The 54,451-nt window shown below is 75.0% G+C and carries 53 protein-coding genes (1 of these 53 cut by a window edge); 32 read left to right on the forward strand and 21 right to left on the reverse strand.

Annotated elements, in window-relative coordinates; all coding sequences use genetic code 11:
- The first annotated feature begins 631 nt into the window (after nt 1-631).
- From ACFVHB_RS22095 to ACFVHB_RS22105, 3 genes are all read left to right on the forward strand, one after another.
- A complete protein-coding gene (locus tag ACFVHB_RS22095; protein WP_030289665.1) occupies nt 632-835 on the forward strand; it encodes a cold-shock protein in 204 nt (67 codons plus the stop codon).
- Nucleotides 836-1,158: 323 nt separating this feature from the next.
- Nucleotides 1,159-2,781: a chaperonin GroEL gene (gene groL, locus ACFVHB_RS22100; RefSeq protein ID WP_097236664.1), complete on the forward strand. Its 1,623-nt coding sequence runs from the start codon at nt 1,159-1,161 to the stop codon at nt 2,779-2,781.
- Nucleotides 2,782-2,870: 89 nt separating this feature from the next.
- Nucleotides 2,871-3,230, forward strand: a complete 360-nt coding sequence (locus ACFVHB_RS22105) for a hypothetical protein (protein ID WP_380324766.1) — start codon at nt 2,871-2,873, stop codon at nt 3,228-3,230.
- Here ACFVHB_RS22105 and ACFVHB_RS22110 read toward each other — a convergent pair.
- A complete protein-coding gene (locus ACFVHB_RS22110) occupies nt 3,223-3,909 on the reverse strand; it encodes a hypothetical protein (protein WP_380324769.1) in 687 nt (228 codons plus the stop codon). The two genes, ACFVHB_RS22105 and ACFVHB_RS22110, sit on opposite strands and share 8 nt — an antisense overlap.
- Before the next feature lie 81 nt (nt 3,910-3,990).
- Between ACFVHB_RS22110 and ACFVHB_RS22115 the strand changes: the two genes are divergently transcribed.
- The 3 genes from ACFVHB_RS22115 to ACFVHB_RS22125 are packed head-to-tail and all read left to right on the forward strand — an operon-like array spanning nt 3,991 to nt 6,029.
- A complete protein-coding gene (locus ACFVHB_RS22115; RefSeq protein ID WP_380324772.1) occupies nt 3,991-4,344 on the forward strand; it encodes a PadR family transcriptional regulator in 354 nt (117 codons plus the stop codon).
- A complete protein-coding gene (locus ACFVHB_RS22120; protein ID WP_380324775.1) occupies nt 4,341-5,285 on the forward strand; it encodes a hypothetical protein in 945 nt (314 codons plus the stop codon). Before ACFVHB_RS22115 ends, ACFVHB_RS22120 begins: the two co-directional genes overlap by 4 nt.
- Before the next feature lie 57 nt (nt 5,286-5,342).
- Nucleotides 5,343-6,029, forward strand: a complete 687-nt coding sequence (locus ACFVHB_RS22125; protein ID WP_380324778.1) for a copper homeostasis protein CutC — start codon at nt 5,343-5,345, stop codon at nt 6,027-6,029.
- A 148-nt stretch (nt 6,030-6,177) separates the two neighbouring features.
- Here the strand turns inward: ACFVHB_RS22125 and ACFVHB_RS22130 are convergent, their stop codons facing one another.
- On the reverse strand, nt 6,178-8,229 hold the full coding sequence (locus ACFVHB_RS22130) for a HelD family protein (RefSeq protein WP_380324781.1): 2,052 nt from the start codon (nt 8,227-8,229) through the stop codon (nt 6,178-6,180).
- 287 nt (nt 8,230-8,516) lie between these two features.
- Here ACFVHB_RS22130 and ACFVHB_RS22135 point away from each other — a divergent pair, with 287 nt between their 5' ends.
- A complete protein-coding gene (locus ACFVHB_RS22135; protein WP_380324784.1) occupies nt 8,517-8,675 on the forward strand; it encodes a hypothetical protein in 159 nt (52 codons plus the stop codon).
- 18 nt (nt 8,676-8,693) lie between these two features.
- Here ACFVHB_RS22135 and ACFVHB_RS22140 read toward each other — a convergent pair whose 3' ends face one another.
- A complete protein-coding gene (locus ACFVHB_RS22140; RefSeq protein WP_380324787.1) occupies nt 8,694-10,331 on the reverse strand; it encodes a DNA repair helicase XPB in 1,638 nt (545 codons plus the stop codon).
- Nucleotides 10,332-10,413: 82 nt separating this feature from the next.
- On the reverse strand, nt 10,414-10,818 hold the full coding sequence (locus ACFVHB_RS22145) for a hypothetical protein (protein WP_380324790.1): 405 nt from the start codon (nt 10,816-10,818) through the stop codon (nt 10,414-10,416).
- Between the two features lie 105 nt (nt 10,819-10,923).
- Between ACFVHB_RS22145 and ACFVHB_RS22150 the strand changes: the two genes are divergently transcribed.
- Nucleotides 10,924-11,178 carry a hypothetical protein gene (locus tag ACFVHB_RS22150; RefSeq protein ID WP_380324793.1) on the forward strand — a complete coding sequence of 85 codons (255 nt, stop codon included), beginning with the start codon at nt 10,924-10,926 and terminating at the stop codon, nt 11,176-11,178.
- Nucleotides 11,179-11,299: 121 nt separating this feature from the next.
- Here the strand turns inward: ACFVHB_RS22150 and ACFVHB_RS22155 are convergent, their stop codons facing one another.
- Complete coding sequence (locus tag ACFVHB_RS22155) at nt 11,300-13,819, reverse strand: helicase-associated domain-containing protein (protein WP_380324796.1); 2,520 nt, start codon at nt 13,817-13,819, stop codon at nt 11,300-11,302.
- Nucleotides 13,820-14,243: 424 nt separating this feature from the next.
- On the opposite strand from ACFVHB_RS22155, the gene ACFVHB_RS22160 reads away from it, so the two are divergent.
- Nucleotides 14,244-14,927, forward strand: coding sequence for a hypothetical protein (locus tag ACFVHB_RS22160; protein ID WP_380324799.1), 684 nt, complete (start codon nt 14,244-14,246; stop codon nt 14,925-14,927).
- Between the two features lie 99 nt (nt 14,928-15,026).
- On the opposite strand, the gene ACFVHB_RS22165 is transcribed toward ACFVHB_RS22160, so the two are convergent.
- The gene (locus ACFVHB_RS22165; protein ID WP_380324802.1) at nt 15,027-15,662 is read right to left on the reverse strand and encodes an NAD(P)-dependent oxidoreductase; all 636 of its coding nucleotides are present in this window, start codon (nt 15,660-15,662) and stop codon (nt 15,027-15,029) included.
- Nucleotides 15,663-15,843: 181 nt separating this feature from the next.
- Between ACFVHB_RS22165 and ACFVHB_RS22170 the strand changes: the two genes are divergently transcribed.
- Together ACFVHB_RS22170 and ACFVHB_RS22175 are read left to right on the forward strand one after the other, a co-directional pair.
- Entirely contained in the window at nt 15,844-16,623 is a 780-nt protein-coding gene (locus ACFVHB_RS22170; RefSeq protein ID WP_380324805.1) for an SDR family NAD(P)-dependent oxidoreductase, read from the forward strand.
- 91 nt (nt 16,624-16,714) lie between these two features.
- A complete protein-coding gene (locus ACFVHB_RS22175) occupies nt 16,715-17,314 on the forward strand; it encodes a TetR/AcrR family transcriptional regulator (RefSeq protein WP_380324808.1) in 600 nt (199 codons plus the stop codon).
- An 80-nt stretch (nt 17,315-17,394) separates the two neighbouring features.
- On the opposite strand, the gene ACFVHB_RS22180 is transcribed toward ACFVHB_RS22175, so the two are convergent.
- Nucleotides 17,395-17,988 carry a TIGR03086 family metal-binding protein gene (locus ACFVHB_RS22180; RefSeq protein WP_380324811.1) on the reverse strand — a complete coding sequence of 198 codons (594 nt, stop codon included), beginning with the start codon at nt 17,986-17,988 and terminating at the stop codon, nt 17,395-17,397.
- A 336-nt stretch (nt 17,989-18,324) separates the two neighbouring features.
- On the opposite strand from ACFVHB_RS22180, the gene ACFVHB_RS22185 reads away from it, so the two are divergent.
- Nucleotides 18,325-19,005, forward strand: a complete 681-nt coding sequence (locus ACFVHB_RS22185; RefSeq protein ID WP_380324814.1) for a helix-turn-helix domain-containing protein — start codon at nt 18,325-18,327, stop codon at nt 19,003-19,005.
- A 10-nt stretch (nt 19,006-19,015) separates the two neighbouring features.
- On the opposite strand, the gene ACFVHB_RS22190 is transcribed toward ACFVHB_RS22185, so the two are convergent.
- Nucleotides 19,016-19,357: an ArsR/SmtB family transcription factor gene (locus ACFVHB_RS22190; protein ID WP_380324817.1), complete on the reverse strand. Its 342-nt coding sequence runs from the start codon at nt 19,355-19,357 to the stop codon at nt 19,016-19,018.
- Nucleotides 19,358-19,575: 218 nt separating this feature from the next.
- Between ACFVHB_RS22190 and ACFVHB_RS22195 the strand changes: the two genes are divergently transcribed.
- Entirely contained in the window at nt 19,576-20,571 is a 996-nt protein-coding gene (locus ACFVHB_RS22195; RefSeq protein WP_380324820.1) for a zinc-dependent alcohol dehydrogenase family protein, read from the forward strand.
- 134 nt (nt 20,572-20,705) lie between these two features.
- Here ACFVHB_RS22195 and tatA read toward each other — a convergent pair whose 3' ends face one another.
- Entirely contained in the window at nt 20,706-21,005 is a 300-nt protein-coding gene (gene tatA / locus ACFVHB_RS22200) for a Sec-independent protein translocase subunit TatA (RefSeq protein WP_380324823.1), read from the reverse strand.
- Between the two features lie 181 nt (nt 21,006-21,186).
- Nucleotides 21,187-21,609 carry a YidH family protein gene (locus ACFVHB_RS22205; protein ID WP_380324826.1) on the reverse strand — a complete coding sequence of 141 codons (423 nt, stop codon included), beginning with the start codon at nt 21,607-21,609 and terminating at the stop codon, nt 21,187-21,189.
- Nucleotides 21,610-21,726: 117 nt separating this feature from the next.
- On the opposite strand from ACFVHB_RS22205, the gene ACFVHB_RS22210 reads away from it, so the two are divergent.
- A complete protein-coding gene (locus tag ACFVHB_RS22210; RefSeq protein WP_380324829.1) occupies nt 21,727-22,566 on the forward strand; it encodes a DUF3626 domain-containing protein in 840 nt (279 codons plus the stop codon).
- Nucleotides 22,567-22,614: 48 nt separating this feature from the next.
- On the opposite strand, the gene ACFVHB_RS22215 is transcribed toward ACFVHB_RS22210, so the two are convergent.
- Together ACFVHB_RS22215 and ACFVHB_RS22220 are read right to left on the reverse strand one after the other, a co-directional pair.
- Nucleotides 22,615-23,253, reverse strand: coding sequence for a class I SAM-dependent methyltransferase (locus ACFVHB_RS22215; RefSeq protein WP_380324832.1), 639 nt, complete (start codon nt 23,251-23,253; stop codon nt 22,615-22,617).
- Nucleotides 23,254-23,389: 136 nt separating this feature from the next.
- Nucleotides 23,390-24,937 (reverse strand): MFS transporter, encoded by a 1,548-nt coding sequence (locus ACFVHB_RS22220; protein WP_380324835.1) that lies wholly within the window; start codon nt 24,935-24,937, stop codon nt 23,390-23,392.
- 110 nt (nt 24,938-25,047) lie between these two features.
- Between ACFVHB_RS22220 and ACFVHB_RS22225 the strand changes: the two genes are divergently transcribed.
- On the forward strand, nt 25,048-25,638 hold the full coding sequence (locus tag ACFVHB_RS22225) for a TetR/AcrR family transcriptional regulator (RefSeq protein WP_380324838.1): 591 nt from the start codon (nt 25,048-25,050) through the stop codon (nt 25,636-25,638).
- A gap of 46 nt (nt 25,639-25,684) precedes the next feature.
- Here ACFVHB_RS22225 and ACFVHB_RS22230 read toward each other — a convergent pair whose 3' ends face one another.
- Nucleotides 25,685-26,002 carry a cupin gene (locus ACFVHB_RS22230; protein WP_380324841.1) on the reverse strand — a complete coding sequence of 106 codons (318 nt, stop codon included), beginning with the start codon at nt 26,000-26,002 and terminating at the stop codon, nt 25,685-25,687.
- 274 nt (nt 26,003-26,276) lie between these two features.
- On the opposite strand from ACFVHB_RS22230, the gene ACFVHB_RS22235 reads away from it, so the two are divergent.
- Nucleotides 26,277-26,543, forward strand: a complete 267-nt coding sequence (locus ACFVHB_RS22235; protein ID WP_380324844.1) for a hypothetical protein — start codon at nt 26,277-26,279, stop codon at nt 26,541-26,543.
- Between the two features lie 74 nt (nt 26,544-26,617).
- Here the strand turns inward: ACFVHB_RS22235 and ACFVHB_RS22240 are convergent, their stop codons facing one another.
- A complete protein-coding gene (locus tag ACFVHB_RS22240) occupies nt 26,618-27,775 on the reverse strand; it encodes an acyl-CoA dehydrogenase family protein (RefSeq protein WP_380324847.1) in 1,158 nt (385 codons plus the stop codon).
- Between the two features lie 195 nt (nt 27,776-27,970).
- On the opposite strand from ACFVHB_RS22240, the gene ACFVHB_RS22245 reads away from it, so the two are divergent.
- Nucleotides 27,971-29,137 (forward strand): TetR/AcrR family transcriptional regulator, encoded by a 1,167-nt coding sequence (locus tag ACFVHB_RS22245; protein WP_380324850.1) that lies wholly within the window; start codon nt 27,971-27,973, stop codon nt 29,135-29,137.
- Nucleotides 29,138-29,306: 169 nt separating this feature from the next.
- Here the strand turns inward: ACFVHB_RS22245 and ACFVHB_RS22250 are convergent, their stop codons facing one another.
- On the reverse strand, nt 29,307-29,627 hold the full coding sequence (locus ACFVHB_RS22250; RefSeq protein ID WP_380324853.1) for a hypothetical protein: 321 nt from the start codon (nt 29,625-29,627) through the stop codon (nt 29,307-29,309).
- A gap of 353 nt (nt 29,628-29,980) precedes the next feature.
- Between ACFVHB_RS22250 and ACFVHB_RS22255 the strand changes: the two genes are divergently transcribed.
- From ACFVHB_RS22255 to ACFVHB_RS22285, 7 genes are all read left to right on the forward strand, one after another.
- A complete protein-coding gene (locus tag ACFVHB_RS22255; RefSeq protein ID WP_380324856.1) occupies nt 29,981-31,972 on the forward strand; it encodes an ATP-binding protein in 1,992 nt (663 codons plus the stop codon).
- A gap of 93 nt (nt 31,973-32,065) precedes the next feature.
- Nucleotides 32,066-34,441 carry a hypothetical protein gene (locus ACFVHB_RS22260; protein WP_380324859.1) on the forward strand — a complete coding sequence of 792 codons (2,376 nt, stop codon included), beginning with the start codon at nt 32,066-32,068 and terminating at the stop codon, nt 34,439-34,441.
- 202 nt (nt 34,442-34,643) lie between these two features.
- Nucleotides 34,644-36,581, forward strand: coding sequence for a threonine/serine exporter family protein (locus ACFVHB_RS22265; protein ID WP_380324862.1), 1,938 nt, complete (start codon nt 34,644-34,646; stop codon nt 36,579-36,581).
- Between the two features lie 220 nt (nt 36,582-36,801).
- A complete protein-coding gene (locus tag ACFVHB_RS22270) occupies nt 36,802-37,881 on the forward strand; it encodes a hypothetical protein (RefSeq protein WP_380324865.1) in 1,080 nt (359 codons plus the stop codon).
- A 216-nt stretch (nt 37,882-38,097) separates the two neighbouring features.
- On the forward strand, nt 38,098-39,441 hold the full coding sequence (locus ACFVHB_RS22275) for a C40 family peptidase (protein ID WP_380324867.1): 1,344 nt from the start codon (nt 38,098-38,100) through the stop codon (nt 39,439-39,441).
- Between the two features lie 95 nt (nt 39,442-39,536).
- Entirely contained in the window at nt 39,537-40,109 is a 573-nt protein-coding gene (locus tag ACFVHB_RS22280; protein WP_380324869.1) for a GNAT family N-acetyltransferase, read from the forward strand.
- Nucleotides 40,110-40,164: 55 nt separating this feature from the next.
- Nucleotides 40,165-41,469 (forward strand): GNAT family N-acetyltransferase, encoded by a 1,305-nt coding sequence (locus ACFVHB_RS22285; protein WP_380324871.1) that lies wholly within the window; start codon nt 40,165-40,167, stop codon nt 41,467-41,469.
- 166 nt (nt 41,470-41,635) lie between these two features.
- On the opposite strand, the gene ACFVHB_RS22290 is transcribed toward ACFVHB_RS22285, so the two are convergent.
- Entirely contained in the window at nt 41,636-42,478 is an 843-nt protein-coding gene (locus ACFVHB_RS22290) for a TetR family transcriptional regulator (RefSeq protein WP_380324874.1), read from the reverse strand.
- A gap of 236 nt (nt 42,479-42,714) precedes the next feature.
- On the opposite strand from ACFVHB_RS22290, the gene ACFVHB_RS22295 reads away from it, so the two are divergent.
- Nucleotides 42,715-43,245, forward strand: coding sequence for a GNAT family N-acetyltransferase (locus tag ACFVHB_RS22295; RefSeq protein WP_380324877.1), 531 nt, complete (start codon nt 42,715-42,717; stop codon nt 43,243-43,245).
- Here the strand turns inward: ACFVHB_RS22295 and ACFVHB_RS22300 are convergent.
- Together ACFVHB_RS22300 and ACFVHB_RS22305 are read right to left on the reverse strand one after the other, a co-directional pair.
- Nucleotides 43,236-43,715: a macro domain-containing protein gene (locus ACFVHB_RS22300; protein WP_380324880.1), complete on the reverse strand. Its 480-nt coding sequence runs from the start codon at nt 43,713-43,715 to the stop codon at nt 43,236-43,238. The genes ACFVHB_RS22295 and ACFVHB_RS22300 overlap by 10 nt on opposite strands.
- A gap of 9 nt (nt 43,716-43,724) precedes the next feature.
- Nucleotides 43,725-45,017 carry an MFS transporter gene (locus ACFVHB_RS22305; protein ID WP_380324883.1) on the reverse strand — a complete coding sequence of 431 codons (1,293 nt, stop codon included), beginning with the start codon at nt 45,015-45,017 and terminating at the stop codon, nt 43,725-43,727.
- Between the two features lie 110 nt (nt 45,018-45,127).
- Between ACFVHB_RS22305 and ACFVHB_RS22310 the strand changes: the two genes are divergently transcribed.
- The gene (locus tag ACFVHB_RS22310; protein WP_380324886.1) at nt 45,128-46,102 is read left to right on the forward strand and encodes a LysR family transcriptional regulator; all 975 of its coding nucleotides are present in this window, start codon (nt 45,128-45,130) and stop codon (nt 46,100-46,102) included.
- 286 nt (nt 46,103-46,388) lie between these two features.
- Here ACFVHB_RS22310 and ACFVHB_RS22315 read toward each other — a convergent pair whose 3' ends face one another.
- Nucleotides 46,389-47,000: a YceI family protein gene (locus ACFVHB_RS22315; protein WP_380324889.1), complete on the reverse strand. Its 612-nt coding sequence runs from the start codon at nt 46,998-47,000 to the stop codon at nt 46,389-46,391.
- 213 nt (nt 47,001-47,213) lie between these two features.
- Here ACFVHB_RS22315 and ACFVHB_RS22320 point away from each other — a divergent pair, with 213 nt between their 5' ends.
- The 5 genes from ACFVHB_RS22320 to ACFVHB_RS22340 all read left to right on the forward strand — a co-directional run bounded on the left by ACFVHB_RS22320 (nt 47,214) and on the right by ACFVHB_RS22340 (nt 51,494).
- The gene (locus tag ACFVHB_RS22320; RefSeq protein ID WP_380324892.1) at nt 47,214-48,389 is read left to right on the forward strand and encodes a MerR family transcriptional regulator; all 1,176 of its coding nucleotides are present in this window, start codon (nt 47,214-47,216) and stop codon (nt 48,387-48,389) included.
- Nucleotides 48,390-48,509: 120 nt separating this feature from the next.
- Nucleotides 48,510-49,142 carry a nucleoside deaminase gene (locus tag ACFVHB_RS22325; RefSeq protein WP_380324895.1) on the forward strand — a complete coding sequence of 211 codons (633 nt, stop codon included), beginning with the start codon at nt 48,510-48,512 and terminating at the stop codon, nt 49,140-49,142.
- 883 nt (nt 49,143-50,025) lie between these two features.
- Entirely contained in the window at nt 50,026-50,442 is a 417-nt protein-coding gene (locus ACFVHB_RS22330) for a helix-turn-helix domain-containing protein (RefSeq protein ID WP_380324898.1), read from the forward strand.
- Nucleotides 50,443-50,460: 18 nt separating this feature from the next.
- Nucleotides 50,461-51,012 carry a hypothetical protein gene (locus ACFVHB_RS22335; protein WP_380324901.1) on the forward strand — a complete coding sequence of 184 codons (552 nt, stop codon included), beginning with the start codon at nt 50,461-50,463 and terminating at the stop codon, nt 51,010-51,012.
- A gap of 140 nt (nt 51,013-51,152) precedes the next feature.
- A complete protein-coding gene (locus ACFVHB_RS22340; protein ID WP_380324904.1) occupies nt 51,153-51,494 on the forward strand; it encodes a DUF2516 family protein in 342 nt (113 codons plus the stop codon).
- Between the two features lie 153 nt (nt 51,495-51,647).
- Here ACFVHB_RS22340 and ACFVHB_RS22345 read toward each other — a convergent pair whose 3' ends face one another.
- Nucleotides 51,648-53,102: a PP2C family protein-serine/threonine phosphatase gene (locus ACFVHB_RS22345; protein WP_380324907.1), complete on the reverse strand. Its 1,455-nt coding sequence runs from the start codon at nt 53,100-53,102 to the stop codon at nt 51,648-51,650.
- Nucleotides 53,103-53,341: 239 nt separating this feature from the next.
- Here ACFVHB_RS22345 and ACFVHB_RS22350 point away from each other — a divergent pair, with 239 nt between their 5' ends.
- The gene (locus ACFVHB_RS22350) at nt 53,342-53,920 is read left to right on the forward strand and encodes an O-acetyl-ADP-ribose deacetylase (RefSeq protein ID WP_380324910.1); all 579 of its coding nucleotides are present in this window, start codon (nt 53,342-53,344) and stop codon (nt 53,918-53,920) included.
- Nucleotides 53,921-54,088: 168 nt separating this feature from the next.
- On the opposite strand, the gene ACFVHB_RS22355 is transcribed toward ACFVHB_RS22350, so the two are convergent.
- A protein-coding gene (locus ACFVHB_RS22355) for a class I SAM-dependent methyltransferase (RefSeq protein ID WP_380324913.1) crosses the window boundary here: on the reverse strand, nt 54,089-54,451 show its 3' end. The gene runs 468 nt beyond the window's last position; the window shows 363 of its 831 coding nt (coding positions 469-831); the start codon falls outside the window, past its right edge — the gene reads right to left on this strand; its stop codon occupies nt 54,089-54,091.

Genomic DNA, 54,451 nt, shown 5'->3' on the forward strand with positions numbered 1-54,451 from the left:
GCCGCGGGCGGCGGGCCGCTGGTCACCCCCCACCCACGTCCAAAACCCCCCCCCCGCCGGCCCCGCCCGCCCCCCGCCACGAATTCCGGGCCCCCCGGGCGGCTGCCCGCATTTCGGCGGGAATATTTTCCGGTTCACTCGGAGTAGAGTGTCGCTCGGCCGGGAAGAGGGCCCCCTCCCTCGCACCGGTGGTCGATTCCGTCCCGCCCTTCCCCAGCCTTCCGGCCGGGCCCCGATCCGCCGGGTGCCTGTCCGGCCGATGAGACCGGCGCCGGGCCCGCGGCCCGGAAACATGTCAGGCCGGTGTCAGAATTCCTGCGGGGATTTGGGTAATTCGTCCGCTATGCCCGGCGTGAATTGCGGGAGTTTGCGACCATTTGGCCCGTCCTGTCCCTTGACGTCCGAAGGGATTTCCCGGCGGTTGGCCCTGTTGCAGAGGGCGTCGATCCGGATACATTCAGCCGCGGTCGACGCAATCGCCCCCGCACCGGACGCCGTCCGGTGCTCTCGGCGGGGATTGCGGCATGCGCGGCCGCGCCCAGGGGGGGTTCCCCGGGCCGGCCTCAAACCAGACCCGGGCCCGCGACCTGCGGGCGCGTGAAGGGCCAGCACAGCACTAGGGGAGTTCGGAATGGCTCAGGGCACCGTCAAGTGGTTCAACGCGGAGAAGGGCTACGGCTTCATCGCGGTCGACGGTGGTGCGGACGTCTTCGTCCACTACAGCGCGATCCAGATGGACGGCTACCGCACCCTTGAGGAGGGCCAGCGGGTCGAGTTCGAGATCTCTCAGGGGCAGAAGGGCCCGCAGGCGGACATGGTCCGCGCGGCGGTCTGACCTTTCCGACACCCAGGAGTTCGGCTCGGCCCATCGGCTGGTGCACCTCTTGCTCGGCGAGGGGCCCGCACGACACCCGTCGTGCGGGCCCCTCGCCGTGTGCCGGGGTGGCCGCCGCGGCTCGCGGGTCGCCGATTGGGCTTGCACTCGCCTACCCGGAGTGCTAATCATTGGCGTTAGCACTCACAGCGTGAGAGTGACAGCGGACCGGGTCGGTGAGGCCCCCGGGAGCGGTAGGGGAAAGGACCCCCGCACACCAGGGCCGTCCGTCGCGGGCACCCCTTGGTCCGAGCAGTCGACCGTGTCCCGGAGGACCACTTCTGATGGCCAAGATCATCGCCTTTGATGAGGAAGCTCGCCGCGGCCTTGAGCGTGGCATGAACCAGCTCGCCGACGCAGTGAAGGTCACGCTCGGCCCCAAGGGTCGCAACGTCGTGCTGGAGAAGAAGTGGGGCGCCCCCACGATCACCAACGACGGTGTCTCCATCGCCAAGGAGATCGAGCTCGAGGACCCGTACGAGAAGATCGGCGCGGAGCTCGTCAAGGAGGTCGCCAAGAAGACCGACGACGTCGCGGGTGACGGCACCACCACCGCCACCGTGCTGGCCCAGGCGCTCGTCCGCGAGGGTCTGCGCAACGTCGCCGCCGGCGCCAACCCGATGGCCCTGAAGCGCGGCATCGAGAAGGCCGTCGCCGCCGTCTCCGACCAGCTGCTGGCCCAGGCCAAGGACGTGGAGACCAAGGAGCAGATCGCCTCCACCGCCTCCATCTCGGCCGCCGACACCCAGATCGGCGAGCTCATCGCCGAGGCCATGGACAAGGTCGGCAAGGAAGGCGTCATCACCGTCGAGGAGAGCAACACCTTCGGCCTGGAGCTCGAGCTCACCGAGGGCATGCGCTTCGACAAGGGCTACATCTCCGCCTACTTCGCCACCGACCTGGAGCGCATGGAGGCGACCTTCGAGGACCCGTACATCCTCATCGCCAACTCCAAGATCGGCTCGGTCAAGGACCTGCTCCCGCTGCTGGAGAAGGTCATGCAGAGCGGCAAGCCGCTCGTCATCATCGCCGAGGACGTCGAGGGCGAGGCCCTGTCGACCCTGGTCGTGAACAAGATCCGCGGCACCTTCAAGTCCGTCGCCGTCAAGGCCCCGGGCTTCGGCGACCGCCGCAAGGCCATGCTCGGCGACATCGCCATCCTCACCGGTGGCACCGTGATCTCCGAGGAGGTCGGCCTCAAGCTGGAGAACGCCGGCATCGACCTGCTGGGCACCGCCCGCAAGGTGGTCATCACCAAGGACGAGACCACCATCGTCGACGGTGGCGGCGACAGCGAGCAGGTCGCGGGCCGCGTGAACCAGATCCGCGCCGAGATCGAGAACAGCGACTCGGACTACGACCGCGAGAAGCTCCAGGAGCGCCTCGCCAAGCTGGCCGGCGGCGTGGCCGTCATCAAGGCCGGCGCGGCCACCGAGGTGGAGCTCAAGGAGCGCAAGCACCGCATCGAGGACGCCGTCCGCAACGCCAAGGCCGCCGTCGAGGAGGGCATCGTCGCCGGTGGTGGCGTCGCCCTGCTGCAGGCCGGTGTCGCGTTCGACAAGCTCGAGCTCGAGGGCGACGAGGCCACCGGTGCCAACATCGTCAAGGTCGCGCTGGAGGCCCCGATCAAGCAGATCGCGACCAACGCCGGCCTCGAGGGCGGCGTCGTGGTGGAGAAGGTGCGCAACCTCCCCGCTGGTCACGGCCTGAACGCCGCCACCAACGAGTACGTCGACCTGGTCGCCGAGGGCATCATCGACCCGGCCAAGGTCACCCGCTCCGCGCTGCAGAACGCCGCCTCCATCGCGGCGCTGTTCCTCACCACCGAGGCCGTCATCGCCGACAAGCCGGAGAAGGCCGCTGCGGCCGCCGGCGGCGGCATGCCGGGCGGTGACATGGACTTCTGATCCCTCGCCGGATCGGTCAAGTCTTCGCTCGCACGGGCGGTTCCCCTCGGGGAGCCGCCCGTGCGGCGTTGTTTTGGGAGAATGGACGGATGGCTTCCGCAGACGACATCGAGACCGCCCTGCACCAGGCGCGGGCACTGATCCTGGCCGACCTGACCGCGCGGGACGTGGCGGACGCCGCCGTGGTGTCGCTGGTCGAGACGGCCGTCACGCACCGCCGCTGGTGGCTGGAGCAGTGGCCGGACGGCACCGAGTACGTGCTCGGGCTGGTCGCCCAGGACGTCCAGGACGCGCTGCTGGAGGCGTACGGCCGCTGGCCGCTCTGCACCTCCTGCGCCGCCGAGGGCGACCCGCACGCGCTCAGCGTCGAACCCGAGCTGGGGCCGGAGCCGCACTGGGTCTGCGGCAAGGAGGGCGCGGTCGTCGCGCCCGTCGGCCGGCTCACCTGATCCCGGCGGGCCCGGCGGGTCGGCCTTCGAGCGTGCCGAGCTCGGCGGCCAGGTTGGCGCGGGCGGGGGCGTCGAAGCGGGCGCGGGCGGCCGGGGTGCGGTAGAGGGCGGGGAGCGCGAGCAGGTGGCGCAGGACCGCGGCGCGGCCGGCCCGGAAGTCCGGCTCGGGGACGAAGGCGTACTCCTCGCGGACGGCGGCCGCGTAGGCCGCGTACGCCTCCGGGGTGCCGCCGAGGACGGCCAGGTCGGCGTCGCACAGCACCTCGCCGTCGCGGTCGCCGGGCTCGGGGTGGTGGGTGACGGTGAGCCGGACCAGCCGGGCGACCTCGTCGACCCGCGGCCCGGGCAACCCGGCCTCGGTGAGCGCCCGGACGGCGAGGGCGGCGCTGCGCTCCTCGTTCTCGGAGCGGTCCGGGCGGTAGACGGCGTCGTGGAACCAGGCGGCCAGCCGGACGGCGTCCGGGTCGGCGGCGTGCCCGGCGAGCGCGTCGACGTGGCCGAGCACCGCCCGCAGGTGGTCGGTGGTGTGGTAGCGGCGCTGCGGCTCGGCCCAGCGGCCCAGCAGGTCGCGGCCGTAGGGCTCGGGGTCGGCGGTGGCGCCGCAGCGTCGCAGCAGGGCGGTCCAGTCGGCGAGCAGCTCGGCGGGTGCGTGGTCCGGCGTCTTCGGCATGGGGCCCATTCTGGCGGCCTCCTGACGACCGGTCGGCGGGTGGGCGGGTTTCGGTGGCGACATATGCAGTTTGGCGATATATGTAGTCCCATGACAGAGCGAGCCATGCAGGAGCCGACGCTGCTCCTGCTCACCGCGCTGGCCGATGCGCCCAGGCACGGCTACGCGCTCATCCAGGAGATCGCCGCGATCTCCGACGGCCGGGTGAAGATGCGCACCGGCACGCTGTACGGCGCCCTCGACCGGCTGCTCCAGCAGGGCCTGATCGAGGTCGCCGCCGAGGAGGTCGTGGACGGCCGGGCCCGGCGCACGTACGCGCTGACCGACTCCGGCCGGGGCGTCCTCGCCGCGGAGGCCGAGCGGCTGCGGGCCGTGGCCGCCGAGGCCGAACGGCGGCTCTCCGTCGCCGTCGTCCGTCCGAGGGTCAGGGGGGCCTTCGCATGACCGGGACCATCGCCCTGCGCACCGCTCTCGCGCTCTACCCCGGCCGCTACCGCCGGGACCGCGGCGAGGAGCTGGCCGTCGTGTTCGCCGACACCACGGCGGGGGCGGGCCGGCTGGCCGCCCTCCGGGAGCTGGTCGACCTGGGGGCGTACGGGCTGCGGCTGCGGACCGGGCTGACGTCCACCTCGGCGGGCGGGCGGCTGGCGGCGCTGACGGCGCCCCTGGCGGCCGGTGCGGCGGCCGGGATGGCCGTGTTCCTCCAGCTCGCCGCCTCGTGGCTCCGGCTCGAACTCCCCGACCGGGCCGGGGAGGTGCCCTTCTTCCTGGTCATCGCGGCGATGGCCGCGCTGCCGGTGCTCGGCGGGACCGCCGCCCTCTTCGGAAGGTGGGCGGCGGCGCGGCTGCTGGCCGGGGGGACGGCGCTCGCGGTCCTGGCCCACCTCGCGATGCTGGCGGCGGTCTCGCCGTCGGGGAGCAGGCTGTGGGTGGCCGGCTACGCGTTCCAGTACGAGGGCGCCTTCCTGCTCTGGAGCCTGGTGCTGCTCGCCGCCCCCGCGGACGCCCTGCCGTCGCCGACCTGGCGGGAGCGGGGCCTGCTGCTGGTGTCGGCGGTGGCGTCCCCGGTCGCGATCTACGCGCTCGACGCGTACGCCCCCTGGAGCACCATCGAGCCGCTGTGGCGGAGCCTGATGGTCGGCGTGCCGCTGCTGATGGCGCTGACGGCGCTGCGCGGGTGGTACGTCCTGGCCGTGCCGGGGCTCGCCGCGCTGCCGTGGACGTTCAGCGCCAACCTCCACGGGCTCTGGCAGCAGGCCGGCGGGATGTGGCGGCTGCTGCCGGTGGCGGCCCTGGTCGTCACCGCGATGGTCGCGCTGGTCGTGCTGGGCCGCCCGAAGGGTCCGGCCGGGCCGGGCGGCGGGGCCGGGCGGCAGACGGCCTGAGGCCGGGCCGGGCGGGGTGGTCTCGCCGGGGGCGGGCCCATGTGGCAGGCTGTGTACATGTCTAGACCAATTTTCGAAGTCATCGCGCTGACGCCCCAGGACGCCCAGGCCGCCGAGTCGGGCGGCGCCGACCGGCTCGAACTGGTCACGGACATGGCCGCCGACGGGCTCACCCCGTCGGTCGAGGACTTCGCCCGGATCCGCGCCGCCGTGGACCTCCCGCTGCGCGTCATGCTCCGCATCCGGGACGGTTTCGCCCCCGGCGACCTGGACGAGCTGCGCGCCCGCGCCACCGCCCTGCGGGCCGAGGGGGCCGAGGAGTTCGTCTTCGGCTTCCTGGACGCCGACGGCGCCGTGGACCTCGCCGCCACCGCCGCCGTCGCCGAGGCGGTGGCCGGCTGCCGCTGGACCTTCCACCGGGCGATCGACCACAGCACCGACCGGGCCGCCGTCCGCGCGGCCGTCGGGGCGCTGCCCGGGCTGGACACCTTCCTCACCTCCGGCGCGGCCGGCGGCGTGGACGCCGGCCGGGCGGCGCTGCTGGCGGAGCTGGGCAAGGCCGGCGAGCCCGGGTACGGGCAGCGGATCCTGATCGGCGGCGGCCTGCGGGCCGAGCACCTGAAGGAGCTGCGGGCCGAGGGCTTCGACGCCTTCCACGTCGGCGGCGCGGTCCGCGCCGACGGGTGGCGGTCGCCGGTGGACGCCGCCAAGGTCGCCGAGTGGCGGGCCCTGATCGACGGCTGAGCGTGGAAGCGCCGACAGCCGGCGGTCCGGGCCCGGCCGCCCGGCCGCGGGAGGGGACCGGCACGTCCGGTCCCCTCCCGCGTACGCGGGTCCCCTCCCGCGTACGCGGGACCCCTCACGCGTGCGCGGGAGTCCGAAGACGGACCCGTCAGCCCAACTGCTCCGGCAGCGGCTCGGCGTGCAGCACGGCCAGCCCGGAGACCGCGCGGGTGAGCGCCACGTACAGGCGGCGCAGCCCGGTCCGCTCGTCCGGCTCCCCGGCGACCACCGCCGCCGGCTCGTCCAGCACCACGTAGTCGTACTCCAGGCCCTTGGCCAGCGAGGCCGGCACCAGGGTCAGCCGGGCCTCGGCACTGGTCTCGGTGCCGGGGGAGAGGTACGGCAGGCCGGCCGCGGTGAGCGCCTCGGCGAGCAGCGGGACGCGCGCGTCGGCGGCGATCAGGCCGGTCGAGCCCTCGTTCTCCAGCGCCCGGTGGCAGGCCTCGACCACCGCCTTCACCAGCTCCTCGCGGGCGCACCGGCTCACGGTCAGCGAACCGGGCGCCTCGCGGACCGAGGTCGCCGGGGCGAGGCCGGGGGCGATCGCGGGCAGCAGCCGGGAGGCGTACGCGATGACCTCCTCGGGCACCCGGAAGCCCTTGGTCAACTCCTCGATGTGGGCCGCCGGTTTGCCCAGGTGGTGCAGGGCGTCCGGCCAACTCGCGGTGGCCCAGGGGGTGGTGCCCTGGGCGAGGTCGCCCAGCACGGTCGCCGAGCCGGTGGTGCAGCGGCGGCCGACCGCGCGGTACTGCATCGGCGAGAGGTCCTGCGCCTCGTCCAGCACCACGTGGCCGAGCGAGGGCGTGCGCTGCACCAGGTCCGCCGCCTCGTCGACCAGGACGGCGTCGGCCTGCGTCCAGCGGGCGGTCTTCACCGAGCGGCCGGGCTTGGGCCAGAGCACCGCCCGCTGCTCCTCCGCGGTGAGGACGCCGTCCGCGCACGCGGCGAGGAACTGCGGCTCGGAGAGCAGCCGGAGCACCAGCTTGGCCGGATCGACCGCCGGCCAGCACTCCTTGACCACCGCCTTGACCGCGGCGTTGCGGGCCACCGCGTCCTGGACCCGGTCGTCCGGGGCCTCGCCGCCCTGCTCCATCTTCAGCAGCACGGCGTGCGCGATCCGCTGCGGCAGGGCGTCCCGGGCCGCGCCGTAGCGGATCTCCCGGCCCTTCAACTCCTCGATGATCTCGGCAAGTTCGTACGCCGGGACGCGCCAGCGCCGGGAGCCGCGGATCACCACGCAGGGCTCGGTGGGCAGCGTGATGCCGGACCGGACGGCCCGGCGCAGCACCTCGGCCATCCGGGCGTCGCCCTTCAGCCGGGCCGCCTCGGCGCCGTCCTCGCCCCGCACCTCGACGTGCGCGACCAGCTGCTGCACGGTGGCCTGCGCGACGTCCAGCTCGCCGAGGGCGGGCAGCACCTGCTCGATGTAGGAGAGGAAGGCGTTGTTCGGGCCGATCACCAGGGTGCCGGTGCGGGCCAGCCGCTCGCGGTGCGCGTACAGCAGGTACGCCACGCGGTGCAGGCCGACGGCGGTCTTCCCGGTGCCGGGGGCGCCCTGGACGCAGACGGTGCCGGAGACGTCGGCGCGGACGATCTCGTCCTGCTCCGGCTGGATGGTGGCGACGATGTCGCGCATCGGGCCGACGCGGGGCTTCTCGATCTCGGCGGCGAGCAGGGCGGAGGCGGTGTCCGACTCCGCCGGGTCGGTGAGGTGCTCGTCCTCGTACGCGGTCAGCTCGCCGCCGGTGTAGCCGAACCGGCGCCGCCGCTCGACGTCCATCGGCTCGGCCCGGCTGGCCCGGTAGAACGGCTGGGAGACCGGCGCGCGCCAGTCGATCACCATCGGGTCGCCGTCGGCGTCGTGGACGTGCCGGCGGCCGATGTAGAAGTTCTCCCCTCCGCCGCCCTCGGACAGTTCTTCGCTGATCGCGTGCAGGTAGTCGAGGCGGCCGAAGAACAGCGGGGTGTGCGAGAGGTCGGCCAGGGCGGCGATCCGGGCCTCGATCTGGTTCTGCAGCACGAGGGCGGTCACCCAGGTGCCGGTGACGTCGCGGATGTCGAGCGACTGGACGTCCTCGCGCATGGCGCGCAGCGCGGCCCGGGAGGCGGCGAGGTGGTCGCGTTCGCGCTGGAGGGGGTCGGTGGTGGGGGTGGCGGGCACAGCGAACCTTCCCGGCTGCCCCGGAGGCGGGCGCAGCGGATCGTTGGAGCTCACGGTGGGTACAGCCGGCCGGTTGCCGTGCGGTCGGCGCCTCCCCCGGCTGCCTGCGCGACTCAGCAGGTACCACGGTTCGGGAGGGGGCAGGCGAACGATCTTAGACCCGGCGGCGTCAGGGTTCCAGCCCCGACCCCTCGGGGGTCTCCGTACACCTGGAGGACGACCTGCGTCCCGGCGGATACGGCCTTTGGGGTGATGCCCCCGGTGTGCCCGCTGCCTACGGTGGAGACATGAGCGATCGGAAGACCACCACCACCGCCCGGGCCGGCGCGACCGCCGTGCCCGGCCGCCGCCGCAACCCGCTGGCCACCGCCGTCCGCAACGTCGGGATCGCCCTCGACACCGCCGCGCGCGTGGTGTTCCTCGGGCGCGACGGTGTCGGGTACTGACGTCCGGTCCGGCCGGGACTACAGGACGTCGTCCGCGTCGATGATGCGGTAGGCGTAGCCCTGCTCGGCCAGGAAGCGCTGCCGGTGGGCGGCGAAGTCCTGGTCGACGGTGTCGCGGGCCACCACCGAGTAGAAGTGGGCCGCGTGGCCGTCCGCCTTGGGGCGCAGCACCCGGCCGAGGCGCTGGGCCTCCTCCTGGCGGGAGCCGAAGGTGCCGGAGACCTGGATGGCCACGGTCGCCTCGGGCAGGTCGATCGAGAAGTTGGCGACCTTGGAGACCACCAGGACGCTGATCTCCTTGGCGCGGAAGGCGTCGAACAGCTTCTCGCGCTGGGCGTTGCTGGTCTCGCCCTTGATCACCGGGGCGTCCAGGGCCTCGCCGAGTTCGTCCAGCTGGTCGATGTACTGGCCGATGATCAGCGTCTGGTCCTTCTCGTGCTTCCTGACCAGCGCCTCGACCACCCGCCGCTTGGTGGCGGTGGTGGCGCAGAAGCGGTAGCGCTCCTCGGGCTCGGCGGTCGCGTAGGCGAGCCGCTCGGAGTCGGTCAGGGTGACCCGGACCTCGCAGCAGTCGGCGGGCGCGATGTAGCCCTGCGCCTCGATCTCCTTCCACGGGGCGTCGAAGCGCTTCGGGCCGATGAGCGAGAAGACGTCGCCCTCCCGGCCGTCCTCGCGGACCAGGGTGGCGGTCAGGCCGAGCCGGCGGCGGGCCTGCAGGTCCGCGGTGAACTTGAACACCGGCGCGGGCAGCAGGTGCACCTCGTCGTAGACCACCAGGCCCCAGTTGCGGGCGTCGAACAGCTCCAGGTGGGCGTAGACGCCCTTCCGCTTGGTGGTCATCACCTGGTACGTGGCGATGGTGACCGGGCGGATCTCCTTCTTCGTCCCGCTGTACTCGCCGATCTCGTCCTCGGTCAGCGAGGTGCGCTTGACCAGCTCGTGCTTCCACTGCCGGGCCGAGACGGTGTTGGTGACCAGGATCAGCGTGGTCGACTTGGCCTCGGCCATCGCCGCGGCGCCGACCAGCGTCTTGCCGGCGCCGCAGGGCAGCACGACCACGCCCGAGCCGCCGTGCCAGAAGCCCTCGACGGCCTGGGCCTGGTAGGGGCGCAGCTGCCAGCCGTCCTGCTCCAGGTGGATGGGATGCGCCTCGCCGTCCACGTAGCCGGCGAAGTCCTCGGCGGGCCAGCCGAGTTTGAGCAGCACCTGCTTGATCTGGCCGCGCTCGGACGGGTGGACGACGACGGTGTCGGGGTCCACCCGGGCGCCGACCAGCGGAGTGATCTTCTTGGAGCGGAGCACCTCCTCCAGCACCGGACGGTCGGTGGTGGTGAGCACCAGGCCGTGGGTGGGGTGCTTGCTGAGCTGGAGCCGCCCGTAGCGCGCGATGGTGTCGGCCACGTCGACCAGCAGCGCGTGCGGCACCGGGTAGCGCGAGTACGTCACCAGGGCGTCGACCACCTGCTCGGCGTCGTGCCCGGCGGCGCGCGCGTTCCACAGCCCGAGCGGGGTCACCCGGTAGGTGTGGACGTGTTCGGGCGCGCGCTCCAGCTCGGCGAACGGCGCGATGGCGCGGCGGCAGTCGGCGGCCTTGGGGTGGTCGATCTCCAGGAGAAGAGTTTTGTCGCTCTGGACGATGAGCGGTCCGTCGTTCACGCGGGGGAGCCCTCCACTGGCTGGCAGGTCTGTCGGGACGCAGACCCTCCAGTGTCGCGCATCCGACGGGGAAGCCGGGAGGCTACTTCCATTCGTAGAACTTGCCGGTGGACTTGCCGTCCGCGGAGGCCTCGAACTCGAACAGGCCGACGACGGCGTTGAGCCGCTCGAACTGCGGTGAGGCGCTGGAGAAGAAGAGCGCGCCGCGCCAGCTGGTGCCGCCGCCCTCGGTGAAGTGGCCGATGCCGACGCCCTGCCAGCTGACGGTCTGGCCGTCGGCGGTCATGTCGACGCCCTGGCCCTCGCCGTGGAGCGTCCCGTCGGGACGCAGTTCGGACTCGTAGGTGCCGAACCCGTTGATCGCGGTGCCGTAGTAGTTGCCGCTGCCCTCGAAGGAGACCTCGACCACGACGTGGCCGTCGCCGGTGGAGAGCACGCGCCGGCCGGTGTCACGGCCCTCGAACTCGCCTATGAGATCGCCGAGCATGATGACTCCTTTCGGAATCCCCCTGTCTTCCGGACTACGCCGGGGTGCCGGGCCCGTCAAACGGAGGGCGGTGACCGGCGCGGACGCCGCTCGTTAGAGCAGGTCATGAACAAGCCGAAGCGTGTCCTCACCGCTCTCGCCCTCGCCGGTACCGCCTTCGCCGCGACGGCCGCCTCCGCCGGCTCCGCCCACGCCCTCGCGGGCGTGGGCGAGGGCCCGGGCGGGCTGCTGGCGTCCCCCGCCTTCCTGCTGGCGGACCTGACCGGCGCGGGAAACCTGCCGGTCGGCCAGGGCCAGATCGGCACGCTGGCGGACCAGGCGGTCAAGGAGAAGATGAAGGAGGCCCAGGGCGGGCACTGATCCCGCTCCCGCTCCGGGGCGCGGGCATCCCGTTCCAGCTCCCGGGCGCGGGCGCTGATCCCGCTCCCGCTCCGGGGCGCGGCCACTCCGCCGGGGACGCGGCCGCTCCGCCGGTGCGCGGCTACTCCTCCAGCTCGGCCACGCCGGTGATCCGGTGCAGGGCGAAGGTGCGGAGCTCGTCCGCGTGGTGGTCGAAGGCGGTGACGAAGCCGCCTTCGACCTTGACCGGGTCGATGATCCGCTGGCTGGCGAGCCCCTCGGCGTTGAGGTAGCCGATCCACATCCGCTCGCCGAGCAGGACGGCGGTCTGCAGCGCGGCCAGCGTCTCGGCGGCCGGGGTGCGCGGGAGGTGGCGCGGGTCGGGGGTGGGCTCGCGGCGGACGGCGGTGGCGGCGCGGTCGCCGGCCCGGATGGCCTTGATGGCCGCCGCGAGCAGGGTGTCGTCCGGGGTGGGCGGGCCGTCGGGGACGGGAACGGGCGCCGCGCGCGGCGGGGTGCGGTGGCTGTCCGGCCGGGTGATCAGGACGTCGCCCTCGGCGGACTCGGCCGCGGGCGCGTAGCCCATGCCGCGCAGGGCGGCGAGCAGCACGTCGGGCGCGGCCTGGGCGGCGAGCACGGTGGGGGCGAGCAGGCGCAGCCGCAGGTCGGCGGAGCGGCGGTCGGCCAGCACCTCGCCGAGCAGCTGCGGGTCGTCGCAGCGCAGGTACGAGGAGGCGGCGCCGACCCGCAGGATGCCGTGCCGGCGGGCCACGTCGTCGATCAGGTAGGCGAGCGGCTGCGGGACGGGCGTGCGCGAGTGCTGCTCCAGGAAGGCCCGCAGGTCGGCGGCGGTGCGGCCGGCGTCCAGGGCGCGGCGGACCGACTCGGGGGTGAACCGGTAGACGGTGGCGCCGCCCTTGGACTCGATGTCGGCGCAGAGGGCGAGCGCCTGGGCGAGCGGGGTGAGCAGCGGGCCGGGGGCGATCGCGGTGAGGTCCGGCTGCAGGATGACGTGGTCCAGCGGCCGCGGCAGCAGCGGGGCCAGCACCTCGGCCGGGTCGGCCTCGGCGGTGAGCAGCGCGCGGGCGGGGGCGGCGAGGGCGCCGCGGCCGGTGACGCCGAGCAGTTCGGCCTCGGCGAGGGTCCAGGCGGTGAGCTCGTCCCGCAGGTCGCGGGGCTGCCCGGTGGCCGGGTCCTGGCCGGTGACCGGGCCGCCGCGCAGCGGGCGCTGCCAGCGCAGGGTGGGCAGCAGCTCGTCGGCGGTCGGGGCGGCGCCGGGCGGCAGCTCGGCGAGCAGGGCCAGGGTGGCGCGGCGGACGGACGGGGCGAGCGTGCGGTCCAGCTCGGGGCCGAGCGGGGCGCGCGTCTTGCCCTTGGCGTCCGGGGTGCCGGTCAGGGCGGACACCCGGGTGGCGGCGAGCCAGCTCTCGGCCAGCAGCGTCCAGCGGTCGGCGGTGTCCTGCTGCAGCCAGCCGTCGTACGCCGGGGTGGGCGCCCAGCGCTCGTCGGCCTCGCCGTCCGGGGCCAGCAGGCCCGAGGTGTAGGCGAGTTCGAGCCAGAAGGCGGTCTGCTGCTCGGTGGTCTCCAGGGCCTGCGCGGTGCGCTTGAGGTCGCGCACGCCGAGGCCGCCGGCGCGCAGGGTGGGCGGCGGGTTGAGGCCCCAGAGGTCGAGCAGCTCCTCGACGGTCCGGACGGCGGTGTGGGCCTGCCCGGCGGCGGCGCGGTCCACCACCTGGGGATCCCGCGGGGCGGCGGCCGGGGCGGGCTCGGGCTGGACCGGCTCGACCACGCGGTGGGTGCGGCCGCCGCGCAGGTGCAGGGCCAGTTCGCGGGGCAGCACGACGCTGCCGGGGCTGCTGGGCAGCAGCAGGCCGCGGGCCAGCAGCCATTCGACCGGGCTCTGCGCGTCCTCGGCGGTGACCGGGCGGGTGGCGTCCGGGACGGTGCCGGTGGGCGGCCCCCAGACCAGCCGGTCCAGCAGGCGCAGCGCCGGTTCGGGGGCGGTGGCCAGCAGGGCGTCGCAGCGGGCGCGGTCGGTGAGCAGCGCGGTGAGCGCGGCGACCGCGGTGACCGGGTCCGGGGTGGCGGGCTGGCCGGCCGAGGCGAGCAGCTGCTGCAACCGGGCCGGGGACATGCCGGCGGTGGCGTCGGCGAACGTCGGGCCGAGGCCGGTCCGGCCGGGGTTGGCGGCGGTCGGGGCGAGTGCCTCGCGGGCGGCGATGACCAGGCGCAGTCCGTTGTCCGGGCCCCAGAGCAGGGCGCGGTCGCGCAGGGTGGCGAGCGCCCGGGGGAGGGCGGCGGCGACGGCGGACCGGTCGGCGGGGGTCAGCGGCGTCGCGCCCGGGTGCGGCTTGACCTTGGCCGGCCCGGTGAGCAGCGACTTGACGGCGGCCGGGGTGGCGCCGTCCGGCGCGGCCGCCAGCGCCTCGGCGACCTGGAGGGTGAACCGGTCCAGCCGCTCCAGGGCGCGCAGCGCGGAGGCGCGGGAGGAGAGCCGGGCGGCGAGCTGGGTGAGGTCGCCGGGGACGGGGTTCAGCAGGTCGGGCCGGGACCGGAGCAGGGCGGCGAGGTCGTCGTCCGCGCGGCCGCGGAGCTCCTCGGCGAGGGTGCGGGGGCCGGCGGGCGCCTTGCCGGAGCGTTGGGGGCCCTGCTGTGTGGTCATTCGACCTAGGTTAGTCGGGAGGACGGACGGTGGGGACCGGTCGGCGTGGCCCTGATTCCGGTGGGTACCGTCTGACCGGCGGCCCCACGACGGCCGCTGCGGCACGGGCGAGGCGGGGTGTTGGGCGATGTCGGACGGCGAGTGGTGGCGCAAGCGGGGGCCGTGGAGCGGGCCGCCGGGGGGTGAGGCTTCCGGGGGGCCGGGGAACTCCGCGGGCGCGGGGGGCTTGGGGGGCTCCGGGGACGAGGACAGCGTGTACGCGGGGGGCGGGGCGTCGGTGCCGCCGCCTCCTCCGGCGCCGCCGTTCGTCCCGTCGGCCCCGTCCGCCCCCTCGGAGTCGCCCGCGGCCGGGTCGTCCTCGTCCGTCCCGCCGTCCCGGCCGCGGCCGCCGGAGCGGACGGCCGACAGGGCGGACTCGCCCTGGGTGGCGCAGCCGATCGCGGACGCGGACCCGGACCCGGACCTGGACCTGGACGCGGATCCGGAGGCCGTACCGGCGCCGTACCTGTCCGCCAACGCCGACGGCTGGATGGTGAAGCTCGACTTCTCGGACGGGCCGGGGCCGGAGACCGGGCCGATCCCCGAACAGCGGGCCGGGGAGCGGGCGGAGACCGCCCGGCCGGCCGAACCCGCCCAGCCCGCCGCGCCGGTGGAGCCCGCGGCGGACGCGGGCCCGGCGACGAAGGTCCGCAAGCGGAAGAAGGCCGCGGCGAAGGCCGCAGAGACGCCCCCCGCCCAGGGCGCGGTCGCCGGCCGCCGGCCGTCCCCGCTGCTCCTGCTCTCCTGCGGCCTGCTCGTGGGCGGCGCCGTCACCGGCTTCTTCCCGGCCATGCTGGCGGGCTGGGGCCTCGGCTACCTGTCCCGCCGGCTCACCGACTTCATGCGCAAGTTCGTGATCCTCGGCATCCCGCTGATCACCATGAGCGCGACCACCTTCCTCGCCATGCAGCGGGCCGGGAACGGCCGGGGCGACGGCCTCCAGCCCGGGGCCCAGCTGGGTCAGCTGACCTGGTCGGCGGCGCCGGGCGTGCTGCGCGTCTCGGCGGCCCTGTCGGCGCTCGTCCTGCTGGCCATCGCCCTCAGGCGGCGCCCCCGGCCGGAGGGCTGAACGGACCGGCAGGGGGCTGAGCTCGCCGGCGGGGGCTGAGCTCGCCGGCCGGGGTGGCCGGCCGGTTCGGCTCCGGCGACCGGCGACGGATTCCGGTGGTCAGCCGTCGGCGATGGTGACCCGGCGGCGGAAGGTCTCCGGGGCGCCGAGGTGCCGGACGATCCAGGCGGCGACGGTGGCCCGGGAGGCGGTGCCGGCGCCGGGCAGCGGGCGGTCGTAGACGATGCGCGGGTCCGCGGCGGGCGGGCCGTCCTTGAGCATCGGTGCGCGGACGACCGTCCAGGCCGTCTCGGAGCCGGCGAGCACCGCCTCCATCCGGGCCAGGTCGCGGTGGATCTCCCGGTAGAGCCGGTCCACCACCAGCCGGGTCACCACCCGCTGGGCGAACGGGAGATGACCGCTCTCCAGGCCCGCCGAGGACATCGCCACCAGGTGCCGCACCCCGCCGGCCTCCGCGGCGGCCACCAACGCGCGTGCGCCGTCCGAGAAGACGGTGGTGGCGGACCGGCCGGTCGTGCCGAGCGTGGAGACCACCACGTCCTGGCCGGCCAGCGGCTGGTGCAGGGCGCCGGGCCGGTGGACGTCGGCCTGCACGGTGAGCGGGGTGCCGTGGGCGAACTCCGGCAGCCGGGAGGGCGTGCGGGCGACCGCGGTGACGGTGTGCCCGGCGGCCAGGGCGAGATCGACGACCAGGCGGCCGGTGCGGCCTGCGGCGCCGACGACGGCGAGCTTCATCGGGTCCTCCTTGCGGTTCTCGGTGCGGTTTTCGGTGCGCTTCTCGGTCCGGTTCGCGAGGCGCCCCGGTGGGGCTCTCGGGCCGGACGAAGGCCGGGCGAACGCTTGCCGATTCATTCAGACAGGCTGTATGACTGAATGCAAGTGAACCACATCTTCGAGCTCAAGGGAGCACTCAGCCATGGGAGTTCAGTACCCCGACCTGGCCGGCAAGATCGTCGTGATCACCGGAGGCAGCCGGGGCATCGGCGCCGGGACCGCCCGCTCGTTCGCCCGGCAGGGCGCCTCGGTCGCGGTCCTCGGCCGGGACGCGGCGGCCCTGGACGCCGTCGCCGGGGAACTGCGGGCCCTCGCCGCCGAAACGGCCGGTGCCGGCGCGCTCGGCCTGGTCGCCGACTGCACCGACGCCGCGGCACTCGCCCGGGCCGCCGCCCGGATCGAGGCGGAGCTCGGCCCGGTCGACGTCCTGGCGGCCTTCGCCGGCGGGGACGGCTACCCCGTGCCGACCGTCCGGGAGACCGAGGAGCACTGGCGTTCCGTGCTGGACGCCAACCTCACGGCCACCTTCCTCACCGTCCAGGCCTTCCTGCCGGGCCTGCTGGAGCGCGGCAGCGGCTCGGTGATCACCATGGCGTCCACGGCCGGCCGGCTGCCGAGCGGCTCCTCCGCCGTGTACGCGGCCGCCAAGGCCGGGGTGCTGATGTACTCCCGGCACCTCGCCCTGGAACTGGCGGGCGGGGGCGTCCGGGTCAACGCGATCGCGCCGGGCGCGGTCCGGACCGAGCGGACGGCCGCCGTCATGCCGCCCGAGGTCCAGGCCGCGGTCGCCGCCGCCCACCCGCTCGGCCGGCTCGGCGAACCCGGCGACATCGCGGCGGCCGCCCTCTTCCTGGCCTCCACCGCGTCCTCCTGGATCACCGGCCAGACCCTGGACGTCTGCGGCGGGCGGGTCATCGTCTGACGCTCCCGCACCGGGCGATCGGGGATACTGCCTGTTCACGAGAGACCGACCCGCGCCACGGCGGCGGGGCGAGCGAGTGGAGGCGAGCGCGATGACCCCCCGGGCCTACCGGATGGGACAGCGGCAGGCGGACGTGGACGAGACGCGCGCGCGGATCACCGACGCCGCGCGGGCGCAGCTCGCCGAGACGGGAGCGCTCTCGCTGGACGCCGTGGCGAAGCGGGCGGACGTCGCCCGGGCCACCGTCTACTACCAGTTCGGCTCGAAGACCGGTCTGCTGGAGGCGGTCTGCGACGCGCTCGCCGCCCAGGGCGGGATGGCGCGGCTCGCCGAGGCGTTCACCCACCCCGAGCCGTGGCCGGCGGTGGACCGCTTCGTCGAGGTGATGGGCGGCTTCTGGGCGGTGGACCGCGTCTGCACCCGCCGGCTGCGCGCGCTGGCCGCCCTGGACGAGGAGGTCGGCCGGGTGATCGGGGAGCGCGACGCCCGGCGCCGCGAGGGCACCGAGGTCCTGGCCGGCCGGCTCGACGGCGCACCGGAGGACGCGGCGGCGCTGCTGTTCGTCCTCACCGGCTTCGAGACCTTCGACGCGCTCGCGGGCGAGACGGTCGGCCGGGACGGGGACCTGCGGGCGGCCGTCCCGGCCGTGACCCGGCTGGTGCGCGGCGCCCTGGGCGGGCCCGCGGCCTGAGCCGCCGCGGACCCACCGTTCCCAGTGTCCTGCGTCTGGAATTCCGCCCCGGGGCTGGAATTCGCTTCAGACTCAGGACCCTAGGACGCCACCGCGGCCCACCGGGGGTCGCGGCCCGAGGCGGCCAGCGCGCGGTCGAACGCCGGGGCCGTCGCCGGGACGGTCACCGGCTCGGCGAACCCGTCGTACCGGCGGTAGAGCTCGGCGTAGTCCTCGACCACCGCGAGGACCGCCTCGGCGAGGTCGTCCGCGACCTCGACCTGCTGGCCGGTGGCCCGGGCGACGTCCCACCCGTGCACCACCAGCTCCTTGAGCAGCATCCGGGCGACCCCGGTCGCCGGCACGGGCGTCCCCATCAGGTCGACGTCGCCCACCCAGACCGCCGGGTCGGCCCAGGCCGCCACGGCCCGGTCCAGCTGCGCCGCGTAGGCCTCGGCCCAGGCGGCCTCGGCGGTGAAGTCACGCTCGGTCAGTTCCCGCGGCAGCTCCTCGCGCAGGGCGCGGTGCTCCAGGCCGTGGGAGGTGTAGAGCACCCAGTGGTTGACCAGCGTCCGGGTGTCGAAGTCGGTGCAGGGCGTGGGCCCGTCCAGCTGTCCGGGGCGGACGCCGCGGGCGATCCGCGCGGCCTCCGCGGCGGCGCGGGCGAGGAGGGGGTGGAGTGCGTGACCGTTCATGGCCCGATCCTCGGCCGGCCGCCGTCGCGGCGTCTTGAACAAACGCGACGCCTCGGACGGACGCCAGGCCTCGGACGGGCGCGACGTCCGGAACGACGCGACGCCTCGAACGACGCGACGCGGTGAACGGGCACGACGCGGCGAGGCGGCCACGACGACCGGAACGGACGATGTCGGAGGCGGCCCCTAGCCTGGCCGGCGTGAACGCCTCCGACCGCACACCCGCCGGCCTCGGGCGCGGGGTGCTGCACCCCGGCCGGGCGGCCGGCGTGGTCGGCCTGGACCGGCCGGCCCCCCGCACCCGGGCTGGCCCGCCTCGTCGAGTACTACTGGCTGGTGCGGTGGGACCGCCGGGGCCTGCCCGCGTACGAGCAGAAGGTGCTCGTCCACCCCCACCTGCACCTGGTCTTCGAGGCGCCCCGGGCCACCGTCCACGGCGTGGACCGCCGTCTGTTCGTCCGCCGGCTGGAGGGGGCGGGGCACGTCCTCGGGGTGAGGTTCCGGCCGGGCGGCTTCCGCCTGCTCACCGGCCGTCCGGCGGCCGGGCTCGCCGGCCGCACGGTGCCGGCGGCCGCGTTCTTCGGTCCCGCGGCGGACCAGCTCAACGAGCTGGTGCTGGAAGGGGGTTCGGCATCGGTCGGAGCGGTCGACGCCTTCCTGCTCGCCCGGCTGCCCGAGCCGGACCGGGAGGCGGAGCGGCTCGCGGCCCTGGCGGCGTCGATGGTCGAGCGGGTCACCGGCCCGCCGGACCTGCACCGGGTCGACGACCTGGCCGCCGAGTTCGGCGTCTCCGTCCGCGGGGTGCAGCGCCTCTTCGCCGAGTACGTCGGCGCCACGCCGAAGTGGGTGCTGCGGCGCGCCCGGCTGCACGAGGCCGCCCGGCGCGCCGACCGGGGGGCGGACGTCGACTGGGCCGCGCTCGCGGCCGACCTCGGGTACGCCGACCAGGCGCACTTCACCCGCGACTTCACCGCGGCGGTGGGCGAGTCCCCGGCCCGCTACGCCGAAGGCGGCTGAGGCGGCGGGCTCAGCCCCGTTCGCGCTCGACCATCAGCGCGCGGAGCAGCCCCGGGAAGGCCTCGTCGAACTCCTCGCGCCGCAGCGCGTTCATCCGCGAGGTGCCGACGTAGTACTGCCGGATCAGCCCGGCCTCGCGCAGCACGTGGAAGTGGTGGGTGGCGGTGGACTTGCTGACCGGCAGTTCGATCGTGCCGCAGGCGAGGTCCTCGCCGGCCGCGTACAGCTCGCCGACGATCCGGCGGCGCACCGGGTCGACCACGGCCTCCAGGACCTGCTGCAGGCTGATCGTCCGGACGTCGGGGTGGGGCGGGACGCGGTCCTGCTGTCCGCCGCGCCGTGCTGCCGTCATCGGTCTCCGACCTCCCTCTGGCCCGTCCCGGACCGTCCGCGCCCATGGTACGGCACTCATCAAAGTACGACAGGCGTCGAAGTTTGACACCTGCCGTACTTTGCGGTTCAGTGGTGCCCGGCCCCGGACGACCACGGCGGCGGGGCCGAACGGTTTCGGAGACGACGGCGGCGCGGTCCCCCGCACCGCCGTCAACGATCACGAGGGGGCGATGGGTGATGGCCAGGACGGTGCGGTTCCACGAGCTCGGCGGGCCGGAGGTGCTGCGGCTGGAGGACGTGCCGGTCGGCGAGCCCGGCCCCGGCGAGCTGTTGCTGCGGGTGGACGCGATCGGCCTCAACCGGGCCGAGGTGATGTTCCGCAGCGGCGAGTACGTCCAGCCGGTCAAGGAGTTCCCGGCCCGCCTCGGCAGCGAGGCCGCGGGCGTGGTCGAGGCGGTCGGCCCGGGCGTCACCGGCTTCGAGGTCGGCCAGGCGGTCAGCGTGGTGCCGGCCTTCTCGATGAACGACTACGGCGTCTACGCGGAGCGGGCCGTCGTCCCCGCGCGGGCCGTCGTGCACCGCCCGGACGGGCTGGACCCGATCGGCGGCGCGGCGGTGTGGATGCCGTACGTGACGGCCTACGGCGCGCTGGTCGAGGTCGGCGGCATGCGGCCGGGCGACACGGTCGTGCTCACCGCCGCCTCCAGCAGCGTCGGCCTGGCCGCGATCCAGATCGCCAACCGGATCGGTGCCGTCCCCGTCGCCACCACCCGCGCCCGGGCCAAGCGGGACGCCCTGCTCAAGGCCGGGGCCGCCGAGGTGATCGTCACCGAGGAGGAGCCGGTGACGGACCGCGTGCTCGCCCTCACCGGCGGCCGGGGCGCCGAGTTCGTCTTCGACGCCATCGCCGGCCCCGGCGTGGTGGACCTCGCCAAGGCGCTCGCCCCCGGCGGCACCCTGTTCGTCTACGGGCAGCTCAGCGGGCAGGAGACGCCGTTCCCGCCGATGTCGGTGGTGTCCGGCCGGAACATGCGCAGCTTCACCCTGCACGAGACGACCACCGACCCGCAGCGGCTCCGCCGGGCCGAGGCCTTCGTCACCTCCGGCCTGCGCAGCGGCGCCTTCGTCCCCGTCGTGGACCGGGTCTTCGGCCTGGACGAGATCGCCGACGCCCACCGCTACATGGAGGCCGGCAACCAGCTGGGCAAGATCGTGGTCACCGTCGAGCACTGACGATCGTCCGATCGGGGCCGGTCCTGACGAAGCCGTACGTGATCCGCGGTCACCACCGGTCGGGGCGCCCGGCCGCCGGACGCGACGAAGCCCCCGCCGTGGTCGGCGGGGGCTTCGTCGGAAGCGCGCGAGGTTCAGGCCGTGGTGGTCGGCCGGGAGGTCTCGGTGGCCTTGGTCACGTTGGTCGGGGTGACCGCCGGGCGGGCCTGCTCGGCGGCCGGCTGCTGCGGGGCCGCGGTGCTCTGCGCGGTGCCCTGGGCGGCCGCGTCGGCCGGGGCGTCGTCCTCGCGCAGCGCCTTGGTCTCCGCCTTGAGGATGCGCATCGACTTGCCGAGGCCGCGGGCCATCTCCGGCAGCTTCTTCGATCCGAACAGCAGGACAACGACAGCCAGCACCACCAGGAGGTGCCAGGGCTCAAGACCGTTCCGCAGCATCCCTGGCCACCGGTCCCTTCTCTTCTAGAGTCACAGGAGGGCAAAGCGCCCGACCCGGCCAGTATGCCTGGCCGCGGCGGCGAACGTATACACCGGCCGGGAAACGCTGGTCAAAAACCAGATGTTGTCCGGACGGCCGGCCGGATTGGTCTGGACCACTCGACGGCCAGTAGTGCCTTGCTCAGTTCGCGTACCCGATGATCAGGCCGCAGAACACCACCGCCACCAGGGCCACCCCCGCCGACAGCAGCAGCAGCGTCGGTGTCCGCGGCAGCGGCGCGCCCGCCCGCATCGCCTCCTCCACCCGGGCCCACCGCCGGTACGCCGTCGCCCCGAGCAGCGCGCCGCCCAGCGCGCAGAGCACGGCGAGGGTGATCCGCAGCGGCTCGGGGGCGACCCCGGGGGTGAGCTGGTCGACCGCGATGCCGCCCGCGAGCAGGCCGAGCGCGGTGCGGATCCAGGCCAGGAAGGTCCGCTCGTTGGCCAGCGAGAAGCGGTAGTCCGGCGCGCCGCCGCCACCCGGCGGCCCGTCCGGATCCGGCTCCCCGTCCGGATCCGGGCCCGGACCCGGCTGCTGTCCCGGCTCCCGTTCCGACCGCGGCATCGGCCCTCCAGCTCCGCCCGGCATCGCCATCCCAGCCAGTCTCGCCGGGGAGGCCCGGCGGCGCAGCCCGGCCGATTTCGGATGCGGCCGCCGTCCCCCGTCCGGGAGACTGCCGCGATGAGCCCCGAAACGCCCCGCACCGCGCAGGAGCGCGCCCTCCGGCACGTCGCCGACCGGTCCGCCGGACCGCCGCTCGACCCGGGCCTGCGCGTCACCCTCAACTTCCACCCCGACCGGGTCGCCGGCGACCGGCCGATCCTGGCGGCGCTCGCCGGGGACGGCGTCTACCGCTCCCAGTTCGTCACCGGGACGAGCAACGGCGGCCTCACCGCCCACCCCGGCGGCGACCGCTGGCGCTGGGAGAGCCGGATCTTCGGCGGCGCGTACGACGGGGCCCCGGCCGAGCAGCGCCCGGTGTACGGCGCGCTCAACTTCCGTCGCAAGCCGCTCGGCGCGGCGCCGCGGTTCGGCTCCGCCCACTTCCGGCTGACCGCGCCGGCGCTGGCCCGGGCCACCTTCTGCTACCCCGACAGCTACCTGGAGCCCGCGGACTTCGGCGTCGCCGACCGGATGGCCCTCGTCGCGCTGGCCGAGGCCGACGACGCGGACGCCCTGGACGACTACATCGAGACCCAGGTGCACGGCGAGGTCCGGCTCGACCGGGACGTCGAGGCGCTGGTCCTCGACCCGAGCCACCGCGGCACCCCGGTCGAGGAGCACGCCCGCCGCCTGCCCTGCCCGGTCGAGTGGCACCCCGGGGTGCGGCTCTCCACCGAGGAGCTGCGCCGTCACCCGGACTACCGCGGCCCGGAGTACGTCGCGCTCGGCGTGGCCCTCGCCGAGGACGGTCACCTCGACCCGCGCATCCTCGGCGACGCGGCCCGCACCGGCCGGTACGACCCGCAGGACCTCAAGCGGGTCTGGCACTACCTCGCCCGCTTCGGCTCCCCGGCCTGAGCCGGGGGCGGGGCGGCCGGGGGCGGGCGGCCGGCGGCGGCGCGAGCGTCAGTCGCGGCGGGCCAGCAGGTAGCAGCGGCGGGTCTCGGCCTCCTCGGGGAGCGGCTCCCGCTCCAGCCGGGCCTCGACGGTGAACCCGGCCCCGGTCAGCAGGCCGGCGACGACGTCCGGCTGCAGGAAGTGGAAGTCCACGTCCACCTCGTGGCCCCACCACTCGTCGAGCCGGCGGACCTCGGTGCCGATGTGGAACGAGACCAGCAGGCTGCCGGACGGCCGCAGCACGCGTCGCAGTTCGGTGAAGGCGGGCGCCAGCTCGGCGGGGTCCAGGTGGATCACCGAGTAGAGCGCGACCGCGGCCGCGAACTCCCCGTCCGTCGCGGGGAGTCGGAGCAGGTCCCCCTCGCGGAACTCGGCGCCGGGGTGCTCGCGCCGGGCGATCTCCACCATGGCCGGCGACAGGTCGATCCCGACCACCTCGGCCCCGTGCGCCGTCAGCCACCCCGCGACGTGGCCCGGTCCGCACCCGAGGTCCGCGACCGGCCCGCCCGCGGCCGCCTCCACCACCGCCCCGAGCAGGGCCCGGTCCACCGGCTTGTGCGCCAGCTCGCCGCCGATCCGGTCGCGGTACTCCTGCGCGACGACGTCGTAACTGTCTCGGACGCGCCCGTGGTCAGCCGTATTCGTCATGACGGCAGCCTGCCATCGGGCGGGCTCCGGCGGGTCCGGTTTTCCGACGGCGGCCGGGTGGGTCCGTGCGGCGGACGCGCGAGAGCCCCCGTCCGGTGGCCGGGCGGGGGCTCTTGATGACGCGCAAGCGGTGGGATCAGACGCCGGCGGGCTCGGCGGCGGGCTCGGCCGGGCGGGCCGGGAGGTGGGACATCAGGCGGTGGGCGAGGAACGAGGCGCCGAGCATGGTGACCAGACCGACGACCGCGGCGACGTGCAGGCCGTCGGTGAAGGCGGTGCGGGCGGTGTCGAGCAGCTCGGTGCCGAGCCGGCCGGGCAGCTGGGCGGCGACGTTGACCGCGCCCCCGAGGGTGTCCCGGGCGGTGCGGGCGGCCTCGCCGTCCAGGCCGGCCGGGAGGGCGCCGTCGAGGCGGGAGCGGTAGACCGCCGCGCCGGCCGCGCCGAGCAGGGCGATGCCGAGCGAGCTGCCGAGCTCGACGGCGGTCTCGGAGGTGGCGGAGGCGGCGCCGGCCCGCTCGACCGGGGCGGCGGAGACCACCATCTCGGCGGTGAGGGTCATGGTGCCGACGGTGCCGGCGGCCAGCACGCCCGCCGCGGTGAGGATCAGGGCGAGCGGGGAGTCGGCGCCGACCTGCGTCATCATCGCGAAGCCGGCCGCGCCGACCAGGAAGCCGCCGGACATCAGCACCGCCGGGCGGACCTTGCCGGCGAGCGCCGAGCTGACGCCGACCGCGGCACCGACGCCGACGCTGGGGACGAGCGCCCAGAGCGAGGCGGTCAGCGGACTCATGTCCTTGACCAGCTGCAGGTACTGCGAGGTGAAGAGGGTGAAGCCCATCATCGCGAACATCGCGATGGTGTTGACGGTGATCGCCCCGCTGAAGGCGCGGATCCGGAACAGGCCGAGGTCGAGCAGCGGAGCGGCGGCGGTGCGCTGGCGCTGGACGAAGGCACCGGCGAGCAGCAGGCCGGCCGGGACGGCGAGCGCGGGGAGCGGGCTCCAGCCGTCGACGGCGAGCGCCTTCACGCCGTAGACCAGCGGCAGGATCGCGGCCAGCGAGAGGACGGCGCCGAGCAGGTCGAAGCGGCCGCGCTGCGGGGAGCGGTACTCGGGGAGCAGGACGGGGGCGGTGATCAGCAGCAGGGCCATCACCGGGATGGCGATCAGGAAGGCCGAGCCCCACCAGAAGTGGTCCAGCAGGAGGCCGCCCACGACCGGGCCGAGGGTGGCACCCGCGGTGAGGACGCCGCCCCACGCGCTGAGGGCGATCTGCCGCTGCTTGGCGTCGTGGAACATGTTGCGGATCAGCGCGAGCGTCGAGGGCATCACCGTCGCCCCGGCGGCGCCGAGCACGGCCCGGGCGGCGATCAGCTGGCCGGCGCCGTCCGCGTAGGCGGCGAGCAGCGAGGCGCCCATGAAGCCGGTGGCGCCGATCATCAGCAGCCGGCGGCGGCCGATCCGGTCGCCGAGCGAGCCCATCGTGATGAGCAGTCCGGCCAGCAGGAACGAGTACATGTCCATGATCCACAGCTGCTCGGTGCCGCTCGGCGCCAGCGTGGTGGAGATGTAGGGGACGGCGAAGAAGAGCACGCCCATGTCCATGGTCAGGACGAGGGTCGGGAGCAGGAGGACGGCGAGGCCGATCCATTCGCGACGGCCTGCGCGGCCGGTGGTTGCGGTCATGAGGAAGACAGTACGGGCGTGTCAGACGTATGTCTAGTACGGGCGTCTAAATCGATCGTGCGAGACGGACGTGCAAGACATTCGTCCGGATCTTCCGTAGCATCGACACCATGGGAAACCGCGAAGACTTGATGGCCGGCGCCAAGCGCTGCCTGTACGAGAAGGGCTACGGGCGCACCACCGCCCGCGACATCGCCACCGCCTCCGGTGTCAGCCTGGCCGCCATCGGCTACCACTTCGGCTCCAAGGAGGCGCTGCTCAACGCGGCGCTGATCGAGGCCACCGGGGAGTGGGGCGGCGCACTGGCCGCGGTGGTGGCGGGCGCGGCCTCGGTGTCGGACGACCCGGAGGAGCGCTTCGTCGCGGTCTGGGACGGGGTGAAGCAGACCTTCGTCGAGCACCGGGGCCTCTGGGCCGCCCAGTTCGAGGCGATCGTGCAGGTCGAGCACGCGCCCGAGCTGAAGCAGGCGCTCGCCGAGACGCAGAAGGAGGGCCGGCTCGGGCTCGCCGCGCTGTTCCAGGGGCTCGCCGAGGTGCCCGACACCGAGGAGGAGCTGGCCCGCGGCATGTTCTACCAGGCGCTGCTCGCCGGGATGGCGCTCCAGTGGATGGCCGCTCCGGAGCAGGCGCCGACCGGCCGGGACTTCCTGCGGGGGCTGCGGCTGGTCGGCGGCGCGGTGCTGAAGCCGGCCACGACGTAGCGCGGCGGTTCCGGCGGAAACGCCCCGGCGACCGCGCTCCGGCCGGCTAGGCGGTCACCGCCGTCAGCAGCACCACCGAGTCGACGTGGGCCAGCAGCCCGTGCCGTTCCTGCGGCACCGGGTGCAGCTGGCCCGCCGACAGCTCCTGGAGGTGGCCGGTGATGGTCAACGAGACCCGGCCGCGCAGCACCTGGATCGAGGCGGCGGCCGGGGCGTTGTGCTCGTCCAGCGAGGTGCCGGCGGTCAGCGCGATCACGGTCTGCCGCAGGACGCCGTCGTGCAGCACCAGGTGGGCGCTGCGCCCGTGCGGGCTCTCGGCGGCCTTGGCGGCGTGCTCCACGGCGAGCAGTTCGAGATCGACCATCGCGCGTCCTCCTGGACCGGCCTGCCGGGGCCGGGCGGTGACCCCTTCGGCCCAGCCTCGCGGACACGGTCGGCTCCCGCACCCGGAGCCGCGCGGCGGGTGGTGACCCCGGTGTCCCTGGGTACGGGCCCGCGCCGAAGCCCCGCCGCAGCCCCGCCGCGGCCCCGGCCGAGGCCCGCCGCAGCCCCGCCGGCGCCCCGGGCGTGGCGGCCCGCCACACCCGGTCGGTGCCGCTCGGGGTGCGATGTCCGCCGACTGCCCCGATGGTGGATGCATGGCGACCAACGAGAGTCTTCAGAACGGGTTCCAGGTCAACCGCTCGCTGCTGGCCGGCGGTGCGGTGCTCACGGGCGTCGGTGCGATGCTCGGCACGGCCGGGGCGATGATGGTGTGTGCGGCACTGGTCACGGCCGGCCGCAACTGGGTGCGCACGCTGGACACGCCTCCGGCGGTCCGGGCGCACCGGGCGTTGCACGAGGCGAAGGTGGCGTCGGCGGCGGGCTGGGACGCCTGGCGGCACGAGCACGCCTCGCCCAACTGATCGGATGACGGCGGGCCGCCGTGGGGGTGCGGCCCGCCGCCCTCCGAGTCCGCGGGGTCAGCCGGTCGGGCCCGTCACAGTCCCAGCGACTTGGCGATGATGCTGCGCATGACCTCGCTGGTGCCGCCGTAGATCCGGAACACCCGGTTGTCGGTGTAGAGGCGGGCGATCGGGTACTCCAGGATGTAGCCGTAACCGCCGTGCAGCTGCAGGCACTTGTCGATCACGCCGGACGCCGACTCGGTGCAGAACAGCTTCGCCGCCGCCGCGTCCGCGACCGTCAGCTCGCCGTGCTGGTAGAGCTCCAGCGCGCGGTCGACCATGGACTGCTGGGCCACCACCTGGGCCTCGCAGTCGGCCAGCGTGAACTTGGTGTTCTGGAACTCGGCCACCGCCTTGCCGAAGACCTTGCGGTCCTTGACGTACTGCACGGCGAACCGGACGGCGGCCGCCGAGGCCGCGTACGCGCCGACCGCGATGGCCAGGCGCTCCTGCACCAGGTTGTGGGTCAGGTAGGAGAAGGCCCTGCCCTCCTCGCCGAGCAGGTTCTCCACCGGCACCTTGACGTCGCTGAACGCCAACTCGGCGGTGTCCGACGTGCGCAGGCCGATCTTCTGCAGCTTGCGGCCGACGGTGTAGCCCTCGGAGGCGGTGTCCACGCAGAGGATCGAGAGGCCGGCCCGGCGGTTCTCCGGGTCGTACGGGGAGGTCCGGCAGATCACCAGGACCAGGTCGGCGAGCACGCCGCCGGTGATGAAGGTCTTGGCGCCGTTGAGGACGTAGTGGGTGCCGTCCTCGGAGAGCCGGGCGGTGGTGGTGATGCCCGCGAGGTCGGAGCCGGCGCCGGGCTCGGTCATCGCGATGGCGGTCATGATGTCGCCGGAGACGAAGCCGGGCAGCCAGCGCCGCTTCTGCTCCTCGTTCGCGTACTCCAGCAGGTACGGCAGCACCAGGCCGGTGTGCACGCCGGAGGAGCCGAAGCTGACCCCGGCCCGGGCGGTCTCCTCGGCGATGACCGCCTGGTACTTGAACCCGCTCTCGCCGGCGCCGCCGTACTCCTCCGGCACCTCGATCCCGTAGACGCCCAGCTCGCCGAGCTTGCGGTAGAAGTCGCGCGGCGGGTGGCCGTCGGCCTCCCAGCTCTCGTAGACCGGGACGACCTCGTTGGCGATGAAGTCCCGGATGGTCTCCCGGAAGGCCTCGTGGTCCTCGGTGAACACGGTGCGGCGCACGGCGGCGCTCCCTTCGGTGGTGCCAGGTGATCGCCCCACAAGTTAATCCCGGGTAGCTTCCACTGTCCAGGGCCGGCGGCCCGGTGTCCTCGCGGTGATCAAGCCCGGTACGACCGGCCACGGGCCGGTTGAAGTGAATCCTTGCTAGCCTACGGGCGAAGACCGGTGGCGGGACTGGAGCGAGGGAGCGGCGGCATGGTGGTACGGCGGCCGCCCGCGCGCTCCCGGCAGGCGCAGATCCTGGCCGTGGCCGCCGAGCGCTTCCACCGCAGCGGGTACCACCAGGTCTCGATGACCGAGGTCGCCGCCGGGGTCGGCATCACCGCGCCGGCCCTCTACCGGCACTTCCGGGGCAAGCCCGAACTGCTCGACCGGGCCGTCCGGTTGGGCCTGGACGAGCTGGCGGGCGGGCTGCGCGCCGCGCGTTCCACGGCGGACGTGGGCACCGCGCTGGCCGCGGTCGCGGTCGGGCACCGGCCGCTCGGCACCCTGGTGCAGCGCGACGCCCGGCTGCTGCCGCCGGCCCGGCGGGCCGCGCTCCGCCGGGAGCTGCGGGCGGACGTCGCGCTGATGGTCGCGGTGCTCCGCGCCGAACGGCCCGAACTAGGCGATCGCGACGCCGAGTTGCTCTGCTGGTCGGCGCTCTCGGCCTGCGCGGGGCTGTCCTACCAGTCGGCCGTCCCGCAGCCGCGCCGGGCCGAGCGGCTGGTGCGCGAGCTGGTGGCGGCGGTGCTCGCGGTGACGCTGGACGGTGCCGTGCCGGACCTCCGGCCGAGCGTCCCGGCCGATGAGTTGCGGCCGCTGCCGCGCCGCGAGGAACTGCTCGCCGCGGCCGTCCGGCTGTTCCACCGGCGCGGCTTCGACAACGTCAGCACCGACCAACTCGGCGCCGCGGTCGGCATTTCCGGGCCCAGCGTGTACCGGCACTTCGAGAGCAAGCAGCACCTGCTGGCCGCCTCGCTGGTGCGCGGCCGGGAGCGGCTCTGGCAGGAGGTGGCGGGGGCGATCGCCGGTGCGGCCGGGCCGGCGGCGGCGCTGGAGGCCGGTCTGGGCGCGTACGTGGGCTTCGCGCGGGGCAACAGCGACTACCTCGGCGCGATGCTGAGCGAGACCGAGCGGCTGGCCGCGCCGGACCGCCGGGCCGCGGTGGACTTCCGGCGGGACTTCCTGCGGACCTGGGTCGACCTGCTCCGCCGGGTACGCCCGGAGTACGACGCGGCGGAGGCCCGGATCCGGGTGCACGCGCTGTTCGCGCTGGTCAACGACGGGGTGCGGAACCGCCCGTACAGCGCCCGGGCCGACCTCGGCGACTGTCTGCGCCGGCTCGGGCGGGCCGTCCTGGGCGTGCCCGGAGGGGCGTGAGCGGGGGCCTGGGCGCGGGGCCCGGGCGGATAGGCCCGGGCGATGGGGTGTGGGCGGGGCCGGACACGGCCGGGTGCCCGGCCCCGGCGTGCGGGGACGGGCACCCGGTCCGGAACCCGGGCGCGCGAGGGGCGGTCGCGGCCCGGGACGCCTCCCGGCGGAGGTGGCGTCAGGGGAGCACGACGGGGTAGAACACCGCGGCGCCGACGTTGCCGTTGCCCTGCAGGGCGCCGATGTCGCCGCCGTTGCCGGTCACGGCGAGTCCGTTGTTCTGGTTGCTCGCGCCGGAGCCGGTGGCGGTCTGCTGGGTGTTGACCGCGTTGCCGAGGACGCCGCCGAGGACGTTGTTGGAGCCGGTGTTGCTCACCACGCCGCTGTTGGAGTGGTGGTCGGCGCCGGCGCCGTTGTCGGCGTGCGCGGTGGCGGCGCCGGCACCGACGAGGAGGAAGGCCCCGAGGGCGGTGGCGGCGGCTGCGCGAATACGGGACACGCTGGTCTCCTGAAGGGTGGAGTGCGAATGTGGCGCCTTTCCGGGGTGGCCGCCCCGGAGCGCCGTTGCCTGACGTCGCACGACCAGCATTCACCAACGCCGTGGACGAACTCCACCGAATGGGTGGCAATTCCCCCGATGGTGTCATCAAGCGCGCACAACGGAATTCCGGGCGAGGTCGCGCGGCGTGCCGGGCCGTCGGCCGAATTCCCCGGACGCGGGGCGGTTGAGCCCCCCGAACGGACCAGTCCGAAACCGGTCCGCCGGCCGGTTTCGTCAACACGGAGTTGACCAGGTCCCTGGCGTCAGAAAGAAATGGTCGGCGGATAGTCGCACTGGCACACTGGGGACCCATGTCTCAAGGTCTCCCGCCCGAGCCCGTGCCTGCCGAGGACCTGCGTACGACCGAGGTCGATCTCGGCGGACTGGTGAACGTCCTCGCCACCCACCTCTACTCCACCCCGCTGGTCGCCCTGCGCGAACTCGTCCAGAACGCCCACGACTCGCACACCCGGCGCCTGCTGGAGGACCCGGACGGCGACCACCGGCCGCTGATCCGGGTGCGGGCCGACGCGGACCGGCGCACCGTCGCCATCGAGGACACCGGCGCCGGCCTCACCGAACCGGAGATCCACGCCTACCTCGCCACCGTCGGCACCGGCTACACCCGGATGCTGCGCGAACTGACCGGCAGCCAGGAGCTGATCGGCGCCTTCGGCCTCGGCTTCCTCTCGGCCTTCTCGGTCGCCGACGAGGTCGTCGTCACCACCACCTCGCACCGGGAGCCGCGGCTCGGACACCGCTACCGCAGCCGCGGCGGCGAGCAGTACAGCGTCGAGCCGGCGGCCGCGCGGCCCGGCGGCGGCACGGTCGTCGAGCTGGCCCTGAAGGCCGAACACGCCCACCTCGCCGACGAGTCCGCGCTGCGCGAGGTGCTCGGCCGGTACTGCGTCCTGCTCCCGATACCGGTCTTCGTCGGCGACGACGAGCAGCCCGTCAACGCCGTCCCGGTGCCCTGGCGGCAGCAGCCCCGCCCGTCGCCCACCGCCACCCCCGCCGGAGGCGCCGCGCGCCGCCCCTCCGACGGGGACGAGCACGCCGCGCGGATGCGGTTCGCCGCCGCCTTCGGCCGCCGCTTCGAGCCGCTCACCGCCTTCCCCGTCCGGCCCGTCGAGGGCGGCAGCGACGCCATCGGCCTGCTCTGGGTCCAGGACGGCGGCAGCTACGCCAGCAGCGACAACCGCGACCTCGCCGTCTACCTGCGCGGCATGCTGCTCGCCGAGGACGCCCGCGACCTGCTGCCCAGCTGGGCCGGGTTCATCGGCGGCGTGGTCGAGTCCAACCGGCTCACCCCGACCGCCAGCCGCGAGGACCTCCAGCGCGACGAGCACTACCGCGCGCTCCAGCAGTCGCTCACCGACGCCGTGGTCGACGGCCTCTACGAGACCGCCCGGCTGCGGCCCGCCGTCTGGCGCCGCATCCTGGCCCGGCACGGCCAGGACCTGCTCGGCGCCGCGCTCTGCGACGACCGGCTGTTCACCCTGCTCGCCGACGACGTCCCGGTGCCCACCTCGCAGGGCGACCTGACGGCCGGCGCGCTGCGGGCGGCCGGGGACGGGGCGGTGCACGTCGCGCTCGGCGGCAACGGCGGCTTCGAGGAGATGCTCTACCGGGCGATGCAGGTGCCGATCGCGCGCGGCGACCGCTACGCCGTCCTGCCGTTCCTGCGCCGCTACGCCCAGCTGCGGGGCTGCCGGATCGTCGAACTCGGCAGCGAGAGCGGCAACCGCGAGCTGTTCCGCGACCCGGAGCGCCCGCTGCCCGCCGGGGAGGCCGCCTGGCTGGCCGGCGCCCTGGCCGACCCGGGCGAGCAGCTCGTCCCGGCCCGCTTCGACCCGGCCGGCCTGCCGCTGGTCCTGGTCCCCGACCGGGAGGCCGAGCTGAAGGCCAGGATCGAGGACGACCAGGCGGACGCCCGGATCCCGTCCGCCGCGCTGCGGCTGGCCCGGGCGTTCACCGCCCGCACCGACGGCGAGGTGAGGGCCCGGCTCTACCTCAACCTGTCCTGCCCGGCCGTCCAGGACCTGCTCACCGCCTACCGCGACGGGCACACCGGCAGCGCCACCGCCGCCGGGCTGCTCCGCTCGCTGAAGGTGATCATGGCGGCGGCCTCGGCCGGCCCGTCCGGCGGCGACCTCACCGGCGCGCTGGCCGGCATCGGCACCGCGGTCTCCGCGCTGACCGCCGCCGTCCCGGCCGGCCTGCCCGCCGTCCCGGACAGCCCGGACGGGCTCGACGGGCTCGACGGGCACGGTGGCCCCGGCGGCCCCGGCGGCGGGGTCTGACGGGGTGGCCCCGGCCGCCGTTCCGGACGGATTGTCAGTGGCCCCGGCCACACTGTTCACCAGCGCAGCGCACGACCAGCAGGGGGAAGTCGCATGAGTACCGACATCTGGGCCTGGGTGCGGGACACCCACCAGCAGCTGGCCGAGACCGGCCACCGGCGGCTGGCCGACGCCATCTACGAGCTCCCCGGCCACGCCAACGAAGGGCGCAACGCGCAGCTCGACGCCCTCTACCCGGAGGCGGTCGCCGCCGCCCGGGCGCTCGGCCTCCCCTGGGTCGAGGTCTACCTGCGGCACTGGCGGATGCAGAACCTGCTGAACAAGCGCCACCAGGGCGAACAGGCCCTGGCCGAGGCGGTCGACCTGCTGGAGTTCGCGCACCGGGAGGAGACCGCCGGCTGCCCGCAGTCGGTCTGCGTCGTGCAGGACTTCGCGATCTGCCACGCCCGGGTCGACGGCCCCGGCTACGTGCCCGAGCGGCTCGCCGTGCTGAGCGAGACGCTGGAGCGGATCGAGCCGGCCCGGGCCTGCTTCGACTGCCTCTCCCGGGAGTACTCCGACGCCCTGGAGGACGACGGCCGCCCCGCCGAGGCGCTCGGCCACCTGGACACCGCCGCCGCCCGGATCAAGGCGGCCGGCCAGCGGCTCTCGCTGCACTTCCACCACTCCCGGGCCGGCACCCTGCACCTGCTCGGCCGGCACGAGGAGGTGCTGGCCCTGCTCGACACCGCCGAGCAGGCCGAGCGCGCCCGCGGCCGGCAGCTCGACGAGAGCGACCAGCGCTGGGGCGCCCTGGCCCGCGCCCGCGCGCTCGCCTCGCTCGGCCGGACGGAGGAGGCGCTCGCCCTGCTGCCGGACCGGTCGGAGGCCGAGCGCCACGCCGACCTGCGGGCGGCCTGGACCGAGACCGTCGAACTGCTCGTCGCGGCCGGCGCCTGGGAGAACGACGCCGAGTTGGGCGCCGTCCTGGCCGGCTGGGTCGGCTACCTCGACGGCACCGGGTCGCACCGCCCCTGCGTCGACCTGCTGCTGGCCGCCGGGCGGCTCGCCCTGGCCCGCGGCGCCCGGACGGTCGCCCTCGCCCTGGCCGCCACCGGCGAGCGCAAGCTCACCCGGCTGCGCCGCACCGAGGGCGTCGCCGAGCAGGTCGCCCAGCTGCGCGCGGCAGCCGAGGCGCTGCCCGTCCCCGAGCCGGCCGTTCCGCCGGGCGAGCTGCTCGCGCACCTCGGCGCGGCGGGCGTGCCCATCGAGACCGGCGCCGACCTGCTCTCCGCCGCCCTGGACACGTGCCGGCAGGGGCAGGCCGGCGAGGTCGACCGGGCCGGCGTCACCGGCATCGCGGTGCAGCTGGCCGGGGTGCTGGGCAGCCTCGGTCACGCCCGGGCCGCCGCCGACCTGCTCTGGCAGCAGTTGGACGCCGACCCGGCCGACGAGGACCTGATCGGCATGCTCGGCGCCGCCCTGGTCGAGGCGGGGGACGGCGACGGCGTGCGCCGGCTCGCCGACCGGTTGGCGGAGACCAGCCCCGCCGACGGCCACTGGGTCCGGGCCCGCTGGGCCGGCGCGGAGGGCCGCTGGGCCGAGGTGGTGGAGCACTGCGAGGCGATCCTGGCCGAGCACCCGGACCGGATCAACACCCGCCGGGTGGCCGGCGCCGCGGCCACCGAGCTGGGGGACCACGCCGCCGCGCAGCGGTACTACCAGGACCTCCTGACGCATGCGCTGCCCGTCGAGGGCACGCCGGAGGAGGAGCTGCACCGCACGGTCCAGCAGCCCGACCTCTGGCACCTGATCACCGCCGCCACCGCCAACCGGGACTGGGCCGTGGTCCGCTCCACCGGCGCCCTGCTCGGCATCGAGTTCGACGAACCCGAGGGCCGGGTGGACGAGGAGTGGCAGCTGGTCACCGTCCGGGCCACCCGGACCGACGGCGCCACCGCCGACCTCCCGGCGGTCCGCACCGGCCCGGCCACCGCCCGCATCCTGCCGGTGCTGGGCGACGACCTGACGCTCAACCACGGCGACGTGGTGGTCTTCGCCCCGGCCCTGCTGACGGAGCCGCCCGCCGAGGACGCGCCGGAGGAGGAGCGGCGGAGTTGGCGCCCGGTGTTCGAGTTGCTCACCCTGCTCGACCCGGCCGGGTACACCACCTACTGGGTCGACGGCGGCTGGCCCGGCGACGAGGCCTGGAACGAGCTGCGCGAGCAGTTGGGGCGGTCCGGCTACGCGGTCTGGGCCTACAGCGGGGACCACTACGGCATCACCGACCCGGAGGTGGACGGCGGCACCCTGCACGGGATCTACGCCGCGGTGGGCGTGCCGCCCACCGCCCACGCCGCCGACGCGGACGCGCTGCTGCACCGGCTCACCGGCTCCTGGCCGCACCCGCTGGCCTGGCTCGACCTCGCCCGGGCGGCGGGCGCGGACACCGCCCGGCACGAGGAGGTCATCGAGCGGTACGGGCTGTAGCGCGCGGGTCGGGGCGGTCCGGTGCGGTCCGGTCCGGGGCGGGCGGCCGCCCCGGACCGCCACCACGCCGGGCAGGCACCCGGGCCCGCGGGCGCCCGCCGGGACGTACATGTGCGTTCAGCAGTTCGATCAGGCAAGGTGTAACCGGAGATCGAACGGCGGCCCGGGAGCCCGGCGCCACCAGGGGCGGCAAGGAGCGGAAGTGCCTAAGCGGGGCCGACCGGGCGGAGGCAAGCGGGCCAGGGGCGGCAGGGGGGCCAGGCCGGCGGGGCCGGCACCGGAGGAGCAGCCGCTGCACCCCTCCGGAGCGCCGCCCACCGAGGGCCTGCTCGGCCACCCCGCCCCGGTCGTGGAGCCGGTCACCGTGATCCCGCTCGTCCCGCCCGTCCCGGAGACCAAGGGCCTGCTGGCCCCCGAACCCACCGGTCGGGCCACCGGGCGGCCCGGCGAGCGAGCGGTCGAGCCGTCCGCCGAGCCGTCCCCCGAGCCGTCCATCGACCTGTCCACCGACCCGTCCGCCGAGCAGCCCGGCGAGCCGTCCGTCGAAGAGCACGAGGAGCGCGCCGAAGCCGACGAGCGGGTCGTGGAGCCCGAGGACCTCGCCCCGGTGTACCGGCGGCGGTCGTTCGCCGAGGACACCCTCACCCCCGAGGAGTGGCAGGCGGCCGGCTACACCCCGCCCACCGGCATCGCCGTTCCGAGCCTGAAGCCCGGCGCCCCCGGCGAGGCACCCTGGCCGGACCGGATGCGCACCCTGCTGCGCACCCCGATGTCCGAGCGTCCGGCCTTCGAACGCACCCCCCGGGACCTGCACCCCTCGGCCGCCCGGAACGTCCCGCGCATCCTCGACCTGACGCTCCGGATCGGCGAACTGCTGCTGGCCAGCGGCGAGGCCGCCGAGGACGTCGAGGCGGCCATGCTCGGCATCGCCCACGCCTACCGGCTGGACCGCTGCGAGCCGCAGGTCACCTTCACCCTGATCGGCATCTCGCACCAGCCCTCGCTGGTCGAGCCGCCGGTCACCGCGGACCGGGTGGTGCGCCGCCGCACCTCCGACTACACCCGGCTGAACGCGGTGTACGAGCTGGTCGCCGACATCACCGCGGAGAAGGTCACCGTCAACGACGCGTACCGCCGGCTCGCCCGGATCCGCCGCAACCGGCACCCGTACCCGGCCTGGCTGCTCGCGCTGAACACCGGTCTGCTGGCCGGCGCGGCGACCTTCCTGGTCGGCGGGCGGATGGACGACAAGGGGTGGCTGGTCTTCGCCAGCGCCTTCATCGCGGCCGTCCTCGGCGACCGGCTGGCCTCGCTGATCGCCCGCCGCGGCCTGCCGGAGTTCTACCAGTTCGTGCTGGCCGCGATGCCCGCGGCGGCCTCCGGCATCATCCTCTCCTTCAACGACTGGGGCCTGCGCGGTTCGGTGGTGATCACCGGTGGGCTGTTCGCGCTGCTCCCCGGGCGGGCCCTGGTCGCCGCCGTGCAGGACGGTCTGACCGGCTTCTACATCACCGCCGCCGCCCGTCTGCTCGAAGTGATCTACCTGGTGGCGGGCATCGTCATCGGCGTGATGCTGATCCTCTACCTCGGGGTCGGCTTCGAGGCCAAGCTCCGGCCGGACGAGAGCCTGGTCGGGGTCAACTACCCGCCGGTCCAGATGATCGCCGCGCTGGTGCTGACACTGGCCTTCGCGATGCTGCTGCAGACCGACCGCCGCTCGCTCGCCCTGGTCACCCTCAACAGCGGCATCGGCTGGGCCAGCTACGGCGTCCTGGTCTACAACGCGGGCATCTCGCCGATCGTGGCCACCGGCGTCGCGGCCGGCCTGGTCGGTCTCTTCGGCCAGCTGATGGCCCGCTACCGCTACGGCTCGGCGCTGCCGTACGTGACCGCCGCGATCGGACCGCTGATGCCGGGTTCGGCGCTCTACCTCGGCATGCTCTCCTTCGCCCAGGGCCACTCCGCCGCCGGCATCGTCCAGATCACCCGGGCCGCGGCGATCGCCCTGGCGCTGGCGATCGGGGTGAACCTCGGAGGCGAGATCGCCCGGCTCTTCATGAAGCTGCCGGCCGGCGCCGAACCGCTGCCGCCGCAGCCGGTCGTACCGCGCCGGGCGGCCAAGCGCACCCGGGGCTTCTGACCGCGCGGCGGGCCGTCGGCGGTGGCGTCGTCCGTCGCGGTCGCGTCCGTCGTCGGGCCGGGCGTCCGTCGTCGGCCGGGCACCGTCGGGCCGGGCGTCCGTCGTCGGCCGGGCACCGTCGGGCCGGGCGTCGCGCCCGGCCCGCAGTCGTTGGACCGTGTTGGGCCCCGGGCCATGTCGCGGCAGTCAGTTCGCAGGACCAGGAACGAAGGTAAGACCCATGACCACACTGCTGGACGGCTACCGCGAGCACATCGTCGCCGCGCACAAGCAACCGCTGTTCCTGCTGCTGGTCGGATTCATCACGTCCTTCGTCTTCATCCGTTTCAGCGTGCGGATGATCAGGGCCCAGGTGCGCTGGTGGCCGGGCAACGTCACCCCCGGCGGGCTGCACATCCACCACATGGTGTTCGGCCTGGGCTTCCTGCTGGCCGGCGGCATCGGGGTGTTCGCGACCTACGGCGGCCACCCCTGGATCGACGTGTTCGGGCTGCTCTTCGGCATCGGCTGCGGCCTGGTGCTGGACGAGTTCGCGCTCATCCTGCACCTGGACGACGTCTACTGGAGCGAGCAGGGCCGCAAGTCGGTCGACGCGGTGATCTTCGGCATCCTCTTCACCGGCCTGCTGCTCATCGGGTACGTGCCGCTCGGCGCGGAACCCGGCGAGGAGACCCGCTGGGGCCTGGTCACGGTGATCTCGGTGAACGCGCTGGCCATGATCGTCACCCTGCTCAAGGGCAAGATGTGGACCGGCCTGCTCGGCATCATGGTGCCCGGCCTCTCCTGGATCGGAGCCGTCCGGCTGGCCCGGCCGAGCAGCCCGTGGGCGCGCTGGCGCTACACCACCCGCCCGCGCCGCCGGGCCCGGGCGCTCCGGCGCGAGCGCCGACTGCACCGGCGTGCGGACATCGCCCGCACCTGGCTCTTCGACCTGATCGCCGGCGCCCCGGACAAGGTGCCCGCCGGCCACCCGGCCGCCCACCGGGTCGCCGAGCGGATGGCGGCCCGGGCCTCCGCCCACCTCGACGCCCACGCCGCCCGCGCGCTGGCCCGGCGCTCCGCCCGGCTGGCCGACCGCCGCTCGGCGGCCGCGGCCGCCGCGACGCAGGGGGCGCCGGCTCCCGCCCACGGCGCCGGCGGCGGTGGCCGCGAGCCCGGCACCCGGCGCCGGGCCGAACAGCGGCGGCGCTCCGTCCGGGCCGGCCGCACCCGCACCCACGCGGTGCGCCCGACCGGCCTGGAGCCCCGGCCGGACCGCCACCCCCACCTGCGGACGCACACCCGCCGGATCCGCCGGTAGTCCGGGTGCCCCCTGCGCGTGGCCGGAGTTGACGCCAGGTCGGATCATCCGACGGGTCACCCGGCCGGCGGTGCGGGCTTACGGCGCGAAGGCGGCCCGGCTTGAGATCATGACGACGCGTAACCGATCCGTCGCGTGACGGGATGTCCCGCCGGGCCCGCTCGACCCCGCCACCGCGCCCGGCGCTCCCGTCCGAGACCTGAGAAGGGATGTCTCGTGGCGCGCAGGCTCCTGCCGGCCCTCCTGTTCCCCCTCACCCTGTCCCTCGCCGCACTGCTCGGGCTGCTCCCCGTGGCCGTGGCCGCCGCCCCGGTCCCGGTGGACCCCGACCCGGCCACCGGCACCTCCCTGGCCGACGAGCCGCACCCCTCCGCCGAGGACATCGACCGGGCCCGGGGCGAGGCCGACCGCCGGGCCGCCGCGGTGACCGCCATCGAAGCCGGGCTGGCCGAGGCCAGGGCCGAGCTCGACCGGGCCGGCCGGGTGGCCGAAGAGGCCGTCGAGGCCTACAACGGCGCCCGGCTCGCGCTGACCCGCGCCCGCGCCGAGGAGTCCGCCGCGGTCGGCCGGGCCGCCTCCGCCGAGGCCGAGCGGGCCGCGGCCGCCGAGGACGCCGCCGCGCTGGCCGCGGAAACGTACCGTCAGGGCGCCACCGCCGAACTCTCCGCGATCAACGCCCTGATCGGCGCCCGCGGCCCGCGCGAGGCCGGCGACCGGGCGGCGGTGGTCGGCGTGGCCAGCGACCGCACCCGGCAGATCCTCGACGCCGCCACCTCCACGGCCGCCGCCGCGGCCCGCGCCTCGGCCGCCGCCCGCGCCGCGACCGAGGCCGCCGAGAAGGCCGCCGCCGAGGTCGGCGCCGCCCGGGACCGGGCGGAGGCCCGGATGTCCGCCCGGCGGATCCAGGTCGTCGGTACCGGCCGCCGCCGCGAACAGCTCCTCGCCGACCTCGCCGCCGCCCGCCGCACCACCGTCGAGCTGGAGCGGCAGCGGCGCGAGGCCCTGGAGGCGATCGCCGCCCGCGAGGCCGAGGCGGCCGCCCGGGCCGCAGCCGAGAAGGCCGCTGCGGACCGGGAAGCCGCGGACCGGGAAGCCGCGGACCGGGCCGCCGCGGAACAGGCCGCAGCCGAGGCGGCGAGGGCGGACGCGGCCAAGGCCCCCGCGGACGGACCGCCGCCCGACCGTCCCTGGTCGGCGGAGGGCGCGGCCGCCGCCGTCGACTACGCCCGCTCCAAGATCGGCCTGCCGTACGTCTGGGGCGGCGAGGGGCCCGGCGGCTACGACTGCTCGGGCCTGACCATGATGGCCTGGCGCCAGGGCGGCCGGTCGCTCAACCACTTCGCCGCCGACCAGTACGCCCGGAGCACCCCGATCGGCTACCGCGAGCTCCGCCCCGGGGACCTCGTCTTCTGGAGCGACACCGGCCGCGCCGCCGACATCCACCACGTCGGCCTCTACATCGGCGACGACCAGATGATCGAGGCCCCCCGGGCCGGCATGCCGATCAAGCAGGCCAGCCTCTGGATCATGGGCACCCCGGACTTCTACGCCAGGCCGTAGCGGGCGCGCGGGTCGGCGGCGGGGGCGGGTTCGTCGCGCGGCGGGCCGTTGTCGGTGCCCCGCCGTACGCTGGCGAGCGGCGGAAGGGGTGTCGAATGAGGCTGCGGGACGTCGAACCGGGGGATGTCGGGGCCTACGTCCGGATGCGCTGCGACCCGGTGATGATGGCGGAACTGGGCGGGCCCCTGCCGGAGGAGGGCATCGCGGACAAGGTGCGCCGGGACGTGCTCGACGCGGCGGCGGACCGCGCGTGGATCAAGATGATCGTCCCGGACGGTGCCGCACCCGGCGTGGTGGCCGGGTCGGTCGTGCTCTGGTCGCACGAGGACGAGGACGGGGGCGAGGACGAGGACGGGGGCGAGGACGGGGACGGGTGCCCCGGCGGCGCGGGCGGGGTGATCTCCGAGATCGGCTGGATGGTGCTGCCGGAGTTCCAGGGCCGCGGCCTCGGCAAGGCGGCCGTCCGGGAGCTGCTCGACCTGGCCGCCCGGGACGGCCGGTGGGGCCCGGTGCACGCCTTCCCGGCGACCACCAACGGTCCGTCCAACGGCATCTGCCGGGCACTCGGCTTCCGGCGGGCCGGTGTGCGGGAGGTCGAGTTCGCGGGCCGGCCGCTGCGCGTCAACCACTGGATCGTGGACGCAGGACCGGTCCCGGATCCGTCCTGACCGGCGGCGGATAAATGGGATGCCGCCGTCCGGGGCCCCGCCGTACCGTGGGCGAATGGGCAACGATGCGTACGGCGGGCCTCGTGATCCGGGGAGCGGCCGACTGAACGAAGGCACCGGCGGGATCGTCGTCAGGGCGGTCGCCGAGGACGAGGTCGAGGGCTGGGACCGGGCACTCGCGATGGGCTTCCTGCGCTCGCACGTGGAGAGCGCGGCCGACTTCCGCCGCCGGCAGTGGGAGCCCGGCCGGATGCTCGCGGCCGTGGACGACGGGCGGTTCGTCGCCACCTACCGGAGCTACGACGTCGAGCTGACCGTCCCGGGCGGTGCCGTCGTCCCGGCGAACGCGATCACCTCGGTCACCGTCACGGCCACCCACCGCCGCCGCGGCCTGCTGAGCCGGATGATGCGGGGGGACTTGACCGCCGCCCGCGAGCGCGGCTCGGCCGTCGCCGTCCTGATCGCCGCCGAGTACAACATCTACGGCCGGTTCGGCTTCGGTCCGGCCACCCGCGGCCACGGCTGGAACGTCGACCTGCACCGTGCCCGCGGCCTGCGCGAGGGCCTGCCCACCGTGCCCGGTGGCCGGATCGAGTTCCTCACCATGGCCGAGGTGCGCAAGGTGGGCCCCGAGCTGCACGACCGCTGGCGGGTCACCCAGCCCGGCGCCCTCGCCCGCGACGAGCTGTGGTGGCAGCGCCACACCGGCGAGCTCTCGGTGCCGGGCTTCGAGTGGAAGGAGCCCTTCGTGGCCCTCCACCGGGACGCCGAGGGCACCGCCACCGGTCTGGTGGTCTACCGGGTCGACGACACCTGGGACGGCAGCTACCCGAACTGCACGCTCACCGTGGTCAACTTCTTCGCCATCGACCGGGCCACCGCCGCCGAGTTGTGGCGGTTCGTGCTCTCGGTCGACTGGGTGCGCAAGGTCGTGGTCGAGAACCTCGGCCCGGACGACCCGCTGCCGCTGCTGCTCGGCGACCCGCGCGCCGCCACCCCCTACGTGGACAACGCCGACTTCATGTGGCTGCGGGTGCTCGACGTCGAGGCCGCGTTCAACGCCCGGACGTACGGCGCTCCCGGCCGGACGGTGCTGGAGGTGGAGGACGGGGACGGCTTCGCGGCCGGGCGCTGGGCCATCGAGGTCGCCGCCGACGGCACCGGCCGCTGCACCCGCACCGCCGACGAGGCCGACCTCGCGCTGAGCGCCTCGATGCTGGGCGCGCTGTACCTCGGCGGGGAGACGGTCCCGCGGCTGGCCGCGGCCGGCCTGGTCACCGAGCTGCGCCCGGGTGCGGCCGCGGCCGCCGACCTGCTGCTGCGGACACCGCTCTCCGCCTGGAACCCGGACGGCTTCTGAGCCCGGGTCACGCCGCTCCGGCTCCCTGGCCGGACCGCTCTGCCGTCGCGCCGGAAACCGCCGACGGCAGGGCGGTCCGGCCGTCTCACGCGGTCCGGCCGTCTCACGCGGTCCGGCCGTCTCACGCGGTCCGGCCGTCTCACGCGGTCCGCGGCCGAGGCGGCCGCTACTTCGTGGCGGTCTTCCCGATGGTGGGCAGGATGAAGTCCTGAATGAGGCCCTTGGCATCGCGGACGATCGGCCGGAACACCCGGTAGCGCGAGAGGTTGATCACCCGGGCGGCCATGGGAGTCGACCGTCGGACGAATTCCCGCGTCCTCTCCGTGTCCGGAGTCCGGTCGAAGACCCAGTAGAGCACCACGATCATGAGGTGCAGCCACAGCACGTCGGGCAGCAGCTCGACCAGTTCGGCGTCCAGCTTCGGCGCCAGCTCGGAGCCCTGCAGCACGTCGCGGAACAGTTGGACCGCCGTCGCCCGGGCCGGGTGGGACTCGTTGGAGAACGGGCTCAGCGAGCTGGTCGGGTCGGCGGCGGTGCGGAAGAACTGCGCCGCGAACTCGTGGTACGGGGCGGCCGTGTCGAGCCAGGAGGTCAGGGCGATTTCCAGGCGTTCGGAGAAATCCCGCGTACCGGCCATGCGCTTCCTGGCATCCGCCGCGTGGTCGTACGTCATCCGGTCGTAGAACCCCTGGATCAGGAATTCCTTCGCCGAGAAGTAGTAGTAGGCATTGCCGACCGAAACGCCCGCCTCGGTGGCAATGGCGCGCATCGTGGTCTTCTCGTAGCCGCGCTCCTGGAAGAGCCGCATCGCGGTCTCCAGGATCAGGGCCCTGGTCGCCTCGCTCTTGTCCGTCTTCGGCTTGGCCCTTCCCCCCGGAAGCTCCGCCGGAGCAGGGGTGCGCACCTCGGCGGGCCGTGCTGCCGGGGCTTCCGGCGTACCGGCCGCACCCGTGGTGCTGTCCGTGCCGCTCGTGCCGTTGGTTCCGTTCGTCGCTGCCAGGTCGTCCACGCTCCGAGCCTAGCCGGACCGGCGACCGGCCCCGGAGCGGTCAACTCCGGGGCCGCCGTGCCCGGCCGGATCGGTCAGCTCCAGCCGGTGTCGGAGCGGCCGGTACCGGATGCCCCCTCCGCATCCGGTACCGCCGCTCCGCCCCCAGTTCTTTCGAACGCGTTCAAAAGCATGGGCATGACTCTAGGGGGAGGCGTTGAACATGTTCAAGTCGAGTTCTGTGGGAGGCTCGTCACATGAACGCCACCATCCGTCGCGGCACCGTCCGGGACGCCGCAGCCGTCGCCGATCTGCACGCCCTCAGCTGGCGCACCGCGTACGCCGGCATCGTCCCGGCCCGGGCGCTCGGTGACGGGTTGGCGGCCGAACGCCGCGAGCTCTGGACGCTGCGGCTGTCCGCCGACTACGGCGAGCCGGCCAACGCGCCCGAGCTGCTGATCGCCGAACTCGACGGCGACACCGTCGGGTTCGCCTACCTGGTGCCGCAGCCGGACGGGCGGGTGCTGCTGGACAACCTGCACGTCCGGCCCGGCCGGACCGGTGGCGGCATCGGCCGGGCGCTGCTGGACGAGGCCCGGGCGCACGTCGCCCGGCGCCACCCCGGGGCCACCCTCTACCTGGAGGTGCTGCGCGACAACACCCGCGCGGTCGCCTTCTACGAGCGCGCGGGCGGCCGCCGGACGGCGGAGCAGGAGGGCGTCTTCCCGGGCGGCCACGTGCTGCCCGAGTACGAGTACAGCTGGCCGGCCGCCGGGCCTCAGTCGTAGTCGTAGACCGTCACCGACACCCCCCGCTCCACCAGCCGGGCCGTCACCAGCGGCTCGACCAACTCCCAGCGTCCGCCCGCCAGTCCACAGCCGATCCGGGGCATGTGGACGGACGCGCCGAGCTCCAGGGCCCGGTCGGCCAGCGTGGCCAGCGCGGTGTCGATCGCCCCGTACCGCACCGGCGCTCCGCTCGACCGGCCGGTCCGGATGCCGCGCTGGCCGACCAGGTTCGCGACCCAGACCTGCGGTTCGACCCGCACCAGCTGTACGGCGCCCAGCCCGAAGTCGTTCTTCGCCCGCTCCCGGTGCCAGCGCCGGTACGCCGCCTCCGGCTCCGGCCAGCGCCGCGACACCGCCAGCACGAAGCCTTTGCCCCAGCCCCCGAGGTCGTTGCACACGTGGGCGATCACCTTCGCGCCCTTCGCCTGCGGCGAGGTCGCATCACCACGGAGGTACCGGATCCCGTTCATGCCGGGACGCTATCCCGCGGCGCCGACCAGGTGTTCGGATTTTTCCGGTGCCGCCGGGGCGTCGGGTGCCGCCGGGGCGGCCGGGGTGGCTGGTGCGGCCGGGGTGCCCGGGGTGCGCAGGTGGCGGCGGCCGGCCAGGGCGATCAGCAGGGCGAGCGCGGCGGCCCCCGCCGGCAGCCAGTAGCCGGTGCCGGGCGGGGCCTGTTCGGCCACCGCACCGGCCAGCGAGGCGCCGGCCGAGATGCCGACCACGATGCCCGACACCGCCACCGCCATGCCCTCGTTCAACTGCCGTGCCGGCAGCAGCTCCTGGACCAGCATCATGCCGGTGGCCATGGTCGGCGCGGTGCCCGTCCCGGCCGCGAACAGCGTGACGCCGAGCACCGTCAGGTCTGCGCCGCCCGCCCCGGCGGCCAGCGGCAGGAGCAGCAGCGCGGCCATCGCCGCGACGCCGAGCAGGAACCGGGCCCCCGGCGCCCGGCGCGGCCGCAGCACCCCGAAGACCAGCCCGGCCACGCAGGAACCGGCCGCGACCATCGCCAACAGCCCGCCCGCCACCGGCTTCTGCCCGAGCGCGTCGGCGTACGCCACGGTGGTCAGCTCCGTCGAACCGAAGACCAGGCCGGTGGCGAGGAAGGTCAGCAGCAGCACCCGCAGCCCGGGCACCCGCAGCGGCGAGCCGTGCCGGGTGCCCGCCACGCGCTCCGCGAGCGGGGGCTCGGTCCGCCGCTGGGCGGCGAAGAGCAGGGCGCCGGTGGAGCCGACCACCCCGGCGGTGACCAGGCCGGCCTCCGGGGCGACGGCGGTGCACAGCACCATCGCGAGCACCGGCCCGGCCATGAAGCACAGCTCGTCCAGCGCCTGTTCGAAGGAGTTGGCGAGGTGCCGGGCGGCCGGGTCGGCCCGGTACAGGTGCGCCCAGCGGGCCCGCGCCATGCCACCGAGGTTCGGCGCCGCCGCGCCGGCCGCCCAGCAGGCGTACAGCGTCCAGTCGGGCGCGCCGGAGCGGACGCAGAGCAGCAGGCCGGCGAACGGGACGGCGTTGTACAGCGTGGCCGGGACGGTGACCCGCGCCTGCCCGTACCGGTCCACCAGGCGGCCGATCAGCGGCATGCCGATCGCCCCGGTGGCCAGGCCGGCCGCCGAGACGGTGCCGGCCAGGGCGTACGAGCCGCGCCGTTCGGCGATCAGCACCACCAGCGCGACCCCGGTCATCGACATCGAGAGCCGGCCGAGCAGCCCGGCGAGGGTGAAGGCGGCGGTGCCGGGCCGGGCGAACAGCCGCCGGTAGGACGCGAGCATGGGACTCCGAGGACGTGGGGGAGGGATGCCTCCAGCCTCACGCAGCCGTCCGACGGCCGTCCAACACCTGTTTCGCCGCACTGACAACACGATGTTGTTAATCTGCCGCCATGCCCTCCGACCTGCACCCCCGGCTGCTCCGCGGCTTCGTCACGACGGCCGAGACCCTGCACTTCGGCCGGGCCGCCGAGCGCCTGCACGTCGCGCAGCAGGCGCTCAGCCGGGACGTCCGCGCGCTGGAGCGGCTGCTCGGCGACGCGCTCTTCACCCGGACCACCCGCAGCGTCGAACTCACCGGGGCCGGGCAGCGGTTGCTGCCGAAGGCGCGGCAACTGCTGGCCCTGCACGACGAGATCCTGACGGCCGCCGAGCAGCGCCCCCTGCTGCTGGACGTCAACAGCGACGTCAGCGGCCCCGACCTGACCTCCGACCGGCTGCTCGGGCCGGCTCGGGCGGCCTGGCCGAACGGCGACATCCTGGCCCGCTACCTCGGCGGCCTCGCGGCGGCGGCCGAGGCGCTGATCGCCCACCGGCTGGACGCCTCGCTCGGCCGCTTCGCCGGTCTGGACGCCCGGGTGCGATCCCAACTCGCGCAGGTGCCGGTGCGGTTGGAGCGCGTCTCGGTGATGATGCCGGACACCCACCCGCTGGCCGGCCGCCCGGTGCTGCGGCTCGCCGACCTGGCGGGCCACCCGGTCGACATCTGCGCCGGGAACCCGGCCACCACCGAGTGGGCCGACCTCGGCGCCCGGCTGCTGCGCGAGCACGGGCTGACGGCGGCCGCGCCGTACGTCCCGCCGGTCGGGGTGGAGGAGACGGCCCGTTACCTCACCCGGCACGGCGACCCGATGCTGACCACCACCAGCGGGCCGCTCATCCGGGGCGTGGTGAACGTGCCGCTGGTCGACCCGGTGCCGCTCAGCCTGGTCAGCCTGGTGCACCGCCCGGGCCTGCGGCACCCCGGCCTGACCGCCCTGCTGACGGCGGCCGCCGAACTCGGCGCGCGGGAGGGGTGGTTGCGCCGCCCGGCGGGCAGCTGGCTGCCGGCGGCCGATGCCGCGTTGCTGGAGGCGTCGGCGCGCTGAACCCCGTGCCGCGGGGCTCCGGACCGCCGGGTTCCGGACGGCTGGGTGTCGGGACGGCTGGGTTCCGGACGGCCGGGTCGTGCGGCTGGGTGGCGTCCGCCGGGTTCCGCGCCGCTGGTTCGATTCCCTGCCGCCGGGCCGGAATTCGGCGGCGTCGGCGGTTGTTGGGGCCCGGAGACGACCCCACCCCTGCCGCTCGGGGGTCGGCAGGGGTGGGTCGTGTGCGGGGCGGTCGTGGTGGCGGCCGCGGTGGTGCCCGTCGGGGCAGTGGCCGTGGTCGGCCGGTTCAGGCCGCCTTGACGGCGGAGATGTCGAAGCTGAGCTTGACCTTCTCGCCGATCAGCACGCCGCCGGTCTCCAGGGCCGCGTTGTAGGTGAGGCCCCAGTCGGTGCGGTCCAGCACGGCCGAGCCCTCGAAGCCGACCCGCTCGGCGCCGTACGCGTCGGTGGCGCTGCCGGTGTAGTCGAGGTCCAGCACGATCGGCCGGGTGGTGTCCTTGATGGTGAGCTCGCCGGTCATCCGGTAGGTGTCGCCGCGCAGCCGCTCGGCGGAGGTGCTGCGGAAGCGGATCTCCGGGTAGGTCTCGGCGGCGAAGAAGTCCCCGGTGCGGAGGTGCTCGTCGCGCTGGGCCTGGTTGGTGTCGATGCTCGCGACCTTGATCACGAGTTCGGCGCTGGAGTTGCCCGGCGTGGTGCCGTCCAGGTGCAGCTTGCCGTCGTACTCGGTGAAGCGGCCCTTAACGTTGGTGACCATGGCGTGGCGCACCGAGAAACCGACCTCGCTGTGGGTGGTGTCGATGGCCCAGTCGCCCGTCAGGTGGCCCAGGTCCGGGCCCGCGGGGGCCTCGACGACGGCGGTGGCGGTGGTGGCGTTCTTGGTGCGGTTGAAAAGGCCCATGGCTCCTCCTCGGGTTCGAAGCCAGTTGTTTAGGCTTCAACTTGTTGCCTCCACTGTAGGACGCTTTCGTTCAAAGTTCAACCACTGGCGCGGGCAATCCGCGCAGACCACCCGGACGGGGGAGCGGCGGCCCGCGCCGCCCGGTACGGTCGACCCCGGTCCGGCCCCGTGCGGCTTGACCCTCGACCCGGTCGAGGCCCGAGAGTCCCAGGCATGGAGAGCGACCTGCGCAGCATCGGTGAGCTGGCCCGCGACAGCGGCCTCGGCGTCAGCGCGCTGCGCTTCTACGACGGCGCCGGCGTCCTCACCCCCGCCTGGGTCGACCCGCAGACCGGCTACCGCTGGTACGCGCCCGGCCAGCTCGCCGACGCCCGGCTGATCTGCCGGCTGCGCCGGGTCGGGCTGCCGCTGGCCGGCATCCGGGCCGTGCTCGGCGCGGCCCCCGGCTCCGGCGCGGCCCGGCAGGTGGTCGACGCGCACCTACGGCGGCTGGAGGACGGGCTCGCCGATGCCCGCCGGGAGCTCTCCCTGATCCGCAGGCTCATCGACCAGAGGGAGAACCCCGTGACCGCCACACCCGTCGAGCACCGTTTCACCGTTCCCGCCCACGAGTTGGCCGCCGCTCTGGACGCGGTCCGCTTCGCGGTCGGCGGCGACCCCGAGGTGCCGATGCTGTCCGGCGTGCTGTTCGACCTGGACGGCGGGCTGCTGCGGCTGGTCGCCACCGACCGGTACCGGATGGCGCTGGCCGAGCTCCCGGTGACGTCCGGGCTGCCGGGCGCGTCCGAGCCGCCGGTCGCGTCCGGGTCGGCGGCCCCGTCCGGGTCGGTGGGCGCAGGAGCCCCCGCGGGCTCCTCGGTCGCCGCTATCGTGCCGACCGCGCTGGTCGACGGCGTCCGGGCGCTGCTCGGCTCGGGCGCCGAGCACGCCGAACTGGCGCTCGGGGCGGGCCGGTTCCGGGCCGGCACCGGCGGCCACCTCATCGAGGGCGCCACCCTGGACCACGACTACCCCGACTACCGCTCGCTGGTCCGGCTCGACCCGGTCCACCGGGTCGGCCTGCCCGCCACCGAGCTGCGCGGTGCGGTCGAGTCCGGGGCGACCCGCAGCCTGCCCTCCGGCCCGCACGGCGCCGCCTGCGAGGTCACCGTGCTCGCCCTCGACGGGGACGGGCGGCTCAGCGTCGCCGCCGACGGCGCGGAACCGGCTCCCGGGGACGTCCGGGTGGCGGTCAACCGCGACTTCCTGCTGGACGCCCTCCGGGCCGGCGGTCCCGAGCAACTCGTCCTCGAAATCACCGGCCCGATCGCCCCGTTGGCCATCCGGACGGCCGGCCGTGACGGCACCTACTCGATCCTGATGCCGATCCGCGTCCCCGAACCGGTCTGACCCCCCGGGCCCCCTCGCCCGCCCCGCGCTCCCCGGTACGAGCCGTAGGTTCGTGCGGTCCGTGCGATCCGTGCGATCCGACAGTGCCGAAGCCGGGCCGGCCCTCACTAGCCTCGCGGGATGGGGACCACCGAGAGCTTCGAGTCGGCCTGGGCAGCACTCGCGCCGGCCGCCCGCCGCTGCCTGGAACTGGCCCACCGTTCCTGGCTCGACGGCGGCCTGCCGGTGGGCGCGGTGCTCACCGACGCCGACGGCGCGATCGTCGCCGAGGGCCGCAACCGCGCCTACGACCCGCCCGGCGGTCCGGACCTCCTCCAGGGCTCCCCGCTCGCCCACGCCGAGCTGAACGCGCTCGCCCACGCCCGCACCGACTGGGACCTCGGCATCCACACCCTGTGGAGCAGCCACCAGCCGTGTGAGATGTGTGCCGCGGCCGCGTCCTTCACCGGCGTCGGCGCGGTCCGGCACCTCGCCCCGGACCCGTGGGCCGTCGCCGCCGGGCACACCGCGGAAGCCGCTCCGGCCGGCCCGCGGTGGGCGGGCGTGGTGGCCAACCTGCTCTTCCTCGCCGACGCCGTCCGGGCCGGCGGCCCGGACCACCGCACCGTGCGGACCGCCCTGGCCGCGGACCCGCTCACCGCCCGCCTGGCCCTCGACCTCGCCGGCGGGTCCGCTACCCCCGCGGGCACGCTCCCCGCTCTGATCGCCCCCCGCTGGCCGGCGATCACCGCGGCGGCCGCGCCGGGCGGCTGACGGACGCCCGGTGGGCGGTGTCCCCGCCTCGGCCGCCGCCGTCGACAGCGCCACATCCTCGGCGAGGAGCGCGCGGGCGGGGCCCCCGCCGGGGTGCACCCCGGGCCCGCCGCCTCGACCGGCGAAGGAGCCGCGGACGATGACCGGGAACGTCCCCGCGGCGCCGACGGACCTCGACGGGAGGGAGCGGTTCCGCCTGGCCGGCCACCACGGATTCGCGCGCACCGGCCGCGCACCGGCCGCGCACCGGCCGCTCCGAGCGTGCCGGAGCTCGCCCGGCTCACCGGACTCGCCCCCGACCAGGTGCGTCGGGAACTGCGCGCCCTTCACGACAGCCATGACGTGATGGCCCCCTTCGCGTCCGTACTGCTCGGCATTTCCGGCATGGGGACGCACACCCGGCGGTGGGGCGGCTGCGCCTGGGACTCCTTCGCCCTGCCCCTCCTCCTCCGGGACGAACCCGACGGGCTGGTAGCCACCCGCTGCCAGGCCTGCGCCGCCCCGCACGCCTGGGTGGTCGGCCGGGACGCACCGCCGCAGGGCGACCAGGTGGCCCGTTTCCTCGTCCCCATGCACTTCGGGCCTGGGACGACGTCGTGCGCCCCTGCGGCAACCGGCGCCTGTTCCGCTCCGCCGACTGCGTCGACACCTGGCCGCGGAAGACCGGTCAGCAGCGCGGTCGCGTCATAGACCTGGGCACCCTGTGGCGCCTCGCCCGCGACCGGTGCACCGGGCGCCCGAGCCGGGCCACACCCGGAGCGACCCCGCCTCCGCCGCGGCCTACTTCGCCGAGGTCGGCCTGCGCGGCACGTCCCGGCGCGCCGTGGTTGCTGTTGCTAGCGGCTTGCTTGCAATTGCAAGCGGAGTGGGGCAGGCTGGTCGCATGGCCTCACTGAATGTCGGTTCGCTGGGCGAGTACATCCGCGAGCAGCGGCGGAATGCGCAGTACTCGTTGCGGCAGCTGGCGGAGGCCGCCGGCGTGTCCAATCCCTACCTCAGCCAGATCGAGCGAGGGTTGCGCAAGCCGAGTGCGGAGATCCTCCAGCAGATCGCCAAGGCGCTGCGGATCTCGGCGGAGACGCTGTACGTCCAGGCCGGGATCCTGGAGGAGCGGCGGGGGGAGGGCCTGGAGTTGCGGGCCTCGATCCTGGCCGATCCGCTGATCAACGAGCAGCAGAAGCAGGCGCTGCTCGCGGTCTACGACGCCTTCCTCAAGGAGAACGCCGCCCGCAAGGACACGGACGCGGTGCCCGACGACCCCGAGGCCGACGGTCCGAGGACCGCCGGCCCGGCAACCTAGACCCACGGGAGACCAGTCATGGCGATCACGGACGAGATCAAGAAGACCCTGAGCGACCCGACCCCGCTCTACGCCCTCGCCGGTGCGGGCGACCTCGCCTACGAGAAGCTCCGCGAGGTGCCCGGCAAGGTCGAGGCGCTGGCCGCGGACCGCAAGGGCACGCAGGAGAAGGCCACCGCGAAGCTCCAGGAGGCGCAGAGCCGGCTGGTGGACGCGCAGGCGAAGGTCGCCGGCACGGTGAGCACCCTGCCCGCCGACCTGAAGGAGCTCCAGGAGAAGGCGCAGAGCTTCGCGCTCGCGCAGGTCGGCCGTGCGGTCGAACTGGCGGTGAAGGCCAAGGAGGCCTACGACGAGCTCGCCGAGCGCGGCAAGGGCGTGGTCGACCGGAGCCGTCCCGCCGAGGGCGCCCCGGCCGCCGTGCAGCCGGCGGGTGCGGAGGCGGTGGCCGAGGAGCCCGAGCCGGTCGACGCCGAGCTGGTCGAGGACGACGAGACCGCGGCGGAGGCCGAGGAGCCCGCCGCCGGGCCCACCGCCAAGAAGTCCGCCCGGGGCCGGAAGAGCGCCGAGTAGGGCACAGCGGCCGACCACGGAACGTTGACAGCGTGGTGGGCGGGCCGCCGTGCCAGGATGGGCGGCGGCCGGAGAGCCGGAGCCGGGACGCACGGGACGTACGGGACGCGCGAGGCGCGTGAGACGCAGAGGAGACCGGAATGGGCCAGATCCTGGGCCTGCACTACCTCAACCCGTTCTGGTGGGTGGGCGTCGCCATCCTGGGTTTCAAGCTGTTCGCCCTGATCGACGCGGCCGTCCGCCGGGAGGACGCGTACCGGGCGGCGGACAAGAAGACCAAGGGGTTCTGGCTGGCGATCCTGGGGGCGGCGTTCGGCCTCGACCTGCTCTTCGGGGTGGACCTCCTGTACAGCTTCCTGACCATCGCCGGTCTGGTCGCCGCGATCGTCTACATGGTCGACGTGCGCCCCGCGATCAAGGAGCTGACCAGCCGGGGCGGCGGGGGCGACCGGCGCAACATGGGCCCGTACGGCCCCTGGTAGACCGGGGCGGGTAGGCCGGAGCCGCGGAAACGACGACGAGCCCCGGAGGCACGGATGGTCCCGCGCGCCGGGGCTCGTCCGTGCCTCCGGGGCTCGCCCGTGCCGCCGGCTCCCGTCCGGTCAGTCCTCGTCCCGGTCAGCTCTCCCGGCCGGTCAGCCCAGGATCAGTTGGACCGGGTTGCGCTCCAGCAGCAGCACGGCGACGTCATCCGTCAGAGCGCCGCCGTTCAGCTCCTCGACCTCGGCGATCGCGCTGTCCACCAGGCGGCCCCTGGTCAGCCCGGCGGACTGGTGGTCACCGATGAGGTCGGCCAGCCCGTCCTGACCGAGGCGGCGCGACCCGGCGCCGACCCGGCCCTCGATCAGCCCGTCGGTGTAGAGCAGCAGCCGCCAGCCCGGGTGGAGTTCGAGCCGGTGCGGGGGCCAGGTGGCCTGGCCGTCGTCGCAGGGCAGCAGGCCGAGTGCGGGGCCGGCGAGGTCGGCGGGCAGCGTCACCGGCTTGCAGTCGGCGCCGAGCAGCAGTGGTGCGGGGTGCCCGGCGAGGTAGAGCCGGGCGTGTTCGACGGCGCCGAGCGAGTCCAGCCGGCCGGCGGCGTCGCCGGGCTCGATGACCAGCATGCAGAGCGTCGCGAAGATCTCGTCGCTGCGCCGCTCGTGCTCCAGCACGTGCTGGAGGGTGGTCAGCAGGGCCTCGCCGGTGAGGCCCGCGAAGACGAGGGTGCGCCACGCTATCCGGAGCGCCACGCCGAGCGCGGCCTCGTCCGGGCCGTGGCCGCAGACGTCGCCGATCACCACGTGGACGGTCCCGTCGTCGGTGCGGACCGCGTCGTAGAAGTCGCCGCCGAGCAGGGCGCGGCGGCGGCCGGGCCGGTAGCGGCGGGTGAAGGAGAGCCCGGCGCCGTCCAGCAGCGGGGTGGGCAGCAGGTGACGCTGGAGCCGGGCGTTCTCCTGGCCGCGCAGCTCGGCCTCGACCAGCCGGCGCTGAGACTCGTCGGCGCGCTTGCGCTCGACCGCGTAGCGCAGGGCGCGGGCGAGCAGCGGGCCGTCGGTCTCGTTCTTGATCAGGAAGTCCTGGGCGCCGGCGGCCACCGCGGCGGCGCCCAGTTCGGCGCCGGCGGCGTCGGTGAGCACCACGACGGCGGTGTGCGGGGCCCGGCGGAGCAGCTCGTGGAGGCCCTCCAGGCCGTCCGAGGCGTCCGAGGGGTGGGGCAGGTCGGCGGGGGCGTCGAGGTCGAGCAGGACGCAGCTGAAGTCGGCGCCGCGCGGTCGGCCGCGCCGCGCGGGGGCCAGCAGCTCGGCGGCCTGGTCCAGCCCGCGGGCCCAGTGGATCTCGATCGGGGCACCGCTGTCGGCCACCGCGGCCTTGAGCAGCTGGGCGTCGGAGGCGTCGTCCTCGATCACCAGCAGCTTGAGCGGAGCGGCCGGGGTCGCGGCGGCCGGTCCGGCGGCGCCGGAGTCCGACCGGGGGTGGGGTATCGGGGGAGGCGCCGTGGCCGGGCCGGCCGGCCGGTCGTCGGACCGGTCTCGGGCACGGCCGGAACGGGCACCGTCGAGGGTGCCCGGCAGGTCGGCGGCACCAGGTGCCCGCCCGTCTCCCGTTGCGGGCATCGGCTGATCCTCCCTTTCCCCGAGTGCGTAACGGTCGGCGTCCGTCCGCAGTGCCCGCCTGGCACCCTGCGTCGGGGAACTTCTCGCGACCATAACGTGATCTCCGGGGAACTCTCTGGCCGACCGGCACGGTTGTGGTAAGTGCCACGCCGGTGGCGGTGTGGTGGAACCGGACAGGGGCGACGGCCGGAGCCCGTACCGGCGGGCGCCGGCGCGGGCCGGAGAGGACGGTCGCGGTGGTGACGCGGATCACCCTGGTCGAGGGTGACATCACGGAACAGCAGGTGGACGCGGTGGTGAACGCCGCCAATTCCTCTCTGCTCGGCGGCGGCGGGGTGGACGGTGCGATCCACCGCAAGGGCGGGCCGCTGATTCTGGAGGAGTGCCGCAGGCTCAGGGCCTCGCACTTGGGCCGGGGTCTGCCCACGGGGCAGGCGGTGGCGACCACGGCAGGGCGGCTGCCGGCCCGCTGGGTGGTGCACACCGTGGGGCCGGTCTACCGGGAGGAGGAGTACGACGAGCGGGCGGAGCTGTTGGCCTCCTGCTACCGCGAGTCGCTCCGGGTGGCGGCGGAGCTGGGCGCGCGGACGGTGGCCTTTCCGGCGGTGTCGGCCGGGGTGTACGGGTGGCCGCTGGACGACGCGGCCCGGATCGCGCTCGGCACCGTCGCGGCCGCGGGGCCCGGGCCGGTGCGAGAACTGACGGAGGTGCGGTTCGTGCTCTTCGGCGCCGAGGCGTACCGGACGTTCGAACGGGAATGGCGGGCGATGGAGTCGGAGGTGCGGGAGTGGACGGAGGGGCGGGAGGAGCAGGACTGAGGCGCTGGTCGGATGGGCGCTGGCCGGATGCCCCCCATGGTGGCGTGACGAGGCGTCAACACGCCAGAGATATTCGATAACTCGTTCGAGTGAATCCCCGGGCTCGATCACCAGCCCCGCCCAGCCGGCACCCCGCCCGGCCCCGCCCCGCCCGGGAGCGGGCCGGACCTACGGGGCGAGCGCCGTCCAGGGCACGGTGACCTCGCCCTGCCGCCACCGCCCGCGCGCGTCCACCAGCGGCCAGCTGCCCGCCAGCGCCGTGCACGCGGCCACCCAGCGCTGCCGGGCGCCGAACGCCCCGTAGGGCGCGGCCGCCGCCCAGGCCCGGTCGAAGTCGGTCAGGAAGGCGTGCACCGGCCGGCCCGGCACGTTGTGGTGGATCAGCGCCTTCGGCAGCCGTTCGGCCAGGTCGGAGGGTTGCCCGAGGCCGCCGAGCCGGGCCGCGAAGGTCACCGTCCGCGGGCCCTCCGGGCCCAGCGCGACCCAGACGTGCCGGCGCCCGATCTCGTCGCAGGTGCCCTCGACCAGCAG

This window comes from Kitasatospora sp. NPDC127111, from assembly GCF_042677465.1.
Lineage (GTDB): Bacteria > Actinomycetota > Actinomycetes > Streptomycetales > Streptomycetaceae > Kitasatospora.

Coding starts and splice junctions, on each gene's coding strand:
- ACFVHB_RS22095 (WP_030289665.1), top strand. CDS start 632: ATGGCTCAGGGCACCGTCAAGTGGTTCAACGCGGAGAAGGGCTACGGC.
- groL (WP_097236664.1), top strand. CDS start 1,159: ATGGCCAAGATCATCGCCTTTGATGAGGAAGCTCGCCGCGGCCTTGAG.
- ACFVHB_RS22105 (WP_380324766.1), top strand. CDS start 2,871: ATGGCTTCCGCAGACGACATCGAGACCGCCCTGCACCAGGCGCGGGCA.
- ACFVHB_RS22110 (WP_380324769.1), bottom strand. CDS start 3,909: ATGGGCCCCATGCCGAAGACGCCGGACCACGCACCCGCCGAGCTGCTC.
- ACFVHB_RS22115 (WP_380324772.1), top strand. CDS start 3,991: ATGACAGAGCGAGCCATGCAGGAGCCGACGCTGCTCCTGCTCACCGCG.
- ACFVHB_RS22120 (WP_380324775.1), top strand. CDS start 4,341: ATGACCGGGACCATCGCCCTGCGCACCGCTCTCGCGCTCTACCCCGGC.
- ACFVHB_RS22125 (WP_380324778.1), top strand. CDS start 5,343: ATGTCTAGACCAATTTTCGAAGTCATCGCGCTGACGCCCCAGGACGCC.
- ACFVHB_RS22135 (WP_380324784.1), top strand. CDS start 8,517: ATGAGCGATCGGAAGACCACCACCACCGCCCGGGCCGGCGCGACCGCC.
- ACFVHB_RS22145 (WP_380324790.1), bottom strand. CDS start 10,818: ATGCTCGGCGATCTCATAGGCGAGTTCGAGGGCCGTGACACCGGCCGG.
- ACFVHB_RS22150 (WP_380324793.1), top strand. CDS start 10,924: ATGAACAAGCCGAAGCGTGTCCTCACCGCTCTCGCCCTCGCCGGTACC.
- ACFVHB_RS22155 (WP_380324796.1), bottom strand. CDS start 13,819: ATGACCACACAGCAGGGCCCCCAACGCTCCGGCAAGGCGCCCGCCGGC.
- ACFVHB_RS22165 (WP_380324802.1), bottom strand. CDS start 15,662: ATGAAGCTCGCCGTCGTCGGCGCCGCAGGCCGCACCGGCCGCCTGGTC.
- ACFVHB_RS22170 (WP_380324805.1), top strand. CDS start 15,844: ATGGGAGTTCAGTACCCCGACCTGGCCGGCAAGATCGTCGTGATCACC.
- ACFVHB_RS22175 (WP_380324808.1), top strand. CDS start 16,715: ATGACCCCCCGGGCCTACCGGATGGGACAGCGGCAGGCGGACGTGGAC.
- ACFVHB_RS22180 (WP_380324811.1), bottom strand. CDS start 17,988: ATGAACGGTCACGCACTCCACCCCCTCCTCGCCCGCGCCGCCGCGGAG.
- ACFVHB_RS22190 (WP_380324817.1), bottom strand. CDS start 19,357: ATGACGGCAGCACGGCGCGGCGGACAGCAGGACCGCGTCCCGCCCCAC.
- ACFVHB_RS22195 (WP_380324820.1), top strand. CDS start 19,576: ATGGCCAGGACGGTGCGGTTCCACGAGCTCGGCGGGCCGGAGGTGCTG.
- tatA (WP_380324823.1), bottom strand. CDS start 21,005: ATGCTGCGGAACGGTCTTGAGCCCTGGCACCTCCTGGTGGTGCTGGCT.
- ACFVHB_RS22205 (WP_380324826.1), bottom strand. CDS start 21,609: ATGCCGCGGTCGGAACGGGAGCCGGGACAGCAGCCGGGTCCGGGCCCG.
- ACFVHB_RS22210 (WP_380324829.1), top strand. CDS start 21,727: ATGAGCCCCGAAACGCCCCGCACCGCGCAGGAGCGCGCCCTCCGGCAC.
- ACFVHB_RS22215 (WP_380324832.1), bottom strand. CDS start 23,253: ATGACGAATACGGCTGACCACGGGCGCGTCCGAGACAGTTACGACGTC.
- ACFVHB_RS22220 (WP_380324835.1), bottom strand. CDS start 24,937: ATGACCGCAACCACCGGCCGCGCAGGCCGTCGCGAATGGATCGGCCTC.
- ACFVHB_RS22225 (WP_380324838.1), top strand. CDS start 25,048: ATGGGAAACCGCGAAGACTTGATGGCCGGCGCCAAGCGCTGCCTGTAC.
- ACFVHB_RS22230 (WP_380324841.1), bottom strand. CDS start 26,002: ATGGTCGATCTCGAACTGCTCGCCGTGGAGCACGCCGCCAAGGCCGCC.
- ACFVHB_RS22235 (WP_380324844.1), top strand. CDS start 26,277: ATGGCGACCAACGAGAGTCTTCAGAACGGGTTCCAGGTCAACCGCTCG.
- ACFVHB_RS22245 (WP_380324850.1), top strand. CDS start 27,971: ATGGTGGTACGGCGGCCGCCCGCGCGCTCCCGGCAGGCGCAGATCCTG.
- ACFVHB_RS22255 (WP_380324856.1), top strand. CDS start 29,981: ATGTCTCAAGGTCTCCCGCCCGAGCCCGTGCCTGCCGAGGACCTGCGT.
- ACFVHB_RS22260 (WP_380324859.1), top strand. CDS start 32,066: ATGAGTACCGACATCTGGGCCTGGGTGCGGGACACCCACCAGCAGCTG.
- ACFVHB_RS22270 (WP_380324865.1), top strand. CDS start 36,802: ATGACCACACTGCTGGACGGCTACCGCGAGCACATCGTCGCCGCGCAC.
- ACFVHB_RS22280 (WP_380324869.1), top strand. CDS start 39,537: ATGAGGCTGCGGGACGTCGAACCGGGGGATGTCGGGGCCTACGTCCGG.
- ACFVHB_RS22285 (WP_380324871.1), top strand. CDS start 40,165: ATGGGCAACGATGCGTACGGCGGGCCTCGTGATCCGGGGAGCGGCCGA.
- ACFVHB_RS22295 (WP_380324877.1), top strand. CDS start 42,715: ATGAACGCCACCATCCGTCGCGGCACCGTCCGGGACGCCGCAGCCGTC.
- ACFVHB_RS22300 (WP_380324880.1), bottom strand. CDS start 43,715: ATGAACGGGATCCGGTACCTCCGTGGTGATGCGACCTCGCCGCAGGCG.
- ACFVHB_RS22305 (WP_380324883.1), bottom strand. CDS start 45,017: ATGCTCGCGTCCTACCGGCGGCTGTTCGCCCGGCCCGGCACCGCCGCC.
- ACFVHB_RS22310 (WP_380324886.1), top strand. CDS start 45,128: ATGCCCTCCGACCTGCACCCCCGGCTGCTCCGCGGCTTCGTCACGACG.
- ACFVHB_RS22315 (WP_380324889.1), bottom strand. CDS start 47,000: ATGGGCCTTTTCAACCGCACCAAGAACGCCACCACCGCCACCGCCGTC.
- ACFVHB_RS22320 (WP_380324892.1), top strand. CDS start 47,214: ATGGAGAGCGACCTGCGCAGCATCGGTGAGCTGGCCCGCGACAGCGGC.
- ACFVHB_RS22325 (WP_380324895.1), top strand. CDS start 48,510: ATGGGGACCACCGAGAGCTTCGAGTCGGCCTGGGCAGCACTCGCGCCG.
- ACFVHB_RS22330 (WP_380324898.1), top strand. CDS start 50,026: ATGGCCTCACTGAATGTCGGTTCGCTGGGCGAGTACATCCGCGAGCAG.
- ACFVHB_RS22335 (WP_380324901.1), top strand. CDS start 50,461: ATGGCGATCACGGACGAGATCAAGAAGACCCTGAGCGACCCGACCCCG.
- ACFVHB_RS22340 (WP_380324904.1), top strand. CDS start 51,153: ATGGGCCAGATCCTGGGCCTGCACTACCTCAACCCGTTCTGGTGGGTG.
- ACFVHB_RS22345 (WP_380324907.1), bottom strand. CDS start 53,102: ATGCCCGCAACGGGAGACGGGCGGGCACCTGGTGCCGCCGACCTGCCG.